Origin of the sequence: Cupriavidus neocaledonicus (assembly GCF_000372525.1) — a bacterium.
GTDB lineage: Bacteria > Pseudomonadota > Gammaproteobacteria > Burkholderiales > Burkholderiaceae > Cupriavidus > Cupriavidus neocaledonicus.
Map to the genome: position 1 here is coordinate 1 of NZ_AQUR01000078.1, position 57,050 is coordinate 57,050.

Annotated in this window: 50 protein-coding genes and 4 pseudogenes (1 of these 54 running past the window's edge); 12 read left to right on the plus strand and 42 right to left on the minus strand. The window is 65.0% G+C overall.

Annotated elements, in window-relative coordinates; genetic code table 11:
• Positions 1–358: 358 nt before the first annotated feature.
• The 20 genes and pseudogenes from A3AG_RS33210 to A3AG_RS0105810 form a co-directional block, all read right to left on the minus strand.
• Positions 359–577, minus strand: a complete 219-nt coding sequence (locus A3AG_RS33210) for a DUF2188 domain-containing protein (protein ID WP_081610693.1) — start codon at positions 575–577, stop codon at positions 359–361.
• Positions 578–727: 150 nt separating this feature from the next.
• Entirely contained in the window at positions 728–1,033 is a 306-nt protein-coding gene (locus A3AG_RS31410; RefSeq protein ID WP_018004496.1) for a hypothetical protein, read from the minus strand.
• A 350-nt stretch (positions 1,034–1,383) separates the two neighbouring features.
• Positions 1,384–3,006: pseudogene (locus A3AG_RS31415) on the minus strand (phage integrase family protein); the annotation flags it as partial.
• Positions 3,007–3,467: 461 nt separating this feature from the next.
• Positions 3,468–5,045 (minus strand): IS66 family transposase, encoded by a 1,578-nt coding sequence (tnpC, locus tag A3AG_RS0105730; protein WP_026163979.1) that lies wholly within the window; start codon positions 5,043–5,045, stop codon positions 3,468–3,470.
• A 32-nt stretch (positions 5,046–5,077) separates the two neighbouring features.
• Entirely contained in the window at positions 5,078–5,428 is a 351-nt protein-coding gene (tnpB, locus tag A3AG_RS0105735; protein ID WP_018004500.1) for an IS66 family insertion sequence element accessory protein TnpB, read from the minus strand.
• Positions 5,404–5,919 carry an IS66-like element accessory protein TnpA gene (tnpA, locus tag A3AG_RS0105740; RefSeq protein ID WP_018004501.1) on the minus strand — a complete coding sequence of 172 codons (516 nt, stop codon included), beginning with the start codon at positions 5,917–5,919 and terminating at the stop codon, positions 5,404–5,406. Before tnpA ends, tnpB begins: the two co-directional genes overlap by 25 nt.
• 216 nt (positions 5,920–6,135) lie before the next feature.
• Positions 6,136–9,321 (minus strand): efflux RND transporter permease subunit, encoded by a 3,186-nt coding sequence (locus A3AG_RS0105745; RefSeq protein ID WP_018004502.1) that lies wholly within the window; start codon positions 9,319–9,321, stop codon positions 6,136–6,138.
• An 8-nt stretch (positions 9,322–9,329) separates the two neighbouring features.
• Complete coding sequence (locus A3AG_RS0105750; protein WP_018004503.1) at positions 9,330–10,805, minus strand: efflux RND transporter periplasmic adaptor subunit; 1,476 nt, start codon at positions 10,803–10,805, stop codon at positions 9,330–9,332.
• On the minus strand, positions 10,802–12,124 hold the full coding sequence (locus A3AG_RS0105755) for a TolC family protein (protein WP_081610695.1): 1,323 nt from the start codon (positions 12,122–12,124) through the stop codon (positions 10,802–10,804). Before A3AG_RS0105755 ends, A3AG_RS0105750 begins: the two co-directional genes overlap by 4 nt.
• A gap of 95 nt (positions 12,125–12,219) precedes the next feature.
• Positions 12,220–12,585, minus strand: coding sequence for a hypothetical protein (locus tag A3AG_RS0105760; protein ID WP_145987500.1), 366 nt, complete (start codon positions 12,583–12,585; stop codon positions 12,220–12,222).
• Positions 12,586–12,710: 125 nt separating this feature from the next.
• The gene (locus A3AG_RS0105765; protein WP_018004506.1) at positions 12,711–14,051 is read right to left on the minus strand and encodes an MFS transporter; all 1,341 of its coding nucleotides are present in this window, start codon (positions 14,049–14,051) and stop codon (positions 12,711–12,713) included.
• A gap of 11 nt (positions 14,052–14,062) precedes the next feature.
• Positions 14,063–14,332, minus strand: coding sequence for a metal-sensing transcriptional repressor (locus A3AG_RS0105770; RefSeq protein ID WP_018004507.1), 270 nt, complete (start codon positions 14,330–14,332; stop codon positions 14,063–14,065).
• A gap of 71 nt (positions 14,333–14,403) precedes the next feature.
• Complete coding sequence (locus A3AG_RS0105775) at positions 14,404–14,544, minus strand: hypothetical protein (RefSeq protein WP_167332261.1); 141 nt, start codon at positions 14,542–14,544, stop codon at positions 14,404–14,406.
• Between the two features lie 246 nt (positions 14,545–14,790).
• On the minus strand, positions 14,791–15,711 hold the full coding sequence (locus tag A3AG_RS0105780) for a DUF1259 domain-containing protein (RefSeq protein ID WP_018004509.1): 921 nt from the start codon (positions 15,709–15,711) through the stop codon (positions 14,791–14,793).
• A gap of 47 nt (positions 15,712–15,758) precedes the next feature.
• On the minus strand, positions 15,759–16,385 hold the full coding sequence (locus A3AG_RS0105785; RefSeq protein ID WP_018004510.1) for a hypothetical protein: 627 nt from the start codon (positions 16,383–16,385) through the stop codon (positions 15,759–15,761).
• 33 nt (positions 16,386–16,418) lie between these two features.
• A complete protein-coding gene (locus tag A3AG_RS0105790; protein WP_018004511.1) occupies positions 16,419–16,877 on the minus strand; it encodes a chromate resistance protein ChrB domain-containing protein in 459 nt (152 codons plus the stop codon).
• 63 nt (positions 16,878–16,940) lie between these two features.
• Positions 16,941–17,528, minus strand: a complete 588-nt coding sequence (locus tag A3AG_RS0105795) for a superoxide dismutase (RefSeq protein ID WP_018004512.1) — start codon at positions 17,526–17,528, stop codon at positions 16,941–16,943.
• Positions 17,529–17,550: 22 nt separating this feature from the next.
• Entirely contained in the window at positions 17,551–18,729 is a 1,179-nt protein-coding gene (locus tag A3AG_RS0105800; protein WP_026163980.1) for a chromate transporter, read from the minus strand.
• A gap of 49 nt (positions 18,730–18,778) precedes the next feature.
• Positions 18,779–19,743: pseudogene (locus A3AG_RS31420) on the minus strand (chromate resistance protein ChrB domain-containing protein).
• Positions 19,744–20,226: 483 nt separating this feature from the next.
• A pseudogene (locus A3AG_RS0105810) lies at positions 20,227–20,449 on the minus strand (arsenical resistance protein ArsH); the annotation flags it as partial.
• Positions 20,450–20,702: 253 nt separating this feature from the next.
• Here A3AG_RS0105810 and A3AG_RS34515 point away from each other — a divergent pair.
• A pseudogene (locus A3AG_RS34515) lies at positions 20,703–20,867 on the plus strand (polysaccharide deacetylase family protein); the annotation flags it as partial.
• Positions 20,868–21,052: 185 nt separating this feature from the next.
• On the opposite strand, the gene A3AG_RS0105820 reads toward A3AG_RS34515, so the two are convergent.
• The 5 genes from A3AG_RS0105820 to A3AG_RS0105840 all read right to left on the minus strand — a co-directional run bounded on the left by A3AG_RS0105820 (position 21,053) and on the right by A3AG_RS0105840 (position 27,975).
• Entirely contained in the window at positions 21,053–21,577 is a 525-nt protein-coding gene (locus tag A3AG_RS0105820) for a DUF4142 domain-containing protein (protein ID WP_020384436.1), read from the minus strand.
• A 33-nt stretch (positions 21,578–21,610) separates the two neighbouring features.
• Positions 21,611–21,952 carry a hypothetical protein gene (locus A3AG_RS0105825; protein ID WP_018004517.1) on the minus strand — a complete coding sequence of 114 codons (342 nt, stop codon included), beginning with the start codon at positions 21,950–21,952 and terminating at the stop codon, positions 21,611–21,613.
• A 115-nt stretch (positions 21,953–22,067) separates the two neighbouring features.
• Positions 22,068–23,696 (minus strand): efflux transporter outer membrane subunit, encoded by a 1,629-nt coding sequence (locus A3AG_RS0105830; protein WP_081610696.1) that lies wholly within the window; start codon positions 23,694–23,696, stop codon positions 22,068–22,070.
• Complete coding sequence (locus tag A3AG_RS0105835; protein ID WP_018004519.1) at positions 23,693–26,815, minus strand: efflux RND transporter permease subunit; 3,123 nt, start codon at positions 26,813–26,815, stop codon at positions 23,693–23,695. Before A3AG_RS0105835 ends, A3AG_RS0105830 begins: the two co-directional genes overlap by 4 nt.
• On the minus strand, positions 26,812–27,975 hold the full coding sequence (locus tag A3AG_RS0105840; protein ID WP_035847985.1) for an efflux RND transporter periplasmic adaptor subunit: 1,164 nt from the start codon (positions 27,973–27,975) through the stop codon (positions 26,812–26,814). Before A3AG_RS0105840 ends, A3AG_RS0105835 begins: the two co-directional genes overlap by 4 nt.
• A gap of 87 nt (positions 27,976–28,062) precedes the next feature.
• Here A3AG_RS0105840 and A3AG_RS0105845 point away from each other — a divergent pair, with 87 nt between their 5' ends.
• The 5 genes from A3AG_RS0105845 to A3AG_RS34520 all read left to right on the plus strand — a co-directional run bounded on the left by A3AG_RS0105845 (position 28,063) and on the right by A3AG_RS34520 (position 33,696).
• Positions 28,063–28,755: a response regulator gene (locus A3AG_RS0105845; RefSeq protein WP_018004521.1), complete on the plus strand. Its 693-nt coding sequence runs from the start codon at positions 28,063–28,065 to the stop codon at positions 28,753–28,755.
• Positions 28,748–30,127, plus strand: coding sequence for a sensor histidine kinase (locus A3AG_RS0105850; protein WP_026163982.1), 1,380 nt, complete (start codon positions 28,748–28,750; stop codon positions 30,125–30,127). The genes A3AG_RS0105845 and A3AG_RS0105850 overlap by 8 nt, the downstream gene beginning before the upstream one ends.
• Before the next feature lie 85 nt (positions 30,128–30,212).
• The gene (locus tag A3AG_RS0105855; RefSeq protein ID WP_018004523.1) at positions 30,213–31,805 is read left to right on the plus strand and encodes a TerC family protein; all 1,593 of its coding nucleotides are present in this window, start codon (positions 30,213–30,215) and stop codon (positions 31,803–31,805) included.
• A gap of 230 nt (positions 31,806–32,035) precedes the next feature.
• Positions 32,036–33,091, plus strand: a complete 1,056-nt coding sequence (locus A3AG_RS31425; protein ID WP_018004524.1) for an AI-2E family transporter — start codon at positions 32,036–32,038, stop codon at positions 33,089–33,091.
• Between the two features lie 326 nt (positions 33,092–33,417).
• Complete coding sequence (locus A3AG_RS34520) at positions 33,418–33,696, plus strand: hypothetical protein (protein WP_240619799.1); 279 nt, start codon at positions 33,418–33,420, stop codon at positions 33,694–33,696.
• On the opposite strand, the gene tnpC (A3AG_RS0105865) is transcribed toward A3AG_RS34520, so the two are convergent.
• The 13 genes from tnpC (A3AG_RS0105865) to phnG all read right to left on the minus strand — a co-directional run bounded on the left by tnpC (A3AG_RS0105865) (position 33,678) and on the right by phnG (position 48,143).
• The gene (gene tnpC / locus A3AG_RS0105865) at positions 33,678–34,037 is read right to left on the minus strand and encodes a Tn3 family transposase post-transcriptional regulator TnpC (protein WP_018004525.1); all 360 of its coding nucleotides are present in this window, start codon (positions 34,035–34,037) and stop codon (positions 33,678–33,680) included. The two genes, A3AG_RS34520 and tnpC (A3AG_RS0105865), sit on opposite strands and share 19 nt — an antisense overlap.
• Positions 34,030–37,032, minus strand: a complete 3,003-nt coding sequence (locus A3AG_RS0105870; RefSeq protein ID WP_018004526.1) for a Tn3 family transposase — start codon at positions 37,030–37,032, stop codon at positions 34,030–34,032. Before A3AG_RS0105870 ends, tnpC (A3AG_RS0105865) begins: the two co-directional genes overlap by 8 nt.
• A gap of 113 nt (positions 37,033–37,145) precedes the next feature.
• Complete coding sequence (locus A3AG_RS34315; protein WP_018004527.1) at positions 37,146–37,976, minus strand: enterochelin esterase domain-containing protein; 831 nt, start codon at positions 37,974–37,976, stop codon at positions 37,146–37,148.
• 17 nt (positions 37,977–37,993) lie between these two features.
• Positions 37,994–40,456 carry a TonB-dependent receptor gene (locus A3AG_RS0105880; protein ID WP_018004528.1) on the minus strand — a complete coding sequence of 821 codons (2,463 nt, stop codon included), beginning with the start codon at positions 40,454–40,456 and terminating at the stop codon, positions 37,994–37,996.
• Between the two features lie 132 nt (positions 40,457–40,588).
• On the minus strand, positions 40,589–41,560 hold the full coding sequence (locus A3AG_RS0105885) for a FecR domain-containing protein (RefSeq protein WP_018004529.1): 972 nt from the start codon (positions 41,558–41,560) through the stop codon (positions 40,589–40,591).
• A gap of 10 nt (positions 41,561–41,570) precedes the next feature.
• Positions 41,571–42,083 carry a sigma-70 family RNA polymerase sigma factor gene (locus tag A3AG_RS0105890; RefSeq protein ID WP_018004530.1) on the minus strand — a complete coding sequence of 171 codons (513 nt, stop codon included), beginning with the start codon at positions 42,081–42,083 and terminating at the stop codon, positions 41,571–41,573.
• Positions 42,084–42,183: 100 nt separating this feature from the next.
• On the minus strand, positions 42,184–43,401 hold the full coding sequence (locus A3AG_RS0105895) for an alpha-D-ribose 1-methylphosphonate 5-triphosphate diphosphatase (protein ID WP_018004531.1): 1,218 nt from the start codon (positions 43,399–43,401) through the stop codon (positions 42,184–42,186).
• 27 nt (positions 43,402–43,428) lie between these two features.
• Entirely contained in the window at positions 43,429–44,166 is a 738-nt protein-coding gene (gene phnL, locus A3AG_RS0105900) for a phosphonate C-P lyase system protein PhnL (protein ID WP_018004532.1), read from the minus strand.
• Positions 44,167–44,171: 5 nt separating this feature from the next.
• Complete coding sequence (gene phnK / locus A3AG_RS0105905; protein WP_018004533.1) at positions 44,172–44,948, minus strand: phosphonate C-P lyase system protein PhnK; 777 nt, start codon at positions 44,946–44,948, stop codon at positions 44,172–44,174.
• Positions 44,945–45,847, minus strand: coding sequence for an alpha-D-ribose 1-methylphosphonate 5-phosphate C-P-lyase PhnJ (locus A3AG_RS0105910; RefSeq protein ID WP_018004534.1), 903 nt, complete (start codon positions 45,845–45,847; stop codon positions 44,945–44,947). Before A3AG_RS0105910 ends, phnK begins: the two co-directional genes overlap by 4 nt.
• Positions 45,844–47,022 carry a carbon-phosphorus lyase complex subunit gene (locus tag A3AG_RS0105915; RefSeq protein ID WP_018004535.1) on the minus strand — a complete coding sequence of 393 codons (1,179 nt, stop codon included), beginning with the start codon at positions 47,020–47,022 and terminating at the stop codon, positions 45,844–45,846. Before A3AG_RS0105915 ends, A3AG_RS0105910 begins: the two co-directional genes overlap by 4 nt.
• 1 nt (position 47,023) lies before the next feature.
• A complete protein-coding gene (gene phnH, locus A3AG_RS0105920) occupies positions 47,024–47,641 on the minus strand; it encodes a phosphonate C-P lyase system protein PhnH (protein ID WP_018004536.1) in 618 nt (205 codons plus the stop codon).
• Between the two features lies 1 nt (position 47,642).
• Positions 47,643–48,143: a phosphonate C-P lyase system protein PhnG gene (phnG, locus tag A3AG_RS0105925; protein WP_018004537.1), complete on the minus strand. Its 501-nt coding sequence runs from the start codon at positions 48,141–48,143 to the stop codon at positions 47,643–47,645.
• A 179-nt stretch (positions 48,144–48,322) separates the two neighbouring features.
• On the opposite strand from phnG, the gene phnF reads away from it, so the two are divergent.
• The 3 genes from phnF (at position 48,323) to phnN (ending at position 50,496) form a co-directional block, all read left to right on the plus strand.
• On the plus strand, positions 48,323–49,057 hold the full coding sequence (gene phnF, locus A3AG_RS0105930; protein WP_018004538.1) for a phosphonate metabolism transcriptional regulator PhnF: 735 nt from the start codon (positions 48,323–48,325) through the stop codon (positions 49,055–49,057).
• Between the two features lie 126 nt (positions 49,058–49,183).
• Positions 49,184–49,909 (plus strand): DUF1045 domain-containing protein, encoded by a 726-nt coding sequence (locus tag A3AG_RS0105935; RefSeq protein WP_018004539.1) that lies wholly within the window; start codon positions 49,184–49,186, stop codon positions 49,907–49,909.
• Positions 49,906–50,496 carry a phosphonate metabolism protein/1,5-bisphosphokinase (PRPP-forming) PhnN gene (gene phnN / locus A3AG_RS0105940; protein WP_018004540.1) on the plus strand — a complete coding sequence of 197 codons (591 nt, stop codon included), beginning with the start codon at positions 49,906–49,908 and terminating at the stop codon, positions 50,494–50,496. Before A3AG_RS0105935 ends, phnN begins: the two co-directional genes overlap by 4 nt.
• Before the next feature lie 2 nt (positions 50,497–50,498).
• Here phnN and A3AG_RS0105945 read toward each other — a convergent pair whose 3' ends face one another.
• The 4 genes from A3AG_RS0105945 to phnC all read right to left on the minus strand — a co-directional run bounded on the left by A3AG_RS0105945 (position 50,499) and on the right by phnC (position 53,782).
• Positions 50,499–50,960, minus strand: coding sequence for a GNAT family N-acetyltransferase (locus A3AG_RS0105945; RefSeq protein ID WP_018004541.1), 462 nt, complete (start codon positions 50,958–50,960; stop codon positions 50,499–50,501).
• Between the two features lie 4 nt (positions 50,961–50,964).
• The gene (gene phnE / locus A3AG_RS0105950) at positions 50,965–51,777 is read right to left on the minus strand and encodes a phosphonate ABC transporter, permease protein PhnE (RefSeq protein WP_018004542.1); all 813 of its coding nucleotides are present in this window, start codon (positions 51,775–51,777) and stop codon (positions 50,965–50,967) included.
• A 97-nt stretch (positions 51,778–51,874) separates the two neighbouring features.
• Positions 51,875–52,867 carry a phosphonate ABC transporter substrate-binding protein gene (gene phnD / locus A3AG_RS0105955; protein WP_018004543.1) on the minus strand — a complete coding sequence of 331 codons (993 nt, stop codon included), beginning with the start codon at positions 52,865–52,867 and terminating at the stop codon, positions 51,875–51,877.
• Positions 52,868–52,927: 60 nt separating this feature from the next.
• On the minus strand, positions 52,928–53,782 hold the full coding sequence (phnC, locus tag A3AG_RS0105960) for a phosphonate ABC transporter ATP-binding protein (RefSeq protein ID WP_018004544.1): 855 nt from the start codon (positions 53,780–53,782) through the stop codon (positions 52,928–52,930).
• 193 nt (positions 53,783–53,975) lie between these two features.
• Here phnC and ampC point away from each other — a divergent pair, with 193 nt between their 5' ends.
• From ampC to A3AG_RS0105975, 3 genes are all read left to right on the plus strand, one after another.
• Positions 53,976–55,169 carry a class C beta-lactamase gene (gene ampC / locus A3AG_RS0105965; RefSeq protein WP_035847990.1) on the plus strand — a complete coding sequence of 398 codons (1,194 nt, stop codon included), beginning with the start codon at positions 53,976–53,978 and terminating at the stop codon, positions 55,167–55,169.
• Positions 55,170–55,367: 198 nt separating this feature from the next.
• On the plus strand, positions 55,368–55,805 hold the full coding sequence (copM, locus tag A3AG_RS0105970) for a CopM family metallochaperone (protein WP_018004546.1): 438 nt from the start codon (positions 55,368–55,370) through the stop codon (positions 55,803–55,805).
• 55 nt (positions 55,806–55,860) lie between these two features.
• A protein-coding gene (locus A3AG_RS0105975) for a YncE family protein (RefSeq protein WP_018004547.1) crosses the window boundary here: on the plus strand, positions 55,861–57,050 show its 5' portion. 199 nt of this gene lie beyond the right edge of the window; only the first 1,190 of its 1,389 coding nucleotides appear in the window; its start codon is at positions 55,861–55,863; its stop codon lies beyond the right edge, outside the window.

The window sequence follows — 57,050 nt, forward strand, 5'->3', positions numbered from 1 at the left end:
ACTGTCCACACCATGCGGCTCTGGCAGCAATGCTAATCCGCGTTTGATTCCTCACGGCGGGCCAGCCTCTGCCTCACGGAAAGTCATAGTGTCTTAACGTTCTGAAGGACCCTCAGTCACCCCGCAGATCGGCGATGCACCTGTTTCAAGCCCCGCCCCCCTCCCCACCCGCCGGCAGTCCAGTTGACTGAATGAGCTTTGCTTGGGCGGCAAGCCGAACACTGCCTTCTGAGTTTTGGTGACGAACAAGAACGCGCGACACTATCGACATAAGCAGCCCCGGCGGCGGCTCAGCCAGCAATAACCGCAGCGCCATCTTCCGCTTCTCGATGCGGGATGCTTGCGCGCGGGCATGATGTCACCCCTGCGGTTCCTGTGCGTCGCCGGCCGCCGCACGTAGGCGCACCTCGCCGTCTCGGCGGTGTATATGCAGTTCCGCGCGCTCTCGTTTGGCCAAGATCCATCCTGCCGCTATGGCCGCTTCCAACGTTGGAAACTGTTGAGGCACGGAGAAGCTCCCGGATTCCAGCGCCCAACCAGAGCCTGCTGGGATAACGCGAATGATTCGCGCCTGCATATCGTCCCCTAGCGAGGTAGGGCCCGAAAGAAAGCGCCCGCTAAGGGCGAGCGAAAGTCGGACGGGCGAACGCGTTCGACAGGATCGATATTGCCCACCTACGCCCTGCGTAGCAAGTCCCCACTCAAGAGGTAGGGTTGTACAAATGCATCACGCCTTGATGTTCCGGGGGAATTCCGGTCTCCATGCGGTGCGGTGTCCGGCATTCACTCCGTCCCGGCGGGCAAGGGCGTGAATGATAAGCGCGCGGTGCATGATGAGTTCCTTGAGGCTGTCGCGGATGCTGGCTCGAATTTGCTCGGCGCTTGTGCTGTCGATTCCGTCGCGCGTCAACTGCGCAATTCGCTGCTCCTGCGCTTCAAGGCGCTTTCCTAGGTACTGGATGGCCTGGTCCGTTTCGTCCAGGTCAGCGAGGTCGTCCTCTATGCTGCGCGTGACTTCTAATCCCGCTTGCATAATGAGCTCCACCGATGAGTACGTTCTATGATAGGTCAGGGACGAAGGCGTCGGTATCCGGCGCCGTAGGACAAAAAAAGCCCGCTCAAGGCGGCTACGGGATGTACCGAGAGAGGTCAACTCGCAACCCCTTTATTCTCGTGGCTACATGATACTTGGGATACCCCTGGAGTTGACCCGTTTTTTTTGGACACTGCCTATCTTTAACCGCCCGCTAGGTGCCCATATGCACGAGCATCGTATGCCGTACGCCGCGGCGTTTCGGCAACAGATGATTGACCTCGTCCATGCCGGACGTACGTCGGACGACCTGGCCAAGGAATTCGAACCCACCGCCCAGACGATCTATAACTGGTGGTCGAAATCGACGCATGGCGCAGGTTGTCGCGCACGGCACTGAGTTCGACGCCCTTGGCCAGCGCGTGCGTGGCGTGGGTATGCCGCATCCAGTGGGGCGTAGCGCGGCGGAGTTTTTCGGCCAGCGGCGGGTGATCGCTGGCGAGGTTCTCCGCAGCCAGGCGGAAGAACCGGCGCATGACCTCCCAAAGCCGTAGCGCCGTGATGCCGGACCCGCTCCCGTCCAAGCTACCGACCAGCGGCGTGGCGGGTTCCCAGCGGGCGCGACTGATCGGCAAGCCGCGCTCCTGCAGATGGCGCTCAAGCGCGACGCGCGCCAAGGGTGTCAGGGTCACCTTGGCTGGCTTGCCGCCCTTGCCGACGACATGCAGCCAATGATCGCCGGCGGCGTCGACCTCGACATTACGTAGCATGGCCTGGGTCAGTTCGCTGATGCGCAGCCCCGTGGCATAGCCGAAGTCCAGCAGGAAACGCAACCGCTGCGCCGCCAGGGCGTCCCATCCGTACGACCATTCGAGCCCATTGGCGATGGCGCGCACCAGCAGCCATTCCCCTTCGGTAAAGGCGTGGGTCGTGGCCACCGCCTTGGTGTGCTGGCTGCCGCGCACCTTGATGCCGGCAAAGGGGTTGGCGACGACATAGCGCTGCTCGACGAGCCAGCGGAACATGGCACTGAGCACTGCGAGCGCTTGCGCCACCGAGCGGGCCGACAGGTTGCCCACGAACGGCCGCCAGTCTGGCGCCGTGCGCGGCCGCGGCGGTCCGACCCAGCGCTCACGCGGTGACGGCTTGCGCAGGAAGGCGCGGTAGTCGGTCGCATCCTTGGTGGTCAGCGAGGACAGTGCCTTGCCCCGCGCGACGATGGCCCACAGGATCAGCCGTTCGGCTTCCTTGCGGTAGGCGCGCTGGGTGGCCGGGGTTTCGTGCAACGCGAGCCAGGCCTGGATGGCCTCGTAGTCGTTGTCCGCGCCCAGGATGCAACCTGACACGGGCGCGCGAAACGCCCCCGCGGAACCATCAACGTCCTGGGGCACGTGCAGGATCTCCCACGGGGCGACATCCGACCGCTGCCCGGCAACGACCAGCGCGCGGGCGCGTTCCGTGAGTGCCGGGTGCGCGGCGAAGAAGGCCTCGATGCGCCGGGCACTGGCGGGCCCGAGCCTAGGGACGGCGGTCCACCATTGCCGCCGGCGCGGGATGCGCACGGTGAGATCGGCCAGCGTACCTATTTCTGCGGCGCGCAGGACACGTACCGCGCGTGGCGGCAGCCATCGCGCAATGTCGTCGCTAATTTGCGGCATGGGAAGGGGCAGCGTGCGCAGTTGCTCGACCGCCTGCGCCGCGGCCCTGGCATGGCGCTGACGTTGATCTGCCGGGCCTTCGAACGGCGCCGCCAGATCGGGGCGCTGGCGTTGGCGCGCGTAGTGGGCGAGTTGCCGCCGGATCTGCCCGATGAGGCTGCGGGCCGACTGGCCCGCAGCGAGGTGATTGCCAAGCTGGTCGGCGAGGTAGTGCGCGGCGGCCTGTCGGGAAGAAGCCCCCTCGTACCAGGCGCGCAGCGCGGCCAGTGCCGCGGTGTCCGGGAAGCCGTCGGGGGTGGGAAGGTGTCGGGGCATTTCGGCGTGAGCGAGTTTGGTACCAAAATAGCAGTACAAGGATAATAACCCTTATCTCGGTACTTACATTTTTCGAGACCTTGCCGGTTCATTGGCACACCCCCCGGGATGCGCGAGGTTCATTCGCGCAACGCGAGTGGCACGCAGAAGAAGATAAACGAAGGGTTGGCCGGGATTCGAAAATCCGCCGCATCTCATCCAACCCACTGATTTTTAAAGCAAATTAGCAGCGGACAAGGCCAGCTAACGCTGGACCCGCGCTATGCGCCGCGGGCTGTGCTCACCTTGGTTCTTGGATTGCTGGTGTCAGTGATCCAAGCGAGCGCCGGCCAGCCGCATATTTGCCGGAGAGGCATGGCGACTTCATGCTGCTTTCAACCACCCGCCTGCCCTGTCTTCCAGGTCAAATGTAAGCAGTCTTCTAACGACGCCCCTCAGAGTTGCAGCGTGAGGCGCAAGATTCAGTTGGGCTCAGCAGGCATGCTCCACGGCAGCAACGCCATGTAGTCGTCGGCGGTTTGTGCGAGCGGAAGGCGCTGGAAGCACCAGGTCAGATAGCGATACGGCTCGATGCCATTGGCCCGACAGGTCTCGATGAGCGAGTAGAGGTTCGCGCTGGCCTTTGCGCCGGCGACGGAGGTCGAGAACAGGAAATTTTTGCGGCTGACCACGAATGGCCTGATCGCGTTTTCAACCGCGTTGGTGCTAATCGGCCAATCCCCATTCTCGACGTAGCGAATGAGCTTGGGCCACTGCCCATGCAGGTATTGCAGCGCCTTTCCAAGCAGGCTGCCAGGCACTACGTTTGGCAACTGTTCGAGCAGTAGTTCCTCGATGGCCGCCAGCACGCACGCGCTGTAACGCCGACGCAGGCGCTGTCGCCGCGCTGACGACCAGTCGGCTGAGCGCGATTCCGCGGCGAACAACTTGCCGATGAGTTTAATGAAGCGCGTGGCCGTCAATTGCGGCGTGCGCAGGGCCTTGGGCACAGCCTCCTCTGCCTTGATCACGGCACGTCGCGCGTGGGCCCAGCAACCAAGGTGAATGAGCTGGTGCTCGATTGCCAAGCCGTTGTAAAGCTCGTAGCCATCGGTTATCAACGCCGCACCTGGACGGATGCCAGCATAGATTTCCTTGGCGTGTTTGGCGCCGCGTCCCGACGCGTAGCTGAACAAGCGCACGGGCGGCCCGCAGCCATTCATTTGCGCCCACATGTAGCTCTTCGTCTGTGGTCGCCGGCCCGGCTCTTTCAGGACCTGGAGGGTCGTCTCGTCGCCGTAGATGATGTCAGACTCAAGCAGCGTGTCGCGCAGCAGGTTGATCACCGGCTGCACGGCCTGGCCCACGCGCACCATGCTGGCGGCGATGGTATTCGCCGAGATGTCGCCGCCGAAGCGGCGCAGCAATGCGGCCTGGCGATACAGGGGCATGCCGAACTGGTACTTGCCGGTGGCAATCCAGGCAAGAGCCGACTCGGTGAACAGGCCACGGGGGATGATACGCCGCGGGGCCGGCGTGACCTTGATGCCCAGATCGCAGCACGGGCAGGCGCGCTTGACGCGCTGGTGCTGGATGACACGGACCTGTTCCGGGATCACGTCCAGTTGTTCGCTGATCTCGACGCCGATCTCGACCAGCGCGTGGCCATCGTTTGCACAGAAGCGCTCGGACTCGGGCAGGTCGTGACGCACCACTTCACGTGGCAGATTGGGATCGAGGGGCTTGCGTCCACGCTTCTTGCGGGTGTGAGAGGCGACCTTCGTGCCGGGCACGTCTTCCTGTGCAGGCTGTGCGTTGGCGGAGAGTGCTTCGGCCTCGTTGAACAGCCCGAGCTGGCCCGCATCACGCGCTTCGCTCTTGGCACCGAACAGTTCGCGCCGATAGGCACGCAGTCGTTCTTCTGCCAGATCTCGTTCAGCCTTTACCAGGCGCAACTCACCCTGAAGTACCTCACGTTCGAGGCGGAGCTGGCGCGCTGCGTCGCGTTCTGCGAGCAGCTCCTCGAGTTCCTCAGCGGTGATCGTGACGTTGACGGGCATGTCGGCTTGGACCGGCATGCCCGTGTGCGAGTTCAGCTCGTTCGCACATATATGCGCTGGGGATGCTTCTTGATGACTGCGATGTCGATGCCGTCCAGCAACCAGTGCAACTGCTCGACGGTGAGCTTGACGATGTCAGTTGCGTCGGGCCAAGCAAACCTATCTGCCTCCAGCCGCTTCATCAGGACCCAGAAGCCGTTGCGATCCCAGCCAAGAATTTTTATCCGGTCGCGTCGGCGATTGCCGAACACGTACAGTGCCGGCGACATCGGATTGAGCAACATCGCCTGCTCGACCAGGATCGACAGGCCGTTGATGCCAACGCGGAAATCCACGGGATCGCGATGCAGGAATACCTTCAGGCTGTCGTCGAACCGGAACACGGCAGCCTCCCAAGCATCTGAATGATCGCCGCCAGTTCCCCAATGTGTGCCTCGCCCAGATCGAACTCGACACCATTGGGAAGCCGCACATGCAAAGCAGCGGCCGCCATTGCCCTGGGTTGTGGCGATGTCGCCAATGGCGCAGGTGCCGCGACGACCGGCACAAACGCAGCATGAGCCTTGCTTGCCAAGGCGTCGCTGGCAGGCTGGGCAGGGACATCGAGACAAACCTCGTCAAGGCTGTCCACACTCGGTGCGTGATGCTGCTGCGAAGGCCCGGCCCAGGCCTGCTGCTCTCGTTCTACCAGATACCGCGCGATCCATTTGCGCAGCAGGTTGGCATTGACGCCGTAGGTCTGCGCCATCCGGGCGACCGATACGCCTGGCTTCAGGCAGGCCTCAACCAGCGTGCGCTTGCTTTGCTCGTCGAACTTGCGACGGCCATCCTTACGTGACTCAATGACTCTGAGTTCAGGGATCTTCTCTTCCATGGTAGGTGTCCACCTCGTTGTAGGTGGACACCATCATCCCTACTCACCGATTACCTTGGTAGGGCGTCAATGAATGACTGCTTACGGTCAAATGCACGCATGGAGCGCCGTGCCATGCGGTACACACAGCGGTTGCAAATGCTGGATTAGTTCAGCGTTTGCTCCGACCAGCATCCCGCATGGCATGTCTTTCGATCAAGATAACGATTCTGTGGTCTAGGACGGCATGCCCCCCAGCTTTCGATCTTCGTCTTCCGTGGGTACCTGTTGTTTCGCTCTCCGGCTATAAGCCCAGCGGTACAAGAGCGGCAGTACCAGCAGGGTTAGCAGCGTGGAGGACACAATGCCGCCGATCACCACCGTTGCCAGCGGCCGTTGCACCTCGGCACCGGCGCCGGTTGCGATGGCCATTGGAATAAAACCGAGCGACGCCACCAGCGCCGTGCAAAGCACGGGCCGAAGGCGCAGCAGCGCACCGTCGCGCACGGCTTCCGGCACAGGTCTCCCCTCGTCGCGCAACTGTCGGATGAACGAAACCATCACTAGGCCATTCAGCACCGCCACCCCGGACAGGGCAACAAAGCCCACACCCGCGGAAATCGAGAAGGGAATATCGCGGAGCCAGAGCGCAATGACGCCGCCGGTGAGGGCAAAGGGCACGCCGGTAAAGACCAGCAGCCCGTCCTTGACGCTCGCGAACATCCCATACAGCAATAGCAGGATCAGGCCAAGCGCAACGGGTACCACGATCTTGAGCCGATTCGACGCGGATTGCAGCTGCTCATACTGCCCGCCCCAGACGGACCAGTAGCCAGCCGGCAGCTTGACTTCACTGGCCATGCGCGACTGCGCATCCTGCACGAACGAGCCGAGATCGCGTCCGCGCACGTTGGCGGTGATCACGACACGCCGTTTGCCGTTCTCGCGACTCAGCTGATTGGGGCCCTGCGTGACTTCAAGCGTCGCAACATCACCGAGCGTGATGAAGTTCGGCGCCGCATTGCCGCCATTACCTCCATTGCCGATCGGGATGGGTAGCATCCTGAGCCGCTCGGGATCGGTCCGGACATGCTCCTGCAGGCGCACTACGATATCGAAGCGGCGATCACCTTCGAACAGCGTGCCGCTGTTCTGCCCGCCGATTGCAGCATTGACGAGGCGCTGTGCGCTGGCTTGAGTAATTCCATAGCGTGCCAGCTTCTGACGGTCGAAGTTGATCGACAGCATCGGCAGGCCTGTCAATTGTTCTGCCTTGACGTCTGCGGCGCCCGGAATCGACTTCAGGACCGCCTCGGCCCGTTTGCCAAGGCTTTCCAGTGTTTCCATGTCGTCGCCAAACACCTTGAATGCCACATCGGCACGGACGCCAGACAGCAACTCGTTGAAGCGCATCTGGATCGGCTGCGTGAACTCATAGTTGTTGCCGGGAATTCGCTTAACCGCGGCCTCCATTTCGGCCACCAGCACTTCCTTGCGCTTGCCTGGGTCCGGCCACTCCGACTGCGGCTTCATGATGACGAAGTTGTCGGCCACGCTCGGTGGTACCGGGTCGGTGGCGATCTCCGCCGTCCCGATCTTGGCAAAGACCCGGTCCACCTCGGGGAAAGCCTTGACCCGTTTTTCAAGCGCCGTTTGCATCTGGATTGCCTGCGACAGGCTGGTGCCAGGGATGCGCAAGGCGTGCAGTGCGATGTCGCCCTCGTTCAGGCTGGGGATGAACTCCGAGCCCATGCGCATGGCGAGTGCGCCGCTGATGGCAAGCGCCAGGCCGGCGATGCCCAGCGCGATCACTGGCCGCCTCAGGGCACGGTCCAGCTGCCGTGCGTAGAAGTTGCGCACCGCTGCGTACGCGTTGCTCTCCCCCTCGTGGATCTCGCCCGTCAGGCTCATGGCAACGGCGGCGGGCACGAAAACCATCGACAGGATGATGGCCCCGGCCAGCGCGAGTACGACGGTGATCGCCATGGGGTGGAACATCTTTCCTTCCACCCCTGTCAGCGCGAAGATCGGAAGGTAGACCACCATGATGATCAGCTGGCCGTAAAGGATGGCCTTGCGGGCCTCCCGCGACGCTTCATAGACAACGGAGAACCGCTCCTCGCGCGTCAGCGGGCGCCCAAGCTCGCGCTGCCGCTCCGCCAGGTGGCGTATGCAGTTCTCGACGATAACAATGGCGCCATCGATGATGATGCCGAAGTCGAGCGCCCCAAGGCTCATCAGGTTCGCGCTGATGTTGTTGTTGGCCATGCCCGTCACCGTGAACAACATCGATAGGGGGATGACCAGCGCCGTGATGATGGCCGCACGCATGTTGCCCAGCAATACGAAGAGCACGGCGATGACCAGCGCAGCGCCTTCGAGCAGATTCTTGCTCACGGTGTTGATGGTCCGGTCCACCAGCGTGGTGCGGTCGTAGACCGCTTCAGCCACGATGCCGGCGGGAAGGCTGCTGTTGATCTCTTCCAGCTTCTTCGCCGCAGCCGATGCGACGGTGCGGCTGTTCTCGCCGATCAGCATGAAAACCGTGCCCAGCACCACTTCCTGCCCGTTCTCGGTGGCCGCACCGTTGCGCAGTTCCTGCCCCAGGTGCACCGTGGCCACGTCCCCGATGCGAATGGGTGTGCCGCCGCGAGTGTCGACAACGAGCGTCGCCAGCTCGTCGAGGCTGGCGACCTGGCCGGGCGAACGCACCAGGTACTGTTCGCCCTGGCGCTCGATGTAGCCGGCGCCGACGTTCGCGTTGTTTTCGGCAAGCGCCCGGGAAACGTCGGCCAGGGTCAGGCCGACGCCAGCCAGTTTGGTGAGGTTCGGCGTGACGTGGAATTGCTTGACGAAACCGCCGACCGAGTTGACCTCGGTCACGCCCTTGACGGTGCGAAGCTGCGGGCGGATGACCCAGTCCTGCACTTCGCGCAGGTCGGTCGGCGTGTAGGCCGCCCCGTCTTCCTTGCGCGCGCCGGGCCTGGCCTTGACCGTGTACATGAAGATCTCGCCAAGGCCAGTGGCAATCGGACCCATCGTGGGTGTGACGCTAGCGGGCAGGCGCTCGCGCGCCTCGGTGATCCGTTCGTTGACAAGCTGGCGCGCAAAGTAGATGTCGGTGCCATCCTTGAAGATGACCGTCACTTGCGACAGACCGTAGCGCGACACGGAGCGGGTCGATTCCAGCCTGGGCAGGCCCGCCATTACCGTTTCGATCGGGAACGTAATGCGCTGCTCGACCTCGAGCGGTGAAAAGCCCTCGGCGGCGGTGTTGATCTGGACCTGGACATTGGTGATGTCAGGTACGGCGTCAATGGGCAGCTTCAGCAGGCTCTGTACGCCGATGCCAATCAGCGCCAGCACGCCGAGCATCACGAACCAGCGGCGCCGGATCGAGAACTTCAGGAGTTTGTCTAGCATGATGCGCCTCAATGATCGTGCGTTGCGCCGGCCTTGCCGAGCTCTGCCTTGACGGTGAAGCTGTTGCCAGCGGCGTATTTCTCTCCGGGTGTCAGGCCGTCGAGGACCTCGACCATCTTGTCGTCGCTGCGGCCGAGTTCCAGCGGTCTGGCTTCCAGGTACTTGCCGTAGCGGCCGAACACGACCTTCCAGTCGCGGACCGTCTGGATTGCGCTCTTGTCCACGGCCACGGCGACTTCCTGCTCCTCGGTGGTAAGCGTGGTGTTCACCACGGTACCGGGCCGCCAGGCTCGCTTCGGATTCGGCAGGACCACGCGTGCGGTCGAGGTGCGCGTCTGTTCGCCGGCCAGCGGGCTGACCATTTCCACCTTGCCCTCGGCCTCGAGGGAGCCGTCGGTCGATTTCACGACAACCGCCTGACCGGGGCGTACGGCGGCCATGTCCTTCGGATACACGGGCAGTTCGACCCAGACGGTTTCGGTATCGGCAACCGACATCAGCACCGACCCGGCATCGACGGCCTGGCCCGGCGCGACCGACTTCGCGGTCACAACGCCATCAATGGGCGCGCGCAGTTCGACGCGCGCGATGTTGCCGCTGCCGCCAGCGGTCACACGCATGGCTTCCAGACTGCGCGCGGCCGCGTTCGCCGCGATCTGCGCTTCCCGGTAGGCCTGTCGTGCTGCCAGCACGTCTTGCTCCGGCGAGATGCGCTCGGCGAACAGCTTTTCTTCTCGCTCGACGGTCTTCCGGTACAGCTGTGCCTTGTCCCGCGCCACCGCCAGCGTGCTGCGCAGCTCGCCCACCTCGGGACTCTCCACGACCGCCAGCAAGTCGCCGCGCCGCACGCGCGATCCTTCATCGACGGGGATGGATACCACCGTGCCCTTGAATTGCTGCAGCAAGGGCACAAAGCGATCGGCGTTAGGCTTGACGGTGCCGGGAAGCTCCAGCACCGAACGGATGCGCGCGGGAGCGGCGGTCAGGACGTCCACGCCGGCCTCCTTCAATTGCGCGTCATCCATCTCGACGCGGGCCTCCACCTGCGAATACTTCCAGGAAGAAGCCTTCCCCTGGTAGTTGGCCGTCACGTTCACATCGAACGAATGCGGTTCGACGATGACTTTGTCGCCGCGCAGGTAATCGCGCTCGACGCGAAAGGCAATCGGCTCGGCCGGCCGGCNAAGCCGCTGCAGCGTGATGCTGGCCTGGGCTGCGCCAGGCGCCAGCGGCTTGCCGTCTTCATACAGATACAGGCGAAACTGCGGTGGCACGCCTTGCTCGAAAATGGTCACTTCAACCTGGAACTTGCCGTCACCAAGCAGGCGCCCACCGTGCGGGCCCCGTACGGCCTCCTCCGCTGTGGAGGTTTCTGCAATGGCCGCAACGCCGGGACTGGCGCCGCGGTGCGCAAGCTGGTATCCCGCGGCGGCGCCCAGCAGGAGCGTGACTACGGCAAGAGTGATGGCGGATCTCGTCTTCATTGTGCATCCCACTGTTGACTGGTCGGCGTCGCGGCGATTTCAAGCATTTCGTTCTTCAGTCGCTCATAGCGGGCCGCCGCGGCGATATACAGCGCTTCGTTGCGGAAGTAGTTGCGCTGGGCGTCTAGGGCTTCCAGATACGAGAATTTTCCAAGCTCGTAGCCTTTCATCACGGCACGGACGGTCTCGCGAGAGGCGGGCAGAACCTGATCCCGCAGTGACCGCAGCTCCTGTCCTGCCAGGGCGACGCCGTCGAGCAGCTCCAGTGTCCTGAGCTGCAACTGGTTGCGCGTGGCGTCGGCTTCGAGCCTGGCGCGGTCGACCTGCTGGGTGGCTTCGTAGATATTGCCCTGATTGCGGTCCAGCAGCGGCAGGGGAATGCCGACTGAAACCATCAGCGTGTTCTGCGCTGACTGGCCGGTGCTGGGCGGCTGGTGGATGCGCTTGACGCCCGCTGCGAGCGTGACGTCGGCAAACCGCCGCGCCCGCTCGAGTTCCAGCCGCGCTTCTTGCTCGCGAATGGCCTGTTGCCGCGCCAGGTATTCCGGGCGCTGCGGCATTCCTTGCAGGAGGGCTTGCCGGTCAGGCAGTGCCGCCGGCTCGCCGAACGGACCGCTCAGGTGCGAAAAATCCGGCGCCTCGGCGCGTCCCCACAGGCCGGCGAGACGCCTGCGGGCCAGGGCGGTGCGCTGCGCTGCATCCTGCGATTCGATCAGGGCAAGGCTGGCCTCCGAACCGACCTTTTCCCGCTCGATCGGCGAGACCTTCCCCGCCTCGACACGGCGCGAGACGGCACCGCGGAACTCATTGAAAACATCCACCTTTTGCTGTGCCAGGCGCTCGAGCGCTTCTGCCTCCTGCAGGCCGACAAAGGCGCTAGCGACGGCTATGCGCAATTCGACACGCCGCGCCGCCAGGGTGGCATCGGTGCGGTCGCGTCCTGCCTCGGCGACGGCGGTTCGTGCGCGGCGCTTGCCACTGATGTCGAGCGGCTGGATCAGGCGAATAGCTTCGGTGCGGCTGTCGCTACGTAGTTCGTCCCCCTCGAGGGACAGTTCGGGGTTGGCAAAGGCGCCGGCCTGGCGCACGGTGCCGTCCCAGGCAAGCCGATCCTTTTCAGCTGCGAGCAGCGATGGATTCGCCGCAAGCGCGCGATCCTGCGCGGCCTGCAGCGTGAGGGAGGTCTGTACGGATGCGAGGCTCGGGGGCGCTGTAACGCTACCGGCCTGCTGCTGGGCAAGAGCGAACGGTGCCAGCGCAAGGCATAGCGCGGCCGACGCAGTCGCACGCAGCCCACGCGGGCATGGGAATGCAATCATGTTGTGATTCAGGAACGAGGGAGACGCGCCACTTCCCGGCTCGGCCAGGGTGTGGCGAAGGCAGTGCGCGTGCGGCGAGCCGCGCCCGGAGGACCTCAGGCGCGAGGTGGTTTGAATGGTTGGCTGTCCGGGTGATCGGCTAACAGATGGAAACGCTCGGGCAGCGGACCGCTGCGTGCAATCAGCGGGATGGGAACGGTAAGGCCCGAGCCAAGCGTGGCAGGCAGTTGCGCGAAGGCGTGCAAAGCGCCGTGCGGAATGCCGGAGTCGTCATCATGCTCCGGTTCGGCGACCGCCATGATGAATTCTTCCGCCGCATGGCTATCCATCCCTGCAGCCTCCAGCGCGTGCTCCATTTCGTGATGCAGCCATTCGTGCGACGCAGCCAGGCTCGCGCCGCAGTTCAGGATGAACAGCAGCGTGACCATGCGAACCACGAATCGCGAAAGCAGGCGTTGCACGATGGGCGTCTTGTTGGCTGGTTGGAGGGTCGATAGTCAGCGGTCAGACATGCTTTGGAAGATTCTGGCCGCTATTCTGTGCAAACAACGCGCAACAGGCAATCATGGCGAGCCGGATGCCTGTTCTAGTGATGATTCGGCCACTTTGGGTGGAGATCATCAATCGTAAATGGGTGCCGATGGCTGTGATTGCCCGTGCGCTCGCCCTCAGCCAGATGTTCTTCAAACGCCTCATCCTCCGGGTGGCTATGCGTGAGAACATCGTGATCCTTGGCTGGCCACGACCGCCAGGCGATGATTACACCAAGCGCTGTCAGGACGGCCAGGACGGCAAAGGTCGGCGCCATGCCTAGTGCGGCGCCAAGCTGGCCAGCCAGCGGGTAGGTGACCAGCCAACAGGCGTGTGACAACGAAAATTGGGCGGCGAAGACTGCGGGACGGTCGGCAGAGCCTGCCGAGCGCCGCAGCAACCGTCCGCTGGGCGTCAGCGTCATCGAATAGCCAACACCGATTGCGAACCAGGTTAGGAGAAACGCTGGCCATTCGACTGGCGCCGCTAGTCCGGCGACCGTGATGCCGGCAAATAGGCCTATCGCCATGATCGACGCACCGGCCAGCATGGCGGGGCGGTCAGGCCGCTTGTCGAGATGCTTCGGCAGCAGCAGCGCCACCAGCATCGAACCGCATCCGAACGCCGCCAGCGCAAACGGCACATCAGTGCTAGGCCGCTGCATCTTGCTCTGCACGTAGACGACCGTATTCACGATCACCATCGAACTGGCTGCCGCCGCGGCGAGATTGAGCGCGAGTAGGCCGCGCAGCCTTGGCGTGCGCAGGTAGATCGAGATGCCGTGAAACGTCTTGGCATAGATGCTCCCGGTTCGCTCAACGGCCCGGGACTGTGGCAGCCGCACTGATATGACCAGCGCAGCCGACGCCAGAAAGCCGACGACGGTGCCCGCAAACAGCCAGTGGAAGCCGATCACCGTCAACAGCGCCGCGGCCAGCGCCGGGCTGGCTAGGCTCTCCAGGTCGTAGGCCAGCCGCGACAGCGACAGTGCTCTTGTGTAGTCCTTCTCCTCGGGCAGCACGTCGGGAATGGTCGCCTGGAAGGTCGGCGTGAACGCTGCCGAGGCGGATTGAAGCAAGAGGATGAGGATATAGATCTGCCAAGCTTCGGTCACGAATGGCAGCGATAGGGCGACACCGGCGCGGATCAGGTCCATCGACACCAGGAACGCCCGCCGCGGCAGCCGGTTCGCAAACGCACCCACGACCGGCGCGATGCCGACATAGGCCACCATCTTGATCGCTAGGGCCGTGCCAAGGACGCTCCCGGCGTTCGCACCCGCCAGATCATAGGCCAACAGCCCCAGGGCGACAGTCGCGAGGCCCGTGCCGACGAGCGCAATGACCTGGGCCAGGAACAGATGCCGATACGTACGGTTGGACAAGACATCCAGCATGACTGCGATCCCTAAAAATACTTGCTGATGGTCTTGAACTCGCGCAATGCCTCATCTGCGCTGCGGGTGCCGGAGCGAATCGCGTCGTCAAGGCAATGATCGATATGGTCATGGACCAGCGTTTTCTTGGCACTCGCCACCGCGGCTTCCACGGCCTGCAGCTGCTGGGCAACCTCAACGCACGGCCGTTGCTCTTCCAGCATGCCGATGATGCGCCTGAGGTGACCTTCGGCGCGCTTGAGGCGCTTGATAATTTCGGGGTGCGTGGCGTGCGTCGACATGGCGGCTCCAATCCTGGGGGGGAGGATACCATATGCCTGCTGTCCAAGTGAAAGGCCGGCTGCGGTGAAGCTTATTGACGATGCTGGCGGTCCTCATCATCCGCCGCTTTCTTACCGTCCTCGTCGACTTCTTCGCCACCGCCATGGATCGGATACTCCAGCGCCGCGACCGCGATGATTGCGGCCAGCACTGCGGTGATCCAGTCCAGCAAGTCCACAATGGGCAATTGAGTCGTTTGACCCGACGTGTGCATCGGGAGGTCATAGGCGGATCTTCAGCAAGCCGCAGGCGACCAGCGGGTGCTGCCCTAGCCGTACGCCATCGGCGCGGCCAGCCAGGAGCGGTGTCCAGCCGGACTGCAGCGGGAAACACCGTGCGGAGGGGCCGACCTGCTATCAATTCGGCGGCAGCTGGCCTCCTGACTCGATCGGCCGCGGACCCTGGTGATCGGCATCGCCTATTTCTGCGTGGCAGCCTCAGCATCCAATGCCTTCTTCACTGCCTTCGCCAGTGCCAAGGCAGTGCCCTTTCCCCAGTAGTGCAGAAACATGTAGCGTGGCTGCTCGTTTGCCATATGCTGGTGAATGGCCACAATGTTGATGCCTTCGGCACGCATGGCCTTCAGGACCGGCTGCAACTCGCTTTCCAGCATCGCGAAGTCGCCATCGACCACCGCTTCGCCGTCGGTGCCCGCAAATGCAGCCCATGTATTAAGGCCCATTTCATTGCCAATCGGGATGCCATGCATGCTCGCTTGCCGCCCCACCACGATCTTGAACATACCGTTGTTGACCTGTCCTTTCGTTCCAAACACAGCCTCCAGGGGCGCGGGGCTGATCTTGCTTTCCTTCGCGATTGGGCCAGCAAACATTACTGCCGGCGTGGGATTTCCGGCGCGAATCTCGCCGATCTTGTCGTAGACCTTCTTTACCGCGCGGGCAAGCGTGGCAACGTCGCCCATTCCCCCGATGTGCATGAAATACACTTTGGGTTGGTCGAAGAAGAAATGATTATGTAGCGCGGTGACTTCCAGGCCAGCGTCAAGCGCCGCGCTCATGGCCGGATTGACTTCGTCTTCGAAGACGACGGTGTCCCCCATCAGCATTGCTTGATTGCTGGTAGCCGGCGTGAACGCTGCCCACGAGGTTAGCCCCATGAACGGCGGCATGGTCCATCCGTCCACCTGGACTTTGATATCGCCGCGAGGCTTCGATACCTTGAAGACATTCTCTTCTCTGGAAAAGGTGCCCTTCAAGCCCGTAAGCTGCTCGATCTGTGCAGTGTCGAGCGTGGGCCTCTGTGCGACCTGTGCCTGGGAGACACCGTGCAGGCTGAGCGCCGCAAGGAGCGCGAGTGCGAATCGTCTTGGCATTGTCATGTTCCACTCCTCGTCGTTCAGTGAATCGGCGCCGCGCCTGGCAGGGCTTACCTGGTCGGCGAGCCATCGAACGAGAGCGCATCAAACAGCGTCACGCTGTCAGCCTTGGTCCAGACGCCGACGGCCCCCGTCCCGGCGATGTGGCCGTCGGCCACGTCGATATATCGCTTACCATCTAAGGCCACCTGGATACGGTTGCCCGTAAAGTCCACGCGCAGCGTATGCCAGACCCGGGCGGCGACGGGCGCCGCCCGATACTGGATAGTGTGCCGACGTCCGCCCGTGGTGTAATACAGCGAAATGTTGTTCTCAAGAGCGTTCGCCCGAGCGACGTAGTAATTGTTGCCGTCCTTCCAGCGCCAGACGACGCCACCTGCTTGGTCTTCGCGGCCGTCGACAGGCTTGAACCTCACCTCCACGAAGCCGTCGGCCAGGGAAACGTCCTGTTTCACACACCAGGGGAAGTCGCCGACGCCGGATTGCCTGAGCACGTTGCTGAGGTCTGGGCCCGTCGTATCGCGTTCAATTGACCACTTCGGATTGCCATGTCCCGTGACGCCGTACACCCAGCCGGCGGGCAATACGCCGGGGCGCTGCTGGTTGAACAGGATAGTCTCCCCCATGGCCGGTGTGGCAGTCCCCAGCAAGAATGCAATGAGGAGAATCGGCTTCATGTTGCAACTCCTCGATGATGATGAGCGCGGCGCTCAGGCAGGCAGCTTCGGCGGCCAGCGGTGGGTTTCGGCCTGGCAGTGCTGGCACCACGCATAGAGGGCGTCGTACATCACCATGCCATGGCTGAGCATCTCATGATCGTCGGCAAACACGCGCGAGAGGCCAAGGGATATCGCATAGAGCCCGCTGGACTGCGGCGTCAGGTCGAGCTTCGGCGTATCGGCGCCGCGCACGATCTCCGCCAGTTGCTGCAAGGCGGGATCAGCCAGGCGGTACTTGTCCAGAAAAGCGTCAAAGCTGCACAGCTCACCGACATGCGACAGCTCCACGCCGGGGATGTCATAGGGAATGGCGCCGGTCTCGTCTGCCACGTGCAAAACGTCACCGGCGGGCACATAGAGAAATTCCGGAGTCTCGTCAATGAACCGGGCGATGAGCCACGGGCAAGCGATGCGGTCGATCTTGAGGCGCTCCCGGGTAATCCATTTCATGTCGGTCTCCGCTCTGGTTCGTCGAGATGTTGGCTAGATCTAGGCGGGCGGGATTGTCCCCGACTACTTGCTCACGCCTTCGAAGCGATCGGCGACCCTTGCCCAATGGATGTTCTGCATGAACGCATCGACGTAGGCCGCAGCTTTCGCACCATAGTCCATGTGGTAGGAATGCTCGTACATATCCAGCGCCAGGATCGGCGTCGCGCCAGCCAGGGTATGGGCGTGGTCGGAAGCCCACTGGTTGACGAGCCGACCGTCACGCGGGGAGTAAGTCAGCAGCACCCAGCCCGAGCCGCCGCCGAGCGCCTTGCCCATCGCAGTGGACTCTGCTTGCCAGCGCGCGACAGAGCCGAAATCGCGCACGAGCGCCGCTTCCAACTCGCCGCCCAGGCTGCCGTCGCCGAGGCTGTCGAAGTACACCTCATGCAGGATCATGGAATTCGTTGCAATCAGTTCTTCGCGCTTCAGGCCATTCAGCACAAAGACCGGCGCGGCGGCGACGTCGAGTGCAGAGAGCTCCGCAGCGATCGCGTTCAGCCGCTTCACCGCACCGCCATAGTTGTTTTCGTAATGGCTGACAATTAGTTTCTCAGACAGTCCCGAAAGCCGGGCCGGATCGCATGCCAACGGTTTCATTTCGTAGCTCATGGTGTCCCCTGGTTCGTTTGGTTCAGTGGTGCAGCACTGGATAAACGGCGAGGCCGATCAGCGCGGCGCCGGTGATGATGACCGGTTCAGGCAGCTTTTTGAATTTCAGCAGCAGCGCGACCGTGCCCAGCGCCAGCAGGATGGTCGGCACGTCGACAATCGAGCGCTTGGCCAGCACGAACACTGCACCGGTGATGGCACCAATCGCAGCCGCCGTGACGCCATCGACAAAGGCCAGGATGCCCGGCAGTTTTCCGTACTTCTTGAAGTAAGGGGCTGGCAGCACGGTGAACAAATAGCAGGGCAGGAACGTTGCCAGTGCCGCCACGCAGGCGCCGGGCAGGCCGGCCACCAGGTAACCGATGAAGCCGACCGTGATGACCACCGGGCCGGGCGTGATCATGGCCACGGCCACCGCATCGACAAACTGCTTTTCGTTAAGCCACTGGTATTCCGTCACGACACCACCGTAGAGGAAGGGCACGATGGCAAGACCCGAGCCGAAGACGAAGGCGCCTGCCTTGGCAAAGAACACACCGACCTGGGTCAGCAGCGGCCAGTCCAGCGTGCTCAGCAGGCCGCTTGCGGCCGGCACCTGCGTTCCCACCAGCGCATTGGCGCCGCTCTGGCGCAGCCATTTGGGTGGGGCGCGCCAAAACCAGGCAAGCACGCCGGCTGCCAGGAACAGCCAGGCGATTTCGGACTCCGTGACAATGGTCACCGCAGCCAGCACCAGGTAGATTGCCCACAGCAGCTTGTCCTTGCCCACACTCTTTGTGGTCAGCTTATAGGCGCTGATGGCGATGATGCCGATGACGGCGGCGCCCACACCATAGAACACCGATTGCATCCAAGTGAGGCCGCCAAACCGGACGTAGGACCAGCCGAGCGCCAGCACCATCAGGAACGATGGCAGCACGAAGGCCAGGCCGATCAGCGTGGCACCGAGGACACGGTAGTGGACGTAGCCGAGGTAGATCGCCAGTTGCGCCGCCATCGGTCCGGGCGCCAGTTGTGCCAGCGCGATGCCTTCCTTGTAGTCGCCATCGGCGATCCATCCCCGCCGCTCGACCAGGTCGCGGTGCATATAGCCGGCCAGCGCCACCGGCCCGCCAAAGCCAAAGGTGCCAAGGCGGAGGAAATAGAGCACGAGCTGCCAGAGGGTGTAGGCAGGACGTTCCGAGATTTCCGGCGATGTCATGCCGGCTTGTTGCATGCGACTCATAACGGGTCCTGGGAGAAGGTTGAAGTCAGGGTCTCTTGTGGGTGGAGAAGTGTGCGTAAAGCGAATCCAGCACCGTGCCGATTTCTGCCAGCAAGGCGTCATCATCCTTCAGGCGCCCTCGTGCACCGCCCAGCATGGCTTCAAAGCCGCTGGCTTCCGGGACCGAAAGGCCGCCAATGTCCAACGCATGAACCATGGTGCCGAGTCGGCTGAGTTCGCGGTCGGATTCGAGGCCGAAGCTCGATAGCAGCACTTCAAATGAAACGCGCTCACCCACGTGTGTGAAGGTCGCGCTGTCGAAATCGAAGCCCAGCGCATCGTCCGGGCATTCGGCCGGACTGTCCAGCCACAGGAAAAACGGGCGTGGGGATCGATAAAGCGCTGGATCAGCCAGGCACTTGCCACGCGGTCGACCCAGAGGTGGCGGCGCGTAGCCCAAAGCCGTCCTTGGTACTGGGCGGGATCGCGCCGTGCGATGGTTCGCGTGAGCGCGTGCGGTTCGCCCGGGGACTGGGTGGTCTCGATGGCGCGGCTGAAGTCATTCCACTGGGCTTCGGCACGGGTCGACGCCTCATTGGGGAAGAAGTCGATCGTGCGGATCGCTTCGTAGGCGCGCCCGTGTCGACGCAGCAGGCGGTTGAGTTCGACACTGTTCAGGCCGGAGAGCGTCTTGCGGGCTTCGGACAGCGCAGCCTGCAGTTCTGCGTAGTCAGCGCTGCGGTCAAATAATGCGCGGAAAGCGGCCTCTTCCTCCGGATTCGCGGCGCGGACATTCAACAGCCAGGCCTGGCCGTCTTCCTGCCGGGCCTCATCGGCCAACTCGCGCAACTGGGCAATCTGCTCATCGCCTGCAGGCAAGAGATAGGCGCCGTCACGCAGTGCGGCGCTACCAATTGTCTTGATCGCGCGCCAGATCCGCATCCGGACGGTGGCGCCGGAGTTTGGTAGCGTGACGACCAGCAGGACCCAGGAATCGATGATTGCAGTCATGAGCGCATGTTAGAAGTCCATAACTCACATTTCAATGATGTAGATATCTCTACAAAATTCCTGCTTCGATGATGGTTTTATGCCTTATTTGCCATATCTCACTGTCAGCAATGTGCGTTAGACCTGCCGGTGATGGGCTCCGGATGGGCAATGGCATTCGAACGCAACCAGCGTTGTGAACGCGGCCTCGTACCCCGGAACACCGATGCCAAGGATCGGGCAAGCGGCAATCAGCCCGAGAGCGCCTTACGCAATACCCAGTCCTGCCAGACAGGTGCCCACAACACTGACGCCTCTGCGATTGATCACCCTGCCAACGAACGGCCCGAGCAGCGCAGTAGCGAAAAGCACAGCACTAAATGCAGCGAAACCGTCGGTGTCGAGACGCGGAGATCTCGAGCCACCGGCGTTGCAAGCATTGCCGGCGTAGCTTGGCAAGCACGCTACTGGTTGGCTCCGGGGCCACACCCGTTCCTTGACTTGTTATTCGACTTCGCCGCTATCGGTATCGCCGACCTGGGCGTCCAATTCATGGGCCATCGCAGCTACGGCCAGCGCTGTAGCTACCCCCGGCGAACCTTCCTTGCGTTCGCTGTACCGATCGGTCAGGTAGTGCCTTCTGTCGCAGACCAGTAGCGTAAATTTGTAGAGTTCCTCCATGACGTCGACCATAGTAGGAAGACGGCTTCATGCGACCGTCCGCGTCGAGGAGCCTCACCTCGATGCGCACTCGGGATGAGGAGAATTCGGTGCGGCATGTCGGCGGACGCGTCCCGGAGGTCTCCTCCGCGGTAGCCTGCCGTAAGGTGGGCGCGATGCGCGGCCGGCGCAGTGCTACCAGCCGCACCAGCATGAATGCAAGTTGCCGACACTGCTGCAGCGATGATCGTTGTGTTTCGTGTAGACGCTTGGGATCCTTATGGGGAGCAGCAGGCTGCGGCACCGGGAAATGGGTGTGCGAGGCTGGTTACGACAACGCCAGGTTGACGCTGCGGGGGCTGGCGCGCGCCGATGACGATCCCTTCGGCCTGCCGCGCGTGCACGTGCATTGCGGTACCAATATTCTCCGGTTTCTGCAGAAATGCCTGACGCGGCGCGAAGACAAGCGCGGGTATTGGCCCTGAATCTTTGATAGTAGATCCTGGGTTGTCGCTCCTCTATAACGCATTTAAGGGGGCAGCAGCACGTTACAGAGTTGACGGCTGCCAATAGTCGATTGGGCGGTCGGTCAACCGGGCACTTGGGGTCGATGTCAAAGTTGGGTTGCCGCACAGGCCGTCACCACGCCGAAAGCTACCGACAAAATCCGTCACTTCTTGCCGAGCGAGCTTTGAATCGTCTTGGCATGCTTAAGATGCGCCACGAATGCGGGGCGTATCTTCGCCAGTAACAATTTCAGCTCTTCATTCTTGGCGCCGGGAATCAACGTCTTGTCCATGACATCGAGCACGGCTTGGTGATAAATCACCTCGTTGTCGATATAAGCGCTATCGAACTCCGCTCCCTTAAGGCCTTTGAGCTTGTTTCGGTTTGTGTCGCCATCTGACTTGAGGCTTGCGCTGGTTGGATTGTCGTCGGGCTTTACCTTCAGCTTTTTGACGAGGGCGGTAGCGGAATTATTAACGCCGGTATGATCCACGATCATGTGTTGCGCGAACTCCTTGACATCTTTGGCAGACGCCTTACTTCTTGCCAATTTTCCGACGTCTATATCGACCTGATTAGCTGTGAGTACAATCGAGACAATTTGTGCATCGTTGACCGCTTCCTGAGCAAGCGTCGTCCCGGCCGGAATCAATAAGGCGACGGCCCAGGCGAAATTTGCAAGTTTCATCGAGTCCAATCCCTCCAATGGCCTGAGTTGGTATTAGTTTCGCCGGGCTTGTGCAGCGCTTCGTTGGCCCGCGAGTTCGGCCAAAACATCGTCAACCATGGCGGCCTCCTCCAAATATTCGTTCGCCACAAGGGCGTCTCGATGCACGGCCAGTAGAACTGGTGCCATTTGGCGTAGCACCGCAAAGGTATTCGTGACGCCGGTTTGCCAATCCTGGCCCGAAAGCATGGCTACCGCCTCCCGTGTTGCTTTCAGGGCCAATACGAGCATCTCCGCATCCCGGTGCTCGATGCCCTTATCGAGAAAAAATCGCGCGATGCTCGCGTGCTGTTCCGGCGTCCATTCGTCGCCGCTTTCCGGGATAGAGATATACACGCTTTGCTCCAGTTTCGCTGTCTGTAAATTAGCCAAATGCAGCTCAATGCAAGAAGGCACCGATACTTGAGTCGGCAGAGCAATTAATCCACCTACATAAATGCTAGACCATGAATTACGGGTTGGCTCTGTCGGCAGTGGTTTGGGCGACGGTCGGCTCATTGGATGCTCGGTCCCACCAGCCGCCGCCCAGTGCCTGGAAGAGCGCTGCCGTGTCGCCAAGGCGGGTGGCCTGTGCCTGCGCGAGGTTCAACTGTGCCTGGCGGTAGGTCTGCTGGGCGCCAATCAGCGCCAGGCGATCGAGGTAGCCTCGCTGGTGCTGACGCTGCGTCAGGTCCAGCGCGGTCTTCGCCGTGTCCGTTACCTCGGCTGCGGCTTGCAGCGCTTCGGCATCCGTCTGGATGGCGTGCAGTGTGTCCGCCACATTCTGAAACGCGGTGATCACGGTTGACCGGTACTGTGCGGCTGCCTGGCGTAGCGCCTCAGTGGCGGCTCGCTCGCGATGGAGCAGTGTGCCCCCGGCAAAGAGCGGCTGCGTAATGCCCAGCGCCAGATCGAAGAACTTGCCGCTGTTCCAGAACATCTGGCCGATATGGCTGGCGGCGCCGCCAAGCGTCGCATCGATGGAAAACTGCGGCAGCCGGGCCGCCCGCGCGACGCCTACCTCCGCACTGGCGGCCTGCAGCAGTGCCTCGGCGGCCCGGACGTCCGGGCGCTGTTCGACAAGCTGAGAGGGCAGAGTCAATGGTAGCTCTTCGGGCAAACGTAGGGCGCCGAGCTCGAATGCCGGCACCTCTTCGTCCTGCACTGCGCCAATCAGCGTGCGCATGAGATCCCGGTTCTGCTCGAACTGCTTTCGCAATGGCGGCAGCAGCTGTCTGGCCTGGGCCAGGGCGTTCTCTTGCACCGCGAGATCCAGGCGCGATGCATAGCCTGCCTTGAGTTGCCGGCTAGCGAGCTCCACCATCGCGACGTTGGCATCGATCATTGCCGTCGTGGTAGCGATCTGCTGCCGCAGCAAGGCATCCTGAATGGCCGCGGCGACGATGTTCGACGCCAGCGTAATCCTGGTCGCCTCCAGCTGGAACTGCTGGGCCTTTGCCTGCGCCTCCAGCGACTCGACCTGCCGGCGGTTGGCGCCGAACACATCAGGTACGAAACCGACCGTCAACTGGGCTGTGTGGAAGTTGTAAATGACGGGCCCGTTGAACGGTGCCGTGCCACCCTCGCTGGCGGGCGTGCCCTGGAAGGTGCTGATGACCGAACCGTTGCCCTGGATGCCGGGCGAGTTGCCACCGAGATTGCCTGCCAGCTTGGTGCGCGATGGGGTGTAGCCGGCCTGGATGGTCGGGAAGAAGAAGCCGCGCTGCGCGTACACGTTCTCCTGCGCAGCGCGCAGCGCCGCCTGTGCCGCTTCGACATTCGGATTGGCGGCGAACGCCTTCTCGATGAGCGCATTCAGTCGCGGCGACTCGAACAGCGCCCACCAGTCGGCCTGAATACTCTGCTCCAGCACAAATCGCTGCGTGGCCCCCCCGGGCACAGCCGCCGATGCCGTGGCTGCCGGCATGGGCCCGGGGGCGTAGCCCTGGGATGGAGGAAGGGCCGGTCGCACATAGTCTGGTCCCACCGCGCATCCGGCGAGCAAGGCTATCACGGCCAGGTGGGCGGTTCGCCGCACATGGCCGCAGCATCTTGTCGCTGAGCGGGCAACGAATGCCTTGTGAACGGTTACTGACCTCATTTCTCGCTTACGTCCTCGTTACCTGCCTCGGAAAAATTCCCAAACCTGCTCATGGCCACCGGGAGCACCAGCAACGTGAAGATCGTGCCGGTCACGATGCCACCAACGATGACGCAGGCGAACGGACGCTGGGTTTCGCTGCCGATCCCATGCGACAACGCAGCGGGAAGCAGGCCCAGGCCGGCCATCAACGCGGTCATGAGAATGGGGCGCAGGCGAATAGCCGCTCCCTCCACGATCGCTTGCGCAACGCGCGAGCCTTCACGTATGCGCTGCATCACTTCCTCGACCATAATGACCCCGTTCTGCACCGAAATCCCCGCCACGGCGATGAAGCCTACCGCAGCGGACACTGACAGGTGCAGCCCGGCCAGCCCGAGCGCTGCCAATCCGCCGATGAGCGTAAACGGCACCATGCCAAGCACTAAGCCCGCCAGCCGGACCGAGCGGAATGCCCAGAACAGCAAGGAGAAGATCAGCAATACCGTGAGGGGGATGATTACCATCAGGCGCTTGGCGGCACGCTGTGAGTTCTCGAACTGACCGCCCCAAATCAGGTCGTAGCCCGGCGGCAGCTTGACCTGCTCGGCTACGGCGCCCTGGGCCTCAGCGACGAAGCTGCCCTGGTCGCGTTCGAGCAGGTTCATCTTCACGATCACGCTGCGCGAGCCCGACTCCCGCAGGATGCGCGAAGCACCCTGGCGAATCTCGATGGTCGCTACGTCGCTGAGGGCGATCGTGCCGGGACCGTTGCCGGCCTGCGTGTCCGGCAACGTCAACTGCAGATTGCCGATCGCATCCGCGCTGTTGCGGTCTTTCTCTCCAATTCGCATCACCACATCAAAGCGCCTGTCCTGCTCGAAGAACGTGGTGATCGCCTGGCCGGACATGGCCTGTGTCATCAGCGTATTGATATCATCGATTGTGATGCCGTAGCGAGCCATGCGCGTGCGGTCGGGCGTGACGACCACCTCGGTTTGCCCGCCGATACGCGTGGCCTCGACGTCGGTGGCACCCCGGATGCCCTGGACCACGCTGACCACCTGCGCCGCTTTCTCTTCCAGGATATCGAGGTTATTGCCGCTGATCTTGGCGACGATCTCGCCGCGGAACCCGGATAGCGATTCTTCGACATTGTCCTGGATGACCTGGGAGAAGTTGGTCGTGATGCCCGGAATTGCGGCGAGGCTATCCGACATGCTGGCGACGAGTTCGCTCTTGTCCGAGAACCGCCATTCCTTGCGCGGCTTCAAGTCGACCAGGTTTTCCAGGTTGTTGGGACCTTTGGGATCCGAACCGTCGTCGGGACGGCCCACCTGCGTGATGATGCGCGCCACTTCCGGATAGGCGGTGACCTTTGCCCGCACCAGCCGCTCGACCTCCTTGGTGGTCTCCAGCGAGGCCGAGGTGGGCAGCGTGATGGTCAGCCAGATGTTGCCTTCGTCCAGCTTAGGCATGAACTCGCTGCCGAGCCGCGGCGCCAGCAAGAAGGCGATGACTACCGGTATGGCAGACAGCCACAGCGTTGCGCCTGCCCGGCCCATCGTCCGCTCAACCAGCTGCCGGTAGCGAAGTTGCAGCCATTCCAGCCATGGTTTGTGTTTCTCGGCCAGCGTGCGCCGCTGCACGACATAGGAGAGCAGCGTCGGCACCAGCGTAAAGGTGAGCAGCACCGCGCCCAGCAGCGCGAAGGTCAGCGTCAGCGCGACCGGCGTGAAAATCTTGCCCTCCACGCGCTGGAAGGTGAAGATCGGCACAAATGCCAGGATGATGATGGCCTTGGAGAACAGCACCGGCTGCGACATATCGGCCATCGTCCGCTGCAGCACGTGCAAGCGGTGCCTGCGCGCGTCAGCGGGGTTGGCATCCTGCGCGGACCTGACCGCCAGCCGCACCATCAGCGCCTCCACGATAACGACCGCACTGTCGATGATGATCCCGAAGTCGACGGCGCCGAGCGAAATCAGGTTGGCCGACACGCCGCGCGCGTTCATCAGAATGAACGCAAACAGCAACGCCAGCGGAATGACCGTGGCCACAACCAGCGCTGCGCGCCAGCTCGAAAGAAACACAACCAGCACGGCAATGACCAGCAGCGCGCCGACCACAAGATTCTCCGCCACGGTGGTGACGGTGTGGCGAACGAGCTCGGTGCGGTCATAGATGGGCACGATCCTGACGCCTGGTGGCAGTCTGGGCTCCAGTTGCGCGATGCGCTCTTTGAGTGCCGCATTGATCTTGGAGGGGTTGCCACCCTTGGTCATCGATACGATGCCTTCGACAATGCTGTCCCGCTGGCCTGTTGCCACGATGCCGAAACGTGGACGCTCGCCTTCGCGCACGGCGGCAATGTCGCCCACGGTAATGGGCCGCCCGGCGCGCGCCGTGATGACGATGCGCCGAATGTCGTCGAGATTGGCGAACAATCCTGCCGCGCGCACAACGAGCGATGCATCGCCTTGCCGCATCAAGCCACCGCCGGCGCTCCCGCTACCCTTGGCGATCGCCTGGCTGACCTGGTCCAGCGTGATCTGGTACTTGCGCAGTGCGAGAGGATCGACTTCGATCTGGTATTCCTTGATCGCGCCGCCGAAGCTCACAACGTCGGCAACCCCCGGCGTCATGCGCAGCACTGGCCGTATCGTCCAGTCCTGGAGCGTCCGGATCTCGGCGTCTGACATTCCCGGCGCCTCAATGGTATAGCGGTACACCTCGCCAACGGCCGTGGACAGCGGCGCCAGTTGCGGCTGCACGCCGGCCGGCAATGTCACCGTTGACAGTTTCTCCGTGACCTGCTGGCGCGCGAAGTAGTTGTCGGTGTCCTCGGCAAACGTCAGCGTGACAATGGACAGGCCAGTCATGGTGACCGAACGGACATTGGTCAGGCGGGGGATGCCGGCCACCTCGCGCTCGATCGGTAAGGTCACCGCGCGTTCCATATCCTCCGGGGCCTGCCCCGGCAGTTGCGAGATGACGCGCACTTGCACGTCCTGCACGTCGGGGAAGGCCTCGATCGGCAGGTTCGACAGCGCATAGCCGCCAAAGCCGACCAGTGCCGCGACCAGCACGAGCACGAACGCGCGCTGGGTCAGCGCGAAAACGATCAGCCGGTCGATCATGGCTTGTCGCCTGCACGGGCCGTCAGTTCTGCGTCGAGCAGCAACGCGCCCTTGACGACGACGCGTTCACCACCCTGCAGCCCTTCCCCTACGTAACTGGAATCGCTGCCTCGGGTCAGCAGTTTCACCTGCCGGCGCAGGAACTCGCCCGGCGCCGTCTGCACGAAGACGAACGCATGCACGCCGCGGTTGACAATCGCGGTATTGGGCACCCGCACCCCGGCACCACTGTCTTCGAGCACCGAGGCGCGCACAAACATTTCGGGCAGCAGCTTGCCCGAGGCATTGTCCAGACGCGCCCGCGCAGTGGCTCGGCGCGTGTTGGGATCCATCAACTGTCCGAGTTGCACGATCTTCGCACGGAAGCGCTCGTCGGGGAAAGCATCGGTCTCGACCGTGACTTCGCCACCCACCTTCATCCGGCCGAGCAGCTTTTCCGGAATGTCTATCATCAACCACAATCGTTTGGTGTCGGTGACGACAAACAGCGGCGCTGACAGCCCGGAACCCACTTCCAATGCCGGCGTTGCCGTACGTTCTGTGACTACGCCGTTGATCGGGCTGGCCAGGCTGACGCGTTGTCCGCGGACCGCAAAGCCGTGCGGGTTGAGGTTCTTCAGGCGCTGCTCGGCGCGTGCCGTCTCCGCCCGAGCTTCGGTATAGTCCGCCTGTGCGGCTTCCAGATCCTTGGCCGCAATCCCCTCGCCCGGCCCCAGTGCTTTCGCACGCTCCAGCACCAGCCTCTTACGCTGCTCGTCGGCACGGGCCTTGTTCAGATCCGCGTACGCGCTGCCGAAGTCGGAGGAATCGATCTCGGCGAGGACCTGGCCGGCCTTGACCATGTCGCCTGGCGCCGCCTTGATCGCGACGATGCGCCCGGAGAACCCCACTCCGAGGCGGGCGGTCACGTCTTCGTCATAAGCTACGCGCGCACTCAATGGGTCCGACAGCGGGATGGGAGACGCGGGGATGGTGCGGGACTCGATCATCGTCAGTTGGGGCGCGCCGACTGGATAACTGACGGTATCCGGCTTGTTGCGGGGAGATGGAGCGGCAACTTTAGCCGGAGAATCTGCCGTACGGGAGGTCCAGGCAATCCATGCCACAATGCCGGCGCCGGAAAGCACCAAGCAGGCCATCAGGGCCAACTTCTTATTCATACAGTTTCCAGATTGGGGCACAGACCGCCTGGGGTTTTCATCCGCGCAGCAAAGCCGTAAAGTTAACCGAGTAACCTTTCCTGAACCTTGCTGACCCGCGCCGTGCGCTTATTGCTGATCGAAGACGATTTGGAACTGGCCAATGGGCTGGTCAACAGCCTGGCGCAATCGAATTACGCCGCCGACGCCGTACACACGGGGAAGGCTGCAGTGGATGCCTGCCGCACCACCCCGTATCAATTGCTGATCCTGGATCTCGGCCTGCCCGATGAGGATGGTATCGATGTGCTACGTCGCTTGCGGCGGCAGGGTGTGACGGCACCGGTGCTGATTCTGACGGCTCGGGACGATTTGCATGACCGGATTCGCGGCCTGGATGCCGGTGGGGACGACTACTTGTCGAAGCCGTTCGCGTTGGGCGAACTGGAAGCCCGGCTCCGTGCGCTGCTTCGCCGAGGCGGTTCAGCCATCGCCATGCCTAGCTTCGGAACGATCGAATTCGATCCGGCAGCCAAAGCGGTATTCGTGCGAGGCCGTGAGCTTGCCCTGACCGCGCGCGAACTGGCAGTGCTGGAACTGTTGCTGCGGCGGCCGGGCCGCGTTGTCAGCAAAGAGCAAATGATTGAGTCGCTCTATACATCGGACCAGGAAACCAATCCGTCGACGATCGAGGTATTTGTGAGCCGCCTGCGACGCAAGCTGGACGATGCGGACGCGCAGGTGAGCATTCGCGTGCTGCGCGGCCTGGGGTACCGGCTGGAGCAGGTCTCCCGTGGATAGATCACAAGGCTACAGTCTGCGGCATCGCCTGCTGGCACGCCTTTGGATTCCTTTGTTCCTCGTGGTGCTCATTGGCTCCCTAGGCGCTTTCTGGCTTGCGCGTCATATCGGGTCGGTCGTCTATGACCGCTGGCTGTACGATTCGGCCATGACCTTGGCGCAGCAAGTCAGGCTGGACGGAGGAAAAGCCGTACTGGACTTGCCTAAGCCAGCCATCGAGATGTTCGAGTGGGACAGCGTTGACCGCATTTTTGAGGAAGTAAGGTCACGGGAAGGCCGCCTGATTTTTGGCAGCGCGGTGTTTCCGCCTCCGCCAGATGGCTTGATTGCCGGCAAGCCTCGCTTCTACGAAGGGCTGGTTAGCGGCTATCGGACGAAGATTGTGGCCATTCTCCTCGACCGGCCGACGGCAGACTCGGTAGGCTTTGTCATTCAAGTCGCCGAAACCAAGCGCAAGCGAAAGTCCATCGTGGCGGAAATCCTCTGGTTCGCTGTGCCGCTACAAGTGCTGATCCTGTTGCTGGCCGGCGCATCAGTCTGGTACGCGGTGACGTCGGGACTACGCACTGTGGACAACATCGCCAGCCACCTCGCGCGCTATGAGCCCGACGGCCTGGTGCCAGTTGCGGACTTGGACCGCGCGCCCACCGAACTGAAGCCGCTGTTGAATTCGCTCAACCAGCTGATTGCCAAACTCGCGGAGGCGCAGGATACACAGCGCCGTTTCACGGCAAATGCCGCGCATCAGCTTCGGACTCCGCTAACGACGCTGCAGGTCCAGACCGAGCGTGCGTTGCGTGAGCGTGACGCGGCAAAACGTAGTGAGGCTCTATCTCATGTCCTGACGGCGGTCAGGCGCGCACGGCATCTCGCACACCAGTTGCTGACGCTGGCCAGATCGGAACGTTCGGGCGAGCCGATGCTGCGGATGGTCACGGTGGATCTCGCCGAACTCGCGCGCGAGGAACTGGAACAGTGGGCGGATACTGCGATCGCCCATCACGTGGATCTGGGTTACGACGGACCAGAGCGTGGCGTTACCATTGAGGCCGAGCCGCTGTTGTTGCGCGAATTGATTGGCAATTTGGTCGACAATGCCATCCGCTACGGCGGCGCCGGCAGCGTCGTAACGCTTGGGCTGAAAACCTCGCCTGTTGTTTTGACTGTGGACGACGATGGACCCGGCATTCCAATGGAGGAAAGGCAGATGGTCCTGGAGCGCTTCTACCGACGTCCAGGAAGCAGTGGCGATGGCTGTGGCCTCGGGCTGGCCATCGCCCGCGAGATTGCGGCACGGCACGACGCCAGCGTGCGCATCCGGGATAATCCACATGGCAGGGGCGCCAGAATCGAAATCGTTTTTGGGGCATGACCGTGCCACCTACGGGACATGCGGCAGGAAGCGCCAATCCCGCGATTGCTATTCGTTTTCACCTACCCAACACTGATACCCCACCATGGAATGGCTGACGGACCCTTCAATCTGGATCGGCTTGGTCACGCTGGTTGTGCTCGAGATCGTTCTCGGCATCGATAATCTGATTTTTATCGCGATTCTTGCGGACAAGCTCCCCCCTAACCAGCGGGACAAAGCGCGGGTTGTCGGCTTGATACTCGCGCTCCTGATGCGTCTTGGCTTGTTGTCGGTGATGTCCTGGCTCATCACCCTGACGAAGCCGCTCTTCTCGATCGGTCCGCTGTCGCTCTCCGCCCGGGACTTGATTCTGCTGCTTGGGGGGATCTTCCTGCTGTTCAAGGCCACCCTCGAACTGCACGAGCGGCTGGAGGGCATGCCGCACGCTGAGAGCGGGAAGACAGCCTACGCGGGCTTCTGGATGGTGGTCACGCAGATCGTCATTCTAGACGCAGTCTTTTCACTGGATGCAGTCATCACGGCAGTCGGCATGGTCGAGCACCTGACGGTGATGATGGCCGCTGTCGTGATTGCCGTGGGGGTCATGCTGCTGGCCTCCAAGCCGCTGACACGCTTCGTCAATGCGCATCCGACGGTGGTGGTGCTGTGCCTCAGTTTCCTGCTGATGATCGGGTTGAGCCTCGTTGCCGAAGGGGTTGGCTTCCATATTCCAAAGGGCTACCTGTATGCGGCGATCGGGTTTTCGGTGCTGATCGAAGGGCTTAATCAGCTCGCCCGGCGCAATTTCTTGCGCCATCTGGCGGGACTGCCCATGCGGCAGCGCACCGCCGACGCTGTGCTCAGGTTGCTGGGCGGTCGCCGTACCAATAATCCTGGCACCCAGGATGATATGCCCGTGGCCAATGATACGCTGCCCTTTGCCCCCGAAGAGCGCAGCATGGTGAGCGGTGTGCTGACATTGGCCGAGCGTTCCGTGCGCTCCGTGATGACACCCCGCGCGGACATTTCGTTTCTGGATATCGAAGCTGACCGCGACACGCTTCGCAAGCAGATTCTCGACGCGCCGCATAGCTTCTTCCCGGTATGCCGCGGGGAAGTGGATAACGTTCTCGGCATCGCACGCGGCAAGGACTTGATTGGCGACTTGATCGAGAAGGGCGCCATCGATGAAGCTGCAAACCTGCGTAAGCCGATCATCGTGCATGAGTCCATCGGCATGCTCCGATTGATTGACACTCTGAGGGATTCGCGTGGCCAGCTCGTACTGGTCACCGACGAGTATGGCGCACTCGTCGGTCTTGTCACCCCCATCGATATTCTCGAAGCTATTGCAGGCGAGTTTCCAGATGAAGACGAAACCGCCACCATCACGATGGTCGCGGATGGACGCTGGATCATGGACGGCTCAGCCGACCTCCATGCCGTGGCGCATGCGCTCGGCCTTGACCCCGCGTGGGCAAGCTCGGCGGGCAGCTTCTCTTCGCTCGGTGGCCTGCTATTAAAGCACTTCGGGATGGTACCAACGCCACAAATGGTGCTCGACATGAAGGGGTATCGTTTCACCGTCGAACAAGTCTCGGACCGGCGGATCGATCGCGTTGACGTTCAGTATGTAGGCCGAGAATTGGGCGAAGCCTCGGTTTCAAACCTTCGTGGCGACCATGGCAATCACTAACTACGCTGCAGGGGCACCGCTGGCCTAGGCTACACGGGACTTAATATTCATGGGGAAACTGCCGGCGGTCCATGTTATGGCTTCAGCGTGGAGAGCGAGGATATGCTTGCGTGTTGCATGCTTACGGTCCGTCGCCTTTTTATCTACAGGCGTCAGCAACCATGACGCATCTTCAGGCCACATTTCAACGGCTATGTGCCGCCGCTGTTAAGATCTAAACGGAAGATGACATGGAAGAAAAACAGCGACAAGCGCCAGGCGCCACGCCCTTCGCCCAGCGCCTACTCGTGACGCTGATCCTCGTGGGGCTTTTAGCGCTATTATGGCGGCTGAGCGATCTTCTAGTTGTTTCGTTTGGCGCGATTGTGCTTGCTGTGGCCCTTCGTTCCCTCGCAACACTGATGCACGGGCGCCTGCATATACCCGAGCGGTGGAGCGTTTTAGCGGGTGTGCTTCTCGTCGCCACCGCACTCTGCGCAATTGGCTGGCTTGTGGGAGAGCCGCTTGCCGAGCAACTCGCTAAGCTGCGTGAGAGGTTGCCATTCGCCTCACGCGCAGTGCTGGGCTGGATGCATGCCAACCGTGTCGGCCAATTGGCTTTACAGGTGTGGCAGGACACCACTTCGGATGGTGTCCCCTGGGCTCGCCTTGCCGGTGTTGCCGGCCTTACATTGGGGCTGCTTGGCAACGCTGCGCTTATCATCGTCATGGGCATGTACCTGGCCGCTGCGCCGAACATGTACAGGAAAGGTTTCGTTCGATTAATGCCATTGCCTTATCGAAAACCGATCGATAGTGCAATGGTCGAAAGTGCTGAAGCATTGAGGCGTTGGCTATTGGGACAGTCCCTTTCGATGGCCTTTGTAGGGTGCGCCACTGCCTTAGGGCTGTGGGCGCTCGGTATATCTCTGCCGCTTGCCGTGGGCGTTATCTCCGGACTGCTGGCGTTCATTCCATTTTTCGGTGCCATTGCAGGCGGGCTGCTGGCTGTCCTGCTTGCATTCATGGAAGGACCGCAGGCTGCGCTCTACGTGGCTTTGCTGTGCGTCGGCATTCAGCAAATCGAAGGGCACTTGCTGATGCCAATGGTTCAGAAATGGGCAGTCCAGTTGCCGCCAGTGCTCAGCATCCTGTCTGCGGTCGTCTTCGGCGCGCTCTTCGGGATTGTCGGTGTGCTTTTCGCCACCCCGATGATGGTGGTGGCCATGACAATAGTTCGAACACTGTATGTGGACAACTTCCTGGAGCATGGGCATGTGTATGCCGCTCCGGAGGTAAGGCGATAACAGCGAAAACACATAAAAATGGGCCAGACAGCCATCGCGCCGACCGCCCCCGTGTATTCGCCGGATTATCCAGATGCCCCGTCGCTGGCGGCGCTACGTAACGAAGGGCTGTCCGCCCGGGACGCGGTCGCGCGCTACTTGGGCGAGCGCGAGGCCAGCGGACAGCCGCGCGCGGCATCCGCGGCCGCCTCCGGTGCGAGTTGGCTGAACTCGCGCGGCGCCGGCAGCGGCAGGACCGGTTCGCAAGGCGCCTTTAGGTCGCCACGCCACCAAACGCTGGCAGACGTGAGGTACGCTTTCCGCGCCGGCGTCACTGGTGGCCGTCGGTGCCGGGTCTGGACCCAGCGAGCGCCCGGCGAATCGAGGCCTTCTTTGCCAAGCACCCAAAGCTCACCGAGCGAGTCCGCGCGCTGATAGTCGTCACCGAGCGCGGCCTGACGCCTTGGCGCCTGGTTCGACCACCGCGCGGCCGGGTGGACCGGGCGGGCGAAAGCCGTCAGCCAAGCGATCGATACGCTGCGCCGCTTGCCCCCGAACGCATGGCGACGAAAGCGCGGGGAGAATTGCCATTAGTGGCCGCCTTGCTTCATATTGAATCGTCGTAATCGTCGTCTGTTTTGGATCGCAAATCCTGCAGGGGGCGCAGCGCGACGATCATCCGGTCGAGCATCATCACCCAGTCTTCCAGTTCCTCGATGACACAATCGGCTTGTTCCATCAGTGTCAGATCGGCGGTCGAATATGACAGGCTCGCGCCATTGATCACGGTATGCGCCATGCCATGCAAGCGCAGCAGATCGTCACGCAGCCCATCCGGTCCGCAGCGAGCTCGAAGCGCGTCGAATTGATCCACCGCCTGTTGGATGACCAGGGTATCGTAGCGCTGCTGCAACGACTGCAATGCGTCGGCATCGACGGCGCCGTAGGGGGTCTCGATATCAGACATGACGTTTGGGCCTCCGGATAGAATGGGCCGGCCCCGCGAATAGGCTGTCGCGAATCCAGCTCTCGATACGTTCGAAGTCAAGCTCGTATTTACCAAAGCGCTTCAGGTTGCTGGTGAGATAGGGGCTCAGGAAGGCGATATCGGCCGGATTGACCGGGATGTCTTCCTTCACCATCGCCCGCAACGCCTGCATCATGTCGACCGTGTTCTGCAGGATCGCGGCCGAGGCCATCAGGTCGTTGTAGCGCAGGCGCTTCTGTTGTTCGTCCGGATCGTTAACCGGCAGCACGTCACCCCCAAATGAGAACCATTTGGCAAAACCATTGTAGGACTCGACCTTGTTGGTGGTGGCGGTAATCTCCTGACGAAGTTCACCGCTGCCGATCCACTCGAGCAGGAAGATGGTGCGTATGACCTTGCCCAGTTCCTCTGCAGCCAAAGACAGCCGATTCTTCGGGCTGGCCGCACCGAACCGGCGCAGCAGCAAGGGCGACGACAGTGCGCCAGTCTGGATCGACAGCGTCAGTTGCATCAGGTCCTGCCAGTGCCGCTCGATGAGATCCCAGTCGACCGTTTCCGAAAACAGCGCGTCAATGTGCTGGTATTTCGTATCGGCATTCGCCCGGTACAGCTTCAGGTCCTGCCAGTTTCGGATGCGCGGCATCAACTTGATGCCCAGCAGGTGGGTGAAGGCGAACACCGCCGCCGACTGGCCCTGGGTGTCGGCATGAACGGTGTCCGCCTCGACGCTCAGACCGGCCTTGAGAAGCCCTTCGATGACGTAGATCGCCTCCCAGATGCCTGGCGGGATGAAATGCCGAAAGACCGCGATGTAGTTGTCCGCCACGTGCCGGTACGCCACCGCGCCCATCTTGCGGTACCGGAAATGGTAGCCGGCCAGCAGATTGTTGTCATAGAAGTCGTACTGGGTACCGTCGGCCGCCACTGTCTTGCCGTCGCCCCAGTGCTTGGGCAGGTCCAGCCGCAGATAGAGTTCGATCAGCTCGCGCTGCGCGGTTTCCAGCCGCTCCAGGCTCAGGTGCCGCCGGTTGACGAACGACATCATGTGCGGCGTGATTTTGTCGCCCATGTGGCGTGCTGCCTGGGTCGGGCCCAGATTGCAGCCCATCGCGAAGATGGTCAGCAGGTACCGCTCGGCAGCGTTGCGGATCTTGGGGTCACTGCCGCTGAGCGGTCCAAAGTGCCGGGTGAAATGCGTCCAGTGCTCGATATTGGCCAGCACGTCCAGCAGATTACGCACCGGCATGCGCTTTATCAGCGCTTTCTGCAGCGAGACCGCGCCTTCTGGAACAATGGTGGCTGCAGTGCGACGTACCACCAACTCACCAGCCTTGTTGATGATCACATGTTCGGACTTCTCGGGGAAACGCTCATCCAGTTGGCAGGCCGTGTCCCCGAGCCACTGCCGCAGTTGAGCCACGAAGCCGGCGCCGCTGTCGGGCATGCCGAACTTCTCGCAGTAGCTCGGCAGACGCTGCTCACACTCGCGCCACGGCAGCAGGTGATCCCGGTAGTCAGCGAAAGCGTCGGAGCCGGCCACGCACAGATCGCCGCTGCGCAGCTCCGTGGCCATATAGGACAGTACGCAGAGCTCCAGATAGCGACGGTTTGTCGGCGTCCCCAGAGCGATCGGGCGGCGCACCAGCTTGCGCCAGCGCTCCGAGGCAAAGCTGATGTCGACGTCAGTGTTGATCCATTCGCGGTGCAGCGATTCTTTCTCGAATACGGCCTCCAAAGCCGTCAGCAAGGTCTGGGATTGCGTGGTCGATCCCCACACCAGAGCTCGCGCCAGGCGCAGTAGGACGGACCGATGCGCCTTGAAATGGCGCCACAGCAACGGCAGGTAGTTCTTGCCGCTATAGGCCCGCACCTCGGCACAACTCTCGCGCAAGGGCTCGAGACTGCCTGTCGGCGCAAGATACTTGCGTACCTGTGCACCCAGCGCCGCCGCGTCGTCCCCGTAATCGTCAACGATGTTGACCACTCCGTCGAGCACGTCTACGAGGTTTTCCATCTGTTCGCGCTGTCGCGCCTGGATGAGCGCCAGTTCTTCCTTCGCCCGCTTGTGGATCGCGCCCATCCGGCGGATGAACATCTCGGCCAGATCGTCGCGGGCACGCACACGCATTTGATGCAGCAGCGCCGCGATAAGGGTATAGCGACGCTCCGGCTGCATCTCCTTCAGGTTGGCCGCGTCCAGGCTCATCGCTTGCGATGACAGGGAGCGCAACTTCGTGGCCGGGGTGTCTTCCAGCGCGCGGGCGTAATCCCCAAAACCTTCGAGCCAGGTGAGATGTTCGATCAGCAGGGTGATGTGCTTGCGAGACGGCCGCAATGCGTAGCGCTTGATGGTGTTGTACGCCGTCTGGCGCTGATTGAATTCCCGTTTGAGCAGGCGGTCCAGTTGTGCCTTGTCGTCGTCAGTCAGGCGGCGCACGACGCGCCGGAACATGGCTGTTTGCGTGCGCGCATGGACTTGTTCCGCAATTGCATCCAGCGTAGAGAATGCAGGCAGTTCCACTTGCTGCTGGATCAGGCTGTCGATGGTGGCATTGATGATGTCCACCGGCTGGTCCACGGCCTCGGACGCTTCCCGTGCTGCGCGCACGGCGACTTCATTGGCGTCGGTGCCATAGTAGGACTGGACGCCGAGAAACTCGCGAACCGCGGCGTAGTGGCGAAACAACGCAACCGATCGGGCTCTGTCGTAACCAAACTCGACCTCAGCGCCAAAGTCTGCGGTGGTCCGGACGTGCTCGATGACCGCTGTTGGGATGGAATCGAGGTTGGGAAAGTGGTGCATCTGCTGAAAGACCTTCAGCAGGACCAGCAGGCCCAGCCGCGAGGACTGCCCCCGCGCTTTGCGCCGCACCCACTCCAGTTCTTCAATGTCCGGCGTATAGCAGGCCTGCAATTCCGCCGCTGAAAATACCTTCGGGAAGCGCGGATAAGCGGTACGTTCGACGGTGGCCATGCCGGACTGAGAGCTCCAATGGAGCCGGCCAGTGTAGCGGAACCGCCCCTTCCGCAGAGGCCTTTTCTTATAACTGTCTGATCTACAAATGCAGATCAATATAACCTGTAGGATTATGATAGGAAATTGGCCTTATCTTGGCCGAACCCCAGGATGGCGCGCCGGCGCTGCGGGGCCGGCTGGTCCAGCACGGGCACGTCCGGTGCCAGCTGGTAGCTCATGCGGGTGGCGGCCGGCACGCGGTAGCTGCGGTACCAGACGTCGCTCTCGCCCAGGCGCAGCAGCGGGTCATGGTCGCCGGCGGGACTGCCGAGCAGGCGCACGTTGTCGCGCGCGCCGCGCCACAGGAAGGTCACGCGCACCATCGCTTCCTGCGCGCTGCCCGGCGTCGGCGGCAAAGGCTCCACCAGCGGCGTGCCACGCCGGGCCATGTCCTGCCAGAAGGCCTCGGTGGTGCCGCCGCTGGCAACGGTCTGCGCCAGCGCGCGCAGGGTGGGGCTGTCGGGCAGGTCGGCGGGCGCGTGTTGCGCGGCCCGCGGCACGATCTCGTCGATGCGCAGCACGTAGGGCGCGCCGGGCACGGGCCGTCCGCCGACCGCGCCGGGCACGTCGGCATGGTCGCCGCTGACGGTCAGCCGGTACGCGCCGCTGCCGGGGGCGACGAAGAGGAAGCTGCGCGACAGCGTGGTCGGCCCCAGCAGCCGGCGCAGCGGCTTGCCGCCGGGGTCGGCAAGGTCGAGCGTCGCCGCAGGTCCGTCGAGCACGCCCCGCACCACGTCGCCTGCCTGCAACGACAGCGTGTAGTGCAGCGGTGCGCCGGGTTGCCAGGCGCCGTGCGCGGGCTGCCCCACGGCCAGGGCGGGATTGGACGCGGCAGCCGGCGTGGCGATGGCGGCAAGCGACAGCAGCAGGGACGCCGACAGCCAGACGGCGCGGCGTTGCATCAGGACAGGTAACCGCATCAGAAATCCACCGAGGTTGTGAACTTGAACAGGCGCGGCGCGTTCTGCGTGACGTAGCCGTCGTTGAACGAGCCCGCCCAGTAGCTCTTGTTGAACAGGTTCTCGACGCTGGCGTAGAAGCCCACGCGCTTGCCCTGGATCTTGGTCACGTAGCGCGCGCCGATGTCGTAGCGCGTCCAGCTGTCGATCTTCTGCGTGTTGGCGGTGTTGACGTACTGCGAGCCGGTGTACGTCACGCGGCCGCTGACGGTCAGCCCCGGCACCCAGGGCAGGTCCCACTCCGCCCCCAGGTTGCCGGACCAGGTGGGACTGCCGAACGCGGTGTTGCCGTCATAGGCGCCGTTGGCCGTATGCGTCAGCACCGCGCGGGTATAGGCAATGCCGCCCAGCACGCGCACGCCGCGGCCGGCCTCGCCGTAGACATTCCATTCCACGCCGCGGTGCCGGCGCTCGCCGTCCGGGCCGTAGGTATTGGTGGCGCCATCCTTGATCAGCGTCGGCCGCGTGATCTGGAACACGCTGAGGGTCTGCGTCAGCCGCCCGCTGTCCCACTTCACGCCCAGCTCGCCCTGGCGGGTCTTGTAGGGCGCAAAGACCTGCTGGTAGTTGCGCGCGGTCACGTCGGTCACGGTATCGCCCTGGCTCAGGCCTTCGACGTAGTTGCCGTAGAGCGCCAGCCGCGGCCCCCATGGCCTGAGCACCAGGCCCACCGAGGGCGTGACGGCGCTTTCGTCGTAGTCCGCGGTGCGCGCACCCGTGGTCGCGCTGAAGCTCTGCGCCTGCACGCGCTGGTGGCGCAGGCCCAGGGTCAGCTGCACCTTGTCGTCGGCGAAGGCGAGCGTATCGGCCAGCGCCAGGCTGGTCAGCGTGGTGTCGGCGGTCCTGGGCACGTTGCCGGGCGATGGCGCCAGGATCGGCGTGGCCGGCGCGTAGATGTTGGACAGGAACGAGCGGCTGGCCACGTTGGCCGTGCCGCTGCGCAGGCCCAGGTAGGTGTAGCCCAGCACCAGGCGGTGCGCCACCGGCCCGGTACGCACGGTGCCGCGCACGCCGGCCTCGGCCGATACGGTATCGGTGTAGCCCTTCTGGTTGTAGGTGATGCCGGTGTAGTCGCCGTTGGGCCGGACATTGTTGGCGCGCGTGCCGTTGATAAAGCCGCTGTACTGGTAGTGCAGCGTGCCCAGGCCGGCATAGGCGGTCCAGTCGCGCGCGAGATCGACCTCGCCGCGCGCCACCACCGCGTTGTTGTCGAGCCGGCCATGCGTGCCGGGCAGGATATTGGTGCCGGCCCTGGGCGGCGCCGGCACGGTGCTGGCGAACGAGGCCATCCAGGCGCTGCCGTTGCGCACTTCCTCTTCATCGGCGTAGGCATCGAGCGAGGCGCGCACGCGCTCGCCGGCATAGTCCAGCGCCACCGCGCCCAGTGCGCGGCGTTTGGATTGCCCATCGATGCCGGTGCGGCCATTGCCATAGGCGCCGTTGACGCGCACGCCGAAAGCATTGTCCGGACCAAAGCGGCGCCCGATATCGACACTGGCGCCGGCATGGCCTTCGGACAGGTAGCTGGTTGACAGCCGCGTCAGCGGCGTGTCCGCGGCGCGCTTGGGCACCAGGTTGATGACGCCGCCGACCGCGCCGCTCGGGGCCATGCCGGTCAGCATGGCGGTGGGGCCGCGCAGCAGCTCGACCCGCTCGACGAATTCCGTGGGCGCATGCCCGTAGGGCGCCAGCCCGTACATGCCGTTCAGCGCGAGGTCGCTGGACGAGATATCGAAACCGCGCACGGTGTAGTTCTCGTACAGGTGTCCGGCCGAGGTGGTGAAGCGCACCGTCGGGTCGTTGGCCAGCACGTCGCCGATGGTGCGGGCCTGCTGGTCCTCGATCGCCTGCGCGGTATAGGCGGCGCTGCTGTAGGGCGAGTCCATGGCATCGGCATTGCCCAGCAGCCCCAGCCGCGCCCCGCGCGCCACCTGTCCGCCCGCGTAGGCCGGCGTCAGCGCTTCGGCGTCATGGCGGGCGGCGGTCACGGTCACCGCGGGCAGGGTGGCGCCGCCGGCTTCGGGGGCGGCGTCGCGCATGGCCTTGACGGCAAAGCCGTTGGGCACGCGCACCGCATGCAGGCCGGTATTGCGCAACAGCGTGGCCAGCGCCTCGTCGGGCCCGTAGCGGCCGTGCAGCCCCTCGGTGCGGCGCTCGGCGAGTTCGGCGGCGTCGTAGGAAACCAGCACGCCCGATTCCAGGCCGAAGCGCGTCAGCGCGGGCTGCAGCGCACCGGCCGGGATCGCGTAGCTGCGCGCCGCGGCCGCCGGGGCCGGCACCGGTTCCGCGGCCAGGGCAGCGAGCGGCGCGGCAGCGGCCGCCAGGGCCAGCGCCTGGCCCACGGCCAGCACGCTGCGGCGGATGCGCAGCGCAGGGTGCCGGCGCGCGCCGGCGGGCGGAGTTGGCAGATGAAGCTTGCCCATCAAAAGTCCTTTCAGAATGCGGCCGGAAATCAGCCTTTCCTCTGTCAGGCCACTTCAAACGGGCAAACCCCTCAGTTCAGGAGAACAAAAATTCCTATTGGCGATGCCGGCTGATAGACGTCTGACCTGGACTCAAGCCCTGCGCCGCACGCTGACCCAGTAGCGGGTCCAGCGCTCGACGCTGACGGGCAACAGGTGGGGCAGGGCGTCGAGTACGCGGTCGGTGTCATCCAGCGGGAAGATGCCCGATACGCGCAGGCCGGCCGCATCGCCGCTGCAGCCGAGCCGGCCATGGCGGTAGCGCGCCAGTTGCGCCAGGAAGCGGTCCAGGCGCATGTCGTGCACGGCCAGCATGCCTTGCGTCCAGGCGGTATCGGCGACGTCGCCGGCCTCGGCCGGAGCGATTTGCGCGCGGCTGAAGCGCGTGCGCTCGCCGGCCTGCAGCACGCGCGGCGCCGCGGCCGGATCGGCCGGGCGGATCTCGACCGCGCCGGCCTGCACCGCGACGGCGGTCGCTTCGTCATGCCATTGCACGGTAAAACGGGTGCCCAGCGCGCGCAGCGTCCCATGCGCGGTGCCCACGCGGAATGGCCTGGCCAGCGCGTCGGCAGCCGTCGCCACGGCGATGGCGCCGTGCAGCAGCGTGATCCGGCGCTCGGCAGCGCCGTAGTGCACGGCGATGGCACTGCCGGTATCCAAGTCGATCACGGTGCCATCCTGCAGCGTCACGCGCCGGCGTTCGCCGGTGCCGGTGGCATGGTCGGCCCGCCATGCCAGCAGCGGACCGCCGCGCTGCCACTGCCAGGACCCGGCGGCAACCATCGTCGCGGCCATCAGCGCGATGGCACGGCGCCGGCCGCGGCGTACCGGCGGGCTCGCCAGCGTGGCCCGCGCCACGCTGCGCGGCATCGCAGCCATGGCGGCACTGCAGTCATGCAGGTGTTGCCAGGCGCGCTCATGGTCGGGGTGCTCGGCACGCCAGCGCGCGCAGCCTTCGCGGCTCGCCGGCGAAGCGTCGGGCGACAGCAGCGTCAGCCACCACTGCGTCGCGCGCAACGTGATGGCGGCATCGATGGGAGGTTGCGGTGCGCCCGGTAACGACATGCGGCGCAGCTCAGGCCGGAAAACAGCACTGGTGCAGCGCCCTGACGATATAGCGCTGCACGGTGGCAACCGACACGCGCAGTTCGCCGGCGATGGCGGCCTGCGGCATGCCGTCGAGCTGGAACAGCAGGAAGGCGCGGCGCACCGCCGCGGGCAGCGCGTGCAGGCGGCGGTCGAGCTCGGCCAGCGTCTCCAGCAGCAGCGCGCGCGTCTGCGGATCCGGGGCCTCGGCTTCCGGCAGCGCCGCCAGCGCCTGCTGGTAGGCGCTCTCCAGCGCTTGCCGGCGATGGAAGTTTGCCACCAGCCCGCGTGCCACCGTGGCCAGGAATGCGCGCGGCTCGCGCGCCGCGATTGGCTTCTCGCGCGCCAGCAGCCGCACAAAGGTGTCGTGGGCCAGGTCGGCGGCGTACCCCGCTTGCCCCGCGTTCGCCAGGCGCCGGCGCAGCCAGCCGTGGAGCCAGCCGTGATGGTCTAGGTACAGCGTGCGGACTTCATCGTTGAGCGTAGGCTCGGCGGCGGACATGGCGCGGAAAACTCGGGCACGGACAAACAGCCTCGCATTGTATGCTCAAATGATAATGATTCGCAATACGAGATGGAGTCGATGGCCGCGCCCGGCCCGGTCAGGCCACCTCGCGCAGCGCCGGCCGGCGCGGCACGGCCGCATCGCCGGCGGGCCGCAGCGACGGATAACCCGCCGCAAACACCAGCCGCCCGGCCGACCAGGTGTGCGTGACCATCGGCTGGCCCGCCACCTCGGACACCGCAATCACGTCGGCGCGCAGGCCCGGCGCCAGGCGGCCGCGGTCGTGCAGCTGGCAGGCATCGGCGGGGTGGACGGTGACCAGCGCCAGCGCCTGGTTCAGCGGCAGCCCGGCCTGGCGTCCGGCGGCATACGCGGCGGCGATCAGGGTAGAGGGCTGGTAGTCCGAGCACAGGATGGTGCCGGCGCCCGCCCGGATCGCGTCGATGGCGCGCATCGATCCGCTCTGGCTCTTGCCGCGCAGCACGTTGGGCGCGCCCAGGATGGTGGGCAGCGCGCGGGCGCAGGCGGCCTGCGCGGTTTCCAGGTTGATCGGAAACTCGCTCATGCGCACGCCCAGCGCGTGCATGGCGGCAATGCGCTCGGGCGAATCGTCGTCGTGGCTGGCGGTGGGAATGCCGAGCGCGTGCGCCGCGGCCACCAGCCGGTCGACGCGCTCGTGCGCGCCCGCCATCGCCGCGGCCTTCTTGCGCGCGGCATCGGCGGCGGCGTCGCGGCTCATGCCGTGGTTGCCCATCATGTAGGCCAGGTAGGCGTCCATGGTCTTGAACTGGCCCTGGCCGGGCGAGTGGTCCATCACCGAAAGCAGGTCGACCACGCCTTCGGCCATCAGCGCTTCCAGCACCGGCACGGCGGCGGCGTCGGCAACCTCGTAGCGGCAGTGGATGCGGTTGTCGACCAGGCTGTGCGGCCGGTAGGCGGCGATGGTGCGCACCACCGTGGCCGCGGTGTCGACGTTGCGCACGCCGAACTGGTTGCCGGCGAACGACAGCGCGTGATAGGGCGTGGTGATGCCGGCCGCGGCGTTGCGGCGGTCGACCTGCGCCACGGCGAAATCCAGCGGGAACAGCACGCTGGCGCGTGGCTCCACCTCCTTCTCGATGGCGTCGCAATGCACGTCCACCAGGCCGGGCATCACGGTGTGGCCATGCAGTTCGACTACGGTCGCATGCGCGGGCACGGCCGCGGGTGCCGGCTCGATCGCCGCGATGCGGCCATCCTCGAGCAGCAGCGCGCTGTCGTGCAGCACGCGGTCGGGCAGCACCAGGGTGGCGTGGGTCAGGTAGGTCGCGGGCATGTCTGGCTCCGTTCGGGGCGGTTCGGTTCAGGCGAGGGCGGTGGTGGTAGCGGTGGCGGGGTGCAGCGGCAGCAGGCGCGTGGCCACGGCATCGCGCACGGCTTCGTCGTGGAAGATGCCGATCAGCGCGCGGCCCTCGGCCAGCGCTGCGCGGATCAGCGCGACCACCACGGCGCGGTTGTCGGGGTCGAGCGAGGCGGTGGGCTCGTCCAGCAGCAGGATCGGATGGCCGCCGATCAGCCCGCGCGCGATATTGACGCGCTGCTGCTCGCCGCCCGAAAAGGTGGCGGGCGGCAGGTCCCACAGCCGGCGCGGCAGATTCAGCCGCGCCAGCAGCTCGGCCGCGCGGGCGCGCGCCTCGTCCGCGCCGGCGCCGCGCTGGCGCAGCGGATCGGCCACCACGTCGAGCGCGCCCACGCGCGGGATCGCGCGCAGGAACTGGCTGACATAGCCAATCACGTCGCGGCGCAGCTGCAGCACGCGCTGCTCGCTGGCGCGGCCCAGCTCGACCCACGGCGCGCCGTCGGCGCTGGTATCGCGCAGCCGGATGCTGCCTTCGGTGGCAAGGTAGTTGCCGTACAGGCAGCGCAGCAGCGTGCTCTTGCCGGTGCCGGACGGCCCGGACAGGACCAGGCATTCGCCGCGCGCGGCATCGAAATCGATCGCGCGCAACACCGGCAGGCGGATCCCGCCCTGGTTGTGCAACGTAAACATCTTGCCGAGGCCGCGCACCTCGACCAGCTTCTGCGGTTGTTCTGCGTGCATCGTGCTCAGCCCTGCAGGATGGAAGAAACCAGCAACTGCGTGTACGGATGCTGGGGGTCGTCGAGGATCTGGTCGGTCAGGCCCTGCTCGACCACGCGCCCGCCCTGCATGACCAGGGTGCGGTGCGCCAGCAGCCGGGCCACGGCCAGGTCGTGCGTGACCAGCACCGCGGCCAGGTCAAGGTCCGCCACCAGGCGGCGCAGCAGGTCCAGCAGGCGGGCCTGCACCGACACATCGAGCGACGCCGTAGGCTCGTCCATGAAAACCAGGCGCGGATGCGTGACCAGGTTGCGCGCGATCTGCAGCCGCTGCTGCATGCCGCCGGAAAAGGTGCCGGGCACGTCGTCCAGCCGCGCCAGGTCGATCTCCATCTTTTCCAGCCAGTTGCCGGCGACTTCGCGCAGGTTGCCGTAGTGGCGCTCGCCCACGGCCATCAGCCGCTCGGCGATATTGGCGCCGGCGCTGACCTGCATGCGCAGGCCGTCGCGCGCATGCTGGCGCACGAAGCCCCAGTCGGTGCGCGCCAGCAGCCGCAGGCGCGCGCCGGACAAGGTGGCCAGGTCGGTCAGGCCGGATTCGCGCATGGCGTAGCTGACCGTGCCGCGCTGCGCCGGGGCCTGCATCGACAGCGCCTGCAGCAGCGTGCTCTTGCCGGAGCCCGACTCGCCCACCACGCACAGCACTTCGCCCGGATACAGGTCGAAGCTGACATCATGGCAGCCGTGCAGGCCGTCCCAGGTGCGCGTCAGGTTGCGCACCGACAGCAGCGGGGCGGCGCTCATTGCGCATCTCCGGCAGCGCTCTCGACGGCCTGAGCGGCCTGGCGCCCGGCGCAGTACTCGGTATCCGAGCACACGAACCGGCGCGTGCCGGCGTCGTCGGTGATGATCTCGTCCAGGTAGCTGTCGGTGGCGCCGCACTGCGCGCAGCAGTTGGACCACGATTCCACGGTGAAGGGGTGGTCGGCAAAGTCCAGGCTCTTGACCGCGGTGTACGGCGGCACCGCATAGACGCGCTTTTCGCGCCCCGCGCCGAACAGCATCAGCGCCGGGCTGCGGTCCAGCTTGGGATTGTCGAACTTGGGGATCGGCGAAGGCCGCATCATGTAGCGCTGGTTGACGATCACGGGGTAGTCGTAGGTGGTGGCGATGTGGCCGTGGCGGGCGATGTCCTCGTACAGCTTGACGTGCATCGCGCCGTATTCCGCCAGCGCGTGCATGGTGCGGGTCTCGCCTTCGCTCGGCTCCAGCCAGCGCAGCGGCTCCGGGATCGGCACCTGGAACACCACGGTCTGCCCCGCGCGCAGCGGGGTTTCGGGAATCCGGTGGCGGGTCTGGATGATGCTGGCCGCGGTGGTGCGCTCGGTGGTCGGCACGCCCGTGACGCGGGCGAAGAAGCGGCGGATATTGATGGCGTTGGTGGTGTCGTCCGAGCCCTGGTCGATCACCTTGAGCACGTCGTCCTTGCCGATGATCGCGGCCGTCACCTGGATGCCGCCGGTGCCCCAGCCATACGGCAGCGGCATCTCGCGGCTGCCGAACGGCACCTGGTAGCCCGGGATCGCCACCGCCTTGAGCAGGGCGCGGCGCAGCATGCGCTTGGTCGATTCGTCGAGATAGCCGAAGTTGTAGTGCTCGTCGCGGGCGATGCCCGCGGCCATGGTGGTGTCGGCGGCGCTCATGCCAGCGTCTCCTCTTGCGGCTGCGATTGGGTCTGCAACTGCGTGTGCGATTGCGGCTCCGGCTGCGGCTGCGGCTGCGGTGGTGTCGGCTCGGCGCTGTCCGGCGGGGCCGCGCCCTCCGCCCGCAACCGGCGCAGCAGTTCCAGGTTGGCCTGGAAATCGACGTAGTGCGGCAGCTTCAGGTGCTGCACGAAGCCCGAGGCCTCGACGTTGTCGCTGTGGTACAGCATGAATTCGATATCGTTGGCGGGCGCGTCGGCGGCCTCGCCCAGCGCTTCGGCGCGCATGGCGCGGTCGGCCAGCGCCATCGACATAGCCTTGCGCTCGTTGTAGCCGAACACCAGCCCATAGCCGCGGGTAAAGCGCGGCGCCTCGTCGGCATTGCCGGCAAACTGGCTCACCATCTGGCATTCGGTCAGCTCGATCTCGCCGATGGTGACGGCGAAGCCGAGCTCCTCGACGAACAGTTCCACTTCGGCCGTGCCGTAGCGGATCTCGGCCGCGAACGGGTGCGAGTTGCCGTAGCCGCGCTGGGTCGAGTAGCCCATCGACAGCAGGAAGCCCTCGTCGGCGCGCGCCAGGTTCTGCAGGCGCGCGGCGCGCCCGGCGGGGAAGGTCAGCGGCTCGCGCGTCAGGTCGGGCGGCGCGGGGTCGCCGGCGGGAATCTCGTCGGCCTCGACCAGTTCGTCCGCTTCCAGCAGGCTGGTCACGCGCGGCATGGCGGCGGCCAGTGGTTCCTGCGCGGGCGGCAGGGGCTGCGGCGCGCGGCTTGTTTCGAGCGAGAAATCCAGCAGCCGCTGCGTGTAGTCGTAGGTGGGCCCCAGCACCTGGCCGCCGGGCACGTCCTTGAAGGTCGACGAGATCCGGCGCTGCAGGCGCATCGCCCCGGTATCGAGCGGCTGCGTATAGCCGAAGCGCGCCAGCGTGGTGCGGTACGCGCGCAGCAGGAAGATCGCCTCGATCTGGTCGCCGGCGGCCTGCTTGAGCGCCAGCGCGGCCAGGTGCGGATCGTACAGCGAACCCTCGGCCATCACGCGCGACACCGCCAGCGGCATCTGCTCGCGGATCTGTGCCAGCGTCAGTTCCGGCACCGCGGTGTCGCCGCGGCGATAGGCGTCGAGCATCCGGTAGGAATTGAGGATGGCGCGTTCGCCCCCCTTGACGGCTACGTACATGTCAGTCCTCCACGATGGTGGTGCGCGTCAGCGCGCAGAACCGGTCACCGCTGCACAGCAGCAGGTCCACGCCGAGCGGGAAGCCGGCATTGTTGGCACGCCAGGCCGCGCGAAAGCCCGCGGGCAGGCCGGTCACGCGCAGCGCATGCGTGTGCTCGATGCCGGGGCCGCGCAGCGTCAGGATCTCGCCCTCGGTGAGCGAGGCCACTTCCACCAGCAGCGTGGCCGAGCGGTCAGGAAAGGCCGGATCGCCTTGCGCGCAGTCCGCCAGTGCCCGCATGGCGTGGCCGGCCGGCACGCAGACGAAGGCCGCGGCGCCGGGTTCCCCCGTCAGCAGGCAGCCGCAGTGAAAGCGCAGGAAGGCGCGCGCCGCGGCCGGCACGGCGGCGGGCAGCCAGACCGGCGTATCGGCATCGGCCAGCGTCAGCAGCAGCGCGGCCAGCGCCGGCGACAGGCCGTCCGGCAAGCCGCTGCGGGCCGGCAGCGCCTGCAGCTGGCCCGGGTGGGCAAACGCCTGCAGCGCGGCGCGGAATACCTGCTGGGCGTCGTCGACCGGATCGCTGAAGCCGGGCAGCAGCGCGGCCGCCGGCGTGGACCGTATTGGCTGGTCGGTGTGCATCTCAGTCTTCTCCGCGGACCATGGTGAAGAACTCGACGCGCGTCTGCGCGGCCGTGGCCGCAGCGTGCGCGGCGCGGCTGGCGTGTGCGTCGGCCAGCGGTGCGAGCACCAGGTCCTGCACGCGCTGGTGCCAGGCCGGACGCTGCAGCAGCGCGTCCAGCACCGCGGCCTGCTCGGCATGGCGCTCGCTGCGGCCCTGGACATAGGCGATGCCGGCGACAACGTCGGCGCCGACGTCCTCGAGCACGACCGCGCAGCGCGTGACGGTGATCTCGCCAAGGTTGAACTGCGCCCCGGTGCCGCCGGCGCGGCCGCGCACCATGGCCATGCCGGCCTGCGGCTTGCGCAGCAGGCGGTAGGCGGGCAGGGCCTGCGCTTGCGCAAGCCGTTGGTAGGCACCGTCGAGCGCTTCGGTCGGCGCGGTCGCCAGGATCCGCAGCCAGCCGGCGCGGGCAGCATGGGCGGCGGGCGCATCGGGCCGCGCGGTTTCGCTTTGCATCATCACCCCTATACGTCTATACGTTTAGATGTCGTTGCTGGAACACGCAGCCACTAGACCACAGCCAAATGAACGTTTCATGACGGGGCAAGGGATTGCTCGGGCACGCTGCCGGCGCGGCATGACTCAGGCACAATCGCACGGCATGGGTTAACGCTTGATGACAAAGAGGACAGCGCAAGATGTCTGATCGAGAAGTGGAACGGGGTTCGGGCGTCGCGGTGTGGCGCCAGATTGGCGAGGCGCTGGCGGACGACATCCGCAAGAAGCTGTACCTGCCGGGCGAGCAATTGCCGCCGGAGCCGGAGCTCGCCAACCGCTTCGCGGTGAACCGGCACACCATCCGCCGCGCCATGGGCGAGCTGGAGCTGAGCGGGCTGGTGCGGATCGAGCAGGGCCGCGGCACTTTCGTGCAGGAGCACGCCATCGACTACGCCATCGGCCGCCGCACGCGCTTCTCGCAGAACCTGGCGGCGCAGGGCGTGCGCGGGCATACAGAAGTCGTCGCCAGCCAGGTGGTGCGCGCGCCGGACGTGGCCAGGCAACTGGGGCTGGCGCGCACCGCCGAGCTGCTCCATGCGCAGATGATCGGCAAGGCCGAGGACCGCACCATCGACGTGGCCGAGCATTACTTCGAGCTCAAGCGCTTTCCCGGCATCGACGAGGTGCTGCGCGCCAAACAATCCGTCTCGCGCGCGCTGGCGCATTTCGGCATTGCCGATTACACCCGCAAGTGGTCGCGCATCACCGCGGCGATGCCCAGCGCGCCGGTGGCGCGGATGCTGAACCAGCCCAAGACGCGCCCGGTGCTGCAGGTCGAGGCGCTGAACGTCGATATCGACGGCAACCCGGTGCAGTACAGCGTGGTGCGCTTCGCCGGCGACTGGGTGCAGCTGACGGTGTCCGACCGTGACTGAGGCGGCCGCGCCGGATTGGTCTAGACATCCGGCTGTCATCTGCCTGCGCTACTGTCTGCGGTCAACCCCACCAAACCGGGGCAGCCTGCGCCTGCGCGCGCGTGCTGCCGCTGGTAACCTTGCCGCATGACCCAAGCCGCGTACCGCTACGCCATCTACCTGTCGCCATCCGGCCCGCTCGCCACCTTCGGCAACCATTGGCTGGGACGCGACGCCGACACCGGCGCCACGCTGCCCCCGCCCGGCGACATTCCCGCCGCGCCGGCGGACTGGATCAGGGCGCCGGCCCGCTACGGCCTGCACGCCACCCTGAAGCCGCCGTTCCGGCTTGCCGCGGGGGCCAATGGCGCCATGGTCGATGCCGCCGCCCGGGATCTCGCGCGCCGGCAGGCGCCGTTCGACGCACCGCTGGCGTTGCGCGCGCTGCGTGGTTTTGTCGCGTGGACGCTCGCCGATGGCGGCTCGCCGCCGATGCAGGCGCTGGCCGATGCCTGCGTGCTGGGCTTCGAGCCCTTGCGCGCGCCGCCTTCGGCGCAGGAACTGGCCAGGCGCGCGCCGGACCAGCTGAGCGATGCGGAGCGCCGCATGCTTGACGCATGGGGCTATCCCTATGTGTTCGGCACCTTCGTGTTCCATATCACCCTGACCGGCATGCTCGATGCCGCCGGCCAACGCGCCGCGATCGCGCGGCTGGAAGCGGCCAGCGGCAGGCTGCTGCAAGCGCCGATGCGGGTGCACCGCATCAGCGTGTTCGTGCAGCCGGCCCAGGGCGAGGACTTTGTCGTCGCCCGCCACTACGGCTTCGATGGCAGCACCGCGGACGGCGCCGGCGCGGCGTACCTGGGCGCATGAGCACGGCGACCGTGGCCGACGGACACGGCCTGTTCTACCTGATGGGACCGTCCGGCAGCGGCAAGGACTCGCTGCTGCGCGCGCTGCGCGAGCGCCTGCGCGCCGACCACCGCATCGTCATCGCGCATCGCTACATCACCCGCGCCGCCGACGCCAACGAGGCCTCGGTAGCGCTCACGCCCGAAGAGTTCCAGCGCCGCCGGGCGCTGGGCTGCCTGGCGCTGGACTGGCGCAGCCACGGCCTGCACTACGGCATCGGCATCGAGATCGAGCAGTGGCTGGCGCGGGGCCTGACGGTGATCGTCAACGGCTCGCGCGAGTACCTGCCGCAAGCGGTGGCGCGCTACCCCAGGCTGTGCGCGGTGCACGTGCGGGTGCAGCCGGAAGTGCTGGCGGCACGCCTGCGCCAGCGCGGACGCGAAGCGGAAGACGCGATCGCCGGACGGCTGGCCCGCGCACGGCAGGCGTTCACCGTGCCGCCCGGATGCCGGCTGGTCGAGATCGACAACAGCGGCGGGCTGGAAAGCGCGGTGGCGGCGCTCGCGCAACTGGTGGGCGCCGCGCCCGCGGCGGCCCGGCAAGCCTGAGTTCAGAGCCCGATGCTGAAGCTGATGCCATGCTCGGTAAAGCCGAGCTGGCGATAGAACTGGTGGGCGCGCAGGCGGCGCGCGCTGGATGACAGCGCCAGCTTGGCCGCGCCGGACTCGCGCGCCAGCCGCATCGCCTCGCGCATCATGGCCTTGCCGATGCCCATGCCGCGCGCGGCCGGCGCCACCACCACGGCTTCGACGATCGCCTCCGGGCGCCCGTCGTGGACCATCACCGGGAACACCAGCAGGCTGAAGGTGCCCAGCGGCACCTCGTCGGCGCCCACCATCATGTAGCAGCGGTAGTCCGGATAGCGGCGCATGGTGGCATAGCGCTCGCGCATGATGGCCAGCGGCAGCGGCGCTTCGCCGTCCATCGCGGCCAGCAGTGCGGACAGGTGCAGCAGCTCTGCGTCGGACCCGCGCACTTCGCGCAGCGCGAGCGAGTTTGCGGTGGTCAGCATGGCATCACACCAGCACCTTGCGGATCTGGGCGGACAGGATGTCGATGGCCGAGACGAACACGATGATGATGATCATCACCGCGCAGGTCTGTCCGTACTGGAAGCTGCGGATGATTTCCCACAGCACCGTGCCGATGCCGCCGGCGCCGACGATGCCCACCACCGACGCCGAGCGCACGTTGGACTCGAAGCGGTACAGCGCGAACGACAGCCACAGCGGCAGCACCTGGGGAATCACGCCGTAGACGATTTCCTCGATGGGGCCGGCGCCGGTGGCGCGCACGCCTTCCACCGGGCGCGGGTCGATGGCTTCGACGGCTTCGGCAAACAGCTTGGCCAGCACGCCGGTGGTGTGGATCCAGATCGCCAGCACGCCGGCAAACGGGCCCAGCCCGACGGCGACGATAAACAGCATGGCGAACACCATTTCATTGATGGCGCGGCATGCATCCATGATGCGGCGCGCGGGCTGGTAGACCCACGCCGGCACGATATTGGCCGAGCACAGCAGCCCCAGCGGCACCGCCATCACCACGGCCAGTGCCGTGCCCCACAGCGCGATCTGCACCGTGACCAGCATCTCGTCGAGGTAGTGGCGCCAGTCGCGGAAATCCGGCGGGAAGAAGTCGGCCGCAAACCTGGCCATGTTGTCGGAATCGCGCAGCAGGTCGAGCGGACGCATGTCGGCGCCTTGCCACGACAGGCCGAGCACGGCCAGCAGCACCGCCCAGGTCAGCGGCACGGCAAGGGGCGTGCGCGGCGGGCGCACGTGGCTTCGGGGCGTGGGAGGCAGGCCAGGGGTGGCGGTGACGGTCATGGAGCGGTGCGGATGCGACGGGGTGGAATCGGTGCGAGGCGGGCGGCGCTGTGGCCGCCCGCCTCGGTGAGGCAGGACGCGGTGGGGTCAGCCGGCCTTACTGCGTGCTGGCGGCGCTGCCCGCGGCCTTGTCCAGCTCCGCCAGGCGGCGGCTCACGTCGGACAGGCGCTTTTCCTTGTCGGCGGCGGCGAGGGTGGTATCCGACTCGATCTTGGCTTTCTCGCGCGCCAGTTCGATCTGGCGGATCGGCACCAGCTGCGCATCGCTCGAGGCGCGGAAGCCCTGGTAAGTCAGGTTGGCCAGCACCTGCTTCTCGCGCGCGGCGTCGGTGCCCTTGCCGTAGTTGACGAAGAACGCCTGGATCTTCTTCTTCAGTTCGGGCGCCAGATCCTTGCGGTAGACCATCGGGTCGGCCGGGATCAGCGGCGACTTCCACAGCACGCGCACCTGGTCATAGGCGTTCTTGCCCGTGTTGATGCGATAGCGTTCCATGTTCTCGGTGTTGTTGACGGCCACGTCGACCTGCTTGTTCAGCACCGACAGCAGGTTGGTCTCATGGTTGCCGATGCGCACGGCCTTGAACAGCGTCTTGGGCTCGACCTTGTTGGCGTGCCACAGGTAGAAGCCCGGCACCGCCGTGCCCGAGGTCGAGTTGGGGTCGCCGGCGCCGTAGGTCAGGTCCTTGCCGCGCCTAATCACGTCCTCGACGCTCTTCAGGTCGCTGTCCTTGTTGACCACCAGCAACGACCAGTAGCCCGGGTTACCGTCCTTGTCGATCACCGACGCAAAGACCTCGCCGCTGGCGCGGTCCACCGCTTCCATGGCCGACTTGTTGCCAAACCAGGCGATCTGCACCTTGTTGAAGCGCATGCCTTCGATGATGCCGGCATAGTCGGAGGCGAAGAACGGCTTGACCGGTACGCCCAGGGTCTTGCTCAGGTCGTCGATCAGCGGCTGCCATGCGGTCTTCAGGTTGGACGACGATTCGGTCGAGATAAAGCCGATGTTGAGGCTCCTGGCTTCCTGGGCAAAGGCGGGCAGGGCGAGCGCGGCCGAGGCCGCGACGGCGATAAAGGTTCTGCGAAGCATGGGCAACTCCGGTGGAAGGCGGTTGGTGCGGTTTGGTGGGAATGGGCCGGCGGCAGCCGTTCAGGCGGCGGCCAGGTTCATCGTGACCAGCGCCGGCGCGGGCATGGGCACGGCGCTGTCGTCGTCCTCGGGCACGGCGTCGCGCAGCAGTTCGTCGGCTTCGGTGCCGTAGAGGTCGCGCAGCATGGCCGGCGTCAGCGACGCCGAGGGGCCGTCGTAGACCACCTTGCCGTGGCGCAGCGCCACCACGCGCGGGCAGTAGCGCATGGCCACGTCGACCTGGTGCAGCGACACCACCACCGCCACCTTGCGGCTGCGGTTGATCTGCCTGAGCAGCGACATTACGCGGCGCGAGGATTCCGGGTCGAGCGAGGCGATCGGCTCGTCGGCCAGGATCACGCTGGCGTTCTGCACCAGCGTGCGCGCAATCGCGGCGCGCTGCTGCTGGCCGCCCGACAGCGTCGAGGCCCGCTGAAAGGCATAGTCGTCTATACCAACTTGCGCAAGCGCGTCGAGCCCGCTGCGGATTTCATCGGCCCTGAACACGCGCAGCAGGCTGCGCCACTTGGGTACGCGCGCCAGCATGCCGGCCAGCACATTGGTGATGACCGGCAGGCGTCCCACCAGGTTGAACTGCTGGAACACGAAACCGATTTCGCGCCGTACCTGGCGTACGTTGCCCGCCAGCCGGCCATTGCGCTGCACGTGGCGGCCGTTGACCAGGATCTCGCCGGCGCCGGCGTCGCCGGTGACGAAGCCGGCCACGTGGCGCAGCAGCGTAGACTTGCCGGAACCGGACGCGCCCAGCAGCGCGACCATCTCGCCCGGCGCGATCTGCAGCGTGACATCGTCAAGCGCCTTGCGGTCCGCACGGAACGATTTGCTCAAGCCGCGGACTTCAATTGCGTGCGTCATGTCGACTCCCCTGACTTGAATGACCTGCGCATTCTGGCGGGGGTGGATGACAGAACGATGACTGGCGGACCGATCCGGAACGGTCATCGGACACCGGCTTTTGCGGGGCCCGGCCGGGGAGCCGGTAAAGTCTCGCTTATTTCCCCGCGCCGGCTGCGCTGTCCGCCGGCGCGCAATAGTCCGACGGTCTGATATGAACAAGACGCTAGAGAGGGCAATGCAGGGCATTGCCGCCGCCGCGGCGCTGCTTTGCGGCGCCGGTGCCCATGCCGCCGAGCGTGTCGACGCGACCACGCTCGAGCGCGTCGTCGACGCGGCGATCCGGCCGGTGATGCAGGCGCACGATGTGCCGGGCATGGCCGTGACCGTCACCGCCGGCGGCAAGCAGTACGAGTTCCACTACGGCGTCGCCGCCAAGGCGGGCGGCCGCAAGGTCGACGCCGACACGCTGTTCGAGATCGGCTCGGTCAGCAAGACCTTCACCGCGACGCTGGCCGCCTATGCGCAGGCGCGTGGCGACCTGTCGCTGACCGATCCTGCGGCGAAGTACCTGCCGCAACTCGCGGGCAGCAGCGTGGGTGCGACCAGCCTGCTGGACTTGGGCACCTATGCGGCCGGCGGGCTGCCGCTGCAGTTCCCGCAGGGCGTCACCGACACCGGCAGGATGGTCGACTATTTCCGCAACTGGCGTCCCCGCTACGCCGCCGGGACCCACCGGCAGTACTCGAATCCCAGCATCGGCCTGTTCGGCTACCTGGCCGCGCGCAGCATGGGCCAGCCGTTCGAGGCGCTGATGGAGCAGACCCTGTTCCCCGCGCTGGGCCTGCGCAGTACCTACATCACGGTGCCGCAGGCGCGCATGAAAGACTATGCCTATGGCTACGGCAGGGACGGCAAGGCGGTCCGCGTCAGCCCCGGCGTGCTGGATGCGCAGGCCTACGGCGTGAAGACCACGGCGGCCGACATGATGCGCTTCGTCATGGCCAACATCGACGGCAGCGGACTGGACGAGACCTTGCGGCGCGCGCTTGCCACGACCCGCACCGGTTACTTCAAGGTCCGCGACATGGTGCAGGGGCTGGCGTGGGAAATGTACCCCTGGCCGGCGCAGCGCGACAGCGTGCTGGCGGGCAGCTCGCCGCAGGTGGTGTTCGAGGCCAACCCGGTGGCGCGGCTGGAGCCGCCGCAGGCGGCCCGCAGCGCCATGCTGGTCAACAAGACCGGCTCGACCAATGGCTTCGGCGCCTATGTCGCCTACGTGCCGTCGCAGCGCATCGGCATCGTGATGCTGGCAAACAAGAACTACCCGGTCGCGGAGCGAGTGAAGGCGGCGTTCAGGGTGCTGCAGTACCTGGACGGACAGCCGGCGGGGGAGGGCAAGCCTTGAGGGGGTGGTGGATGCGGTCGGCTTCGCGGGCAAGGAAAGCCGATGGGATCGCCAGCGACATCGCAATTCAGTGCCGTAATGCTTCGAAGAACCAATAATTTTCGTCGGTGACGGAATAGTCCGGGCGCCTCGTGTGTATACGCAGGAAACCATCCCGGACCCGGCGCACGCCAGGCCCGGCCAACCGGAGACCCTGCGATGCAACGGAGAAACCCACGACTCGGCGTCGGCACCGCGGCACGCGCGCTGGCGGCGCTGTGCCTGTCGGTCGCGAGCCTGGCGGCGCCGGCCGAGAACGCGCACAAGCACCCGGACCAGGTTGCGCCGCCGCCCTTCGTCGCCAGTACCGCCAAGCCCTATGCCGGCCTGATCGATGACGCCATGGGCATGATGCACCACGGCATGACGCAGGCAGCCACCAACGGCATCCCCGACCATGACTTCGTCGCCATGATGATCCCGCACCACCAGGGCGCGATCGACATGGCCAAGGCGCTGCTGCTGTACGGCGAGGATCCGGCGCTGCGCAACCTGGCGCAGGGCATCATCACCGAGCAGCAGAACGAGATACGGCTGATGCAGGCGTGGCTGCAGCGCCACCAGGCCCGGCCGTCCCAGGCCACACCGCCGCGCTGAGCGGACCCTGCCGGTCGCGCGCCTCATGCCAATCGCATCCATCCCTCTTGCCCCCATGAAGAAGAACACGCTTGTCGCCCTGGCCATTTCAGTCGGCGCCTCCCTGGCCAGCGCCGCCCCGCAACCGCAGGACCGCGTCTACACCGCGGACCAGAACAGCAACACCGTGTCGGTGATCGACCCCGCCGCCAACCGTCTGCTGGGCCAGATCCGGCTGGGCAATGCGCGGCCCGACGTGCTGTCGCCGCTGTACAAGGGCGAACTTAACGTGCACGGCCTTGGTTTTTCCCCGGACCACCGGACGCTGATCGCCATCTCCAATGGCTCCAACTCGGTCGCGTTCATCGATACCGCCACCAACCGGGTCAAGGGCATCGCCTATATCGGCCGCTCGCCGCACGAGGGCTTCTTCACCGCCGACGGCAAGGAGGTATGGGTGGTGGTGCGCGGCGAAGACTATATCTCCGTGATCGATCCCGCCACGTTCCGCGAAACCCAGCGCATCCCGACCACGGCGGGACCGGGCATGGTGCTGTTCCACCCGGCGGGCAAGCTTGCCTTCGTCGTGTCCAGCTTCAATCCGGTGGTCGACGTGATCGACGTCAGCACCCGCAAGGTGGTGAAGCGGCTGGACGTGGCCAGCCCGTTCTCGCCCTTCCTGCAATTCACGCCGGACTTCAAGGAAGTCTGGATGACGCACAAGGACGTGGGCAAGGTCACGCGCATCGATACCGACCAGCTCGTCGTGAAGGGCGTGTTCGATACCGGCTTCATCACCAACCACCTGGCGTTTGCCCGCAGCGCGCGCGGCACGCTCGCCTACGTGACGGTCGGCGGCGAGAACGTGGTGAAGGTGTTCACCACCGGCGCCACGCCCACGCTGGTCGCGACCATTCCCGTCGGCGCGCTGCCGCATGGCATCTGGGCGGCCGACGATGGCTCGCGCGTGTACGTCGGCCTGGAAAACGGCGACGCGGTCGATGTGATCGACACCGCCGACAACCGCGTCAGCGCGCGCGTGCCGGTGGGCCAGGCGCCGCAGGCGCTGGTCTATGTCAGCAACGCGGTGCCCGGCGGCGCCGGCAGCGCCAACCTGGTGCCGCGCGCGAACACCGAGCCGCTCAACCTTGCGCTCAAGCCGGTCCGCGGCGAAGCCAGGGGCTTTGTGGTGGCGCGCAACCTGGGCGTGGTCGACGCGCTCGAGGTCTCGTTGTTCAAGCTGAAGCCGGAAACGCAATACAGCGT

What these genes read in the sequence shown, in the direction of transcription:
- A3AG_RS0105915 (WP_018004535.1), bottom strand. Translation starts at nt 47,022, where the DNA reads ATGTACGTAGCCGTCAAGGGGGGCGAACGCGCCATCCTCAATTCCTAC.
- phnE (WP_018004542.1), bottom strand. Translation starts at nt 51,777, where the DNA reads ATGACCGTCACCGCCACCCCTGGCCTGCCTCCCACGCCCCGAAGCCAC.
- A3AG_RS0105795 (WP_018004512.1), bottom strand. Translation starts at nt 17,528, where the DNA reads ATGAGCTACGAAATGAAACCGTTGGCATGCGATCCGGCCCGGCTTTCG.
- copM (WP_018004546.1), top strand. Translation starts at nt 55,368, where the DNA reads ATGCAACGGAGAAACCCACGACTCGGCGTCGGCACCGCGGCACGCGCG.
- A3AG_RS0105745 (WP_018004502.1), bottom strand. Translation starts at nt 9,321, where the DNA reads ATGCTAGACAAACTCCTGAAGTTCTCGATCCGGCGCCGCTGGTTCGTG.
- tnpC (WP_018004525.1), bottom strand. Translation starts at nt 34,037, where the DNA reads ATGTCTGATATCGAGACCCCCTACGGCGCCGTCGATGCCGACGCATTG.
- ampC (WP_035847990.1), top strand. Translation starts at nt 53,976, where the DNA reads ATGAACAAGACGCTAGAGAGGGCAATGCAGGGCATTGCCGCCGCCGCG.
- tnpC (WP_026163979.1), bottom strand. Translation starts at nt 5,045, where the DNA reads ATGCCCGTCAACGTCACGATCACCGCTGAGGAACTCGAGGAGCTGCTC.
- A3AG_RS0105770 (WP_018004507.1), bottom strand. Translation starts at nt 14,332, where the DNA reads ATGTCGACGCACGCCACGCACCCCGAAATTATCAAGCGCCTCAAGCGC.
- phnC (WP_018004544.1), bottom strand. Translation starts at nt 53,782, where the DNA reads ATGACGCACGCAATTGAAGTCCGCGGCTTGAGCAAATCGTTCCGTGCG.
- A3AG_RS0105830 (WP_081610696.1), bottom strand. Translation starts at nt 23,696, where the DNA reads ATGAGGTCAGTAACCGTTCACAAGGCATTCGTTGCCCGCTCAGCGACA.
- phnH (WP_018004536.1), bottom strand. Translation starts at nt 47,641, where the DNA reads ATGCACACCGACCAGCCAATACGGTCCACGCCGGCGGCCGCGCTGCTG.
- A3AG_RS0105935 (WP_018004539.1), top strand. Translation starts at nt 49,184, where the DNA reads ATGACCCAAGCCGCGTACCGCTACGCCATCTACCTGTCGCCATCCGGC.
- A3AG_RS0105855 (WP_018004523.1), top strand. Translation starts at nt 30,213, where the DNA reads ATGGAATGGCTGACGGACCCTTCAATCTGGATCGGCTTGGTCACGCTG.
- phnG (WP_018004537.1), bottom strand. Translation starts at nt 48,143, where the DNA reads ATGATGCAAAGCGAAACCGCGCGGCCCGATGCGCCCGCCGCCCATGCT.
- A3AG_RS0105755 (WP_081610695.1), bottom strand. Translation starts at nt 12,124, where the DNA reads ATGATTGCATTCCCATGCCCGCGTGGGCTGCGTGCGACTGCGTCGGCC.
- A3AG_RS0105780 (WP_018004509.1), bottom strand. Translation starts at nt 15,711, where the DNA reads ATGACAATGCCAAGACGATTCGCACTCGCGCTCCTTGCGGCGCTCAGC.
- phnF (WP_018004538.1), top strand. Translation starts at nt 48,323, where the DNA reads ATGTCTGATCGAGAAGTGGAACGGGGTTCGGGCGTCGCGGTGTGGCGC.
- A3AG_RS0105890 (WP_018004530.1), bottom strand. Translation starts at nt 42,083, where the DNA reads ATGTCCGCCGCCGAGCCTACGCTCAACGATGAAGTCCGCACGCTGTAC.
- phnL (WP_018004532.1), bottom strand. Translation starts at nt 44,166, where the DNA reads ATGCACGCAGAACAACCGCAGAAGCTGGTCGAGGTGCGCGGCCTCGGC.
- A3AG_RS31425 (WP_018004524.1), top strand. Translation starts at nt 32,036, where the DNA reads ATGGAAGAAAAACAGCGACAAGCGCCAGGCGCCACGCCCTTCGCCCAG.
- A3AG_RS0105840 (WP_035847985.1), bottom strand. Translation starts at nt 27,975, where the DNA reads ATGAATAAGAAGTTGGCCCTGATGGCCTGCTTGGTGCTTTCCGGCGCC.
- A3AG_RS0105945 (WP_018004541.1), bottom strand. Translation starts at nt 50,960, where the DNA reads ATGCTGACCACCGCAAACTCGCTCGCGCTGCGCGAAGTGCGCGGGTCC.
- A3AG_RS0105765 (WP_018004506.1), bottom strand. Translation starts at nt 14,051, where the DNA reads ATGCTGGATGTCTTGTCCAACCGTACGTATCGGCATCTGTTCCTGGCC.
- A3AG_RS31410 (WP_018004496.1), bottom strand. Translation starts at nt 1,033, where the DNA reads ATGCAAGCGGGATTAGAAGTCACGCGCAGCATAGAGGACGACCTCGCT.
- A3AG_RS0105895 (WP_018004531.1), bottom strand. Translation starts at nt 43,401, where the DNA reads ATGCCCGCGACCTACCTGACCCACGCCACCCTGGTGCTGCCCGACCGC.
- phnD (WP_018004543.1), bottom strand. Translation starts at nt 52,867, where the DNA reads ATGCTTCGCAGAACCTTTATCGCCGTCGCGGCCTCGGCCGCGCTCGCC.
- A3AG_RS0105880 (WP_018004528.1), bottom strand. Translation starts at nt 40,456, where the DNA reads ATGGGCAAGCTTCATCTGCCAACTCCGCCCGCCGGCGCGCGCCGGCAC.
- A3AG_RS34315 (WP_018004527.1), bottom strand. Translation starts at nt 37,976, where the DNA reads ATGCAACGCCGCGCCGTCTGGCTGTCGGCGTCCCTGCTGCTGTCGCTT.
- A3AG_RS0105910 (WP_018004534.1), bottom strand. Translation starts at nt 45,847, where the DNA reads ATGAGCGCCGCCGACACCACCATGGCCGCGGGCATCGCCCGCGACGAG.
- A3AG_RS33210 (WP_081610693.1), bottom strand. Translation starts at nt 577, where the DNA reads ATGCAGGCGCGAATCATTCGCGTTATCCCAGCAGGCTCTGGTTGGGCG.
- phnK (WP_018004533.1), bottom strand. Translation starts at nt 44,948, where the DNA reads ATGAGCGCCGCCCCGCTGCTGTCGGTGCGCAACCTGACGCGCACCTGG.
- A3AG_RS0105885 (WP_018004529.1), bottom strand. Translation starts at nt 41,560, where the DNA reads ATGTCGTTACCGGGCGCACCGCAACCTCCCATCGATGCCGCCATCACG.
- phnN (WP_018004540.1), top strand. Translation starts at nt 49,906, where the DNA reads ATGAGCACGGCGACCGTGGCCGACGGACACGGCCTGTTCTACCTGATG.
- A3AG_RS0105870 (WP_018004526.1), bottom strand. Translation starts at nt 37,032, where the DNA reads ATGGCCACCGTCGAACGTACCGCTTATCCGCGCTTCCCGAAGGTATTT.
- A3AG_RS0105790 (WP_018004511.1), bottom strand. Translation starts at nt 16,877, where the DNA reads ATGAAATGGATTACCCGGGAGCGCCTCAAGATCGACCGCATCGCTTGC.
- A3AG_RS0105785 (WP_018004510.1), bottom strand. Translation starts at nt 16,385, where the DNA reads ATGAAGCCGATTCTCCTCATTGCATTCTTGCTGGGGACTGCCACACCG.
- A3AG_RS0105800 (WP_026163980.1), bottom strand. Translation starts at nt 18,729, where the DNA reads ATGACATCGCCGGAAATCTCGGAACGTCCTGCCTACACCCTCTGGCAG.
- A3AG_RS0105835 (WP_018004519.1), bottom strand. Translation starts at nt 26,815, where the DNA reads ATGATCGACCGGCTGATCGTTTTCGCGCTGACCCAGCGCGCGTTCGTG.
- tnpA (WP_018004501.1), bottom strand. Translation starts at nt 5,919, where the DNA reads ATGGAAGAGAAGATCCCTGAACTCAGAGTCATTGAGTCACGTAAGGAT.
- A3AG_RS0105820 (WP_020384436.1), bottom strand. Translation starts at nt 21,577, where the DNA reads ATGAAACTTGCAAATTTCGCCTGGGCCGTCGCCTTATTGATTCCGGCC.